The organism is Parathalassolituus penaei (assembly GCF_026626885.1).
Taxonomy (GTDB): Bacteria; Pseudomonadota; Gammaproteobacteria; order Pseudomonadales; family Oceanobacteraceae; genus Oceanobacter; species Oceanobacter penaei.
In genome coordinates, this window is sequence record NZ_JAPNOA010000006.1 from 57672 (window position 1) to 115342 (window position 57671).

47 protein-coding genes and 1 riboswitch (1 of these 48 only partly in view) are annotated in these 57671 nt (G+C 55.0%); of the genes, 23 read left to right on the forward strand and 24 right to left on the reverse strand.

Features of this window, described 5'->3' with window-relative positions:
• Nucleotides 1-321: 321 nt before the first annotated feature.
• From OUO13_RS01325 to OUO13_RS01340, 4 genes are all read right to left on the reverse strand, one after another.
• On the reverse strand, nucleotides 322-2292 hold the full coding sequence (locus OUO13_RS01325; RefSeq protein ID WP_283172049.1) for a collagen-binding domain-containing protein: 1971 nt from the start codon (nucleotides 2290-2292) through the stop codon (nucleotides 322-324).
• A 412-nt stretch (nucleotides 2293-2704) separates the two neighbouring features.
• A complete protein-coding gene (locus OUO13_RS01330; protein WP_283172050.1) occupies nucleotides 2705-3712 on the reverse strand; it encodes an MsnO8 family LLM class oxidoreductase in 1008 nt (335 codons plus the stop codon).
• Nucleotides 3713-3884: 172 nt separating this feature from the next.
• Nucleotides 3885-4553, reverse strand: coding sequence for a hypothetical protein (locus OUO13_RS01335; protein ID WP_283172051.1), 669 nt, complete (start codon nucleotides 4551-4553; stop codon nucleotides 3885-3887).
• A 12-nt stretch (nucleotides 4554-4565) separates the two neighbouring features.
• Entirely contained in the window at nucleotides 4566-5867 is a 1302-nt protein-coding gene (locus OUO13_RS01340) for an ammonium transporter (protein WP_283172052.1), read from the reverse strand.
• Between the two features lie 500 nt (nucleotides 5868-6367).
• On the opposite strand from OUO13_RS01340, the gene modA reads away from it, so the two are divergent.
• Both modA and OUO13_RS01350 read left to right on the forward strand, forming a co-directional pair.
• Nucleotides 6368-7135: a molybdate ABC transporter substrate-binding protein gene (modA, locus tag OUO13_RS01345; protein ID WP_283172053.1), complete on the forward strand. Its 768-nt coding sequence runs from the start codon at nucleotides 6368-6370 to the stop codon at nucleotides 7133-7135.
• Nucleotides 7136-7215: 80 nt separating this feature from the next.
• A complete protein-coding gene (locus OUO13_RS01350) occupies nucleotides 7216-7917 on the forward strand; it encodes a TOBE domain-containing protein (protein WP_283172054.1) in 702 nt (233 codons plus the stop codon).
• A 40-nt stretch (nucleotides 7918-7957) separates the two neighbouring features.
• Here the strand turns inward: OUO13_RS01350 and OUO13_RS01355 are convergent, their stop codons facing one another.
• Nucleotides 7958-8776 carry a TOBE domain-containing protein gene (locus tag OUO13_RS01355; protein ID WP_283172055.1) on the reverse strand — a complete coding sequence of 273 codons (819 nt, stop codon included), beginning with the start codon at nucleotides 8774-8776 and terminating at the stop codon, nucleotides 7958-7960.
• Between the two features lie 293 nt (nucleotides 8777-9069).
• Here OUO13_RS01355 and OUO13_RS01360 point away from each other — a divergent pair, with 293 nt between their 5' ends.
• From OUO13_RS01360 to OUO13_RS01375, 4 genes are all read left to right on the forward strand, one after another.
• On the forward strand, nucleotides 9070-9354 hold the full coding sequence (locus OUO13_RS01360) for a hypothetical protein (protein WP_283172056.1): 285 nt from the start codon (nucleotides 9070-9072) through the stop codon (nucleotides 9352-9354).
• Nucleotides 9351-11099, forward strand: a complete 1749-nt coding sequence (locus tag OUO13_RS01365) for a PepSY-associated TM helix domain-containing protein (RefSeq protein ID WP_283172057.1) — start codon at nucleotides 9351-9353, stop codon at nucleotides 11097-11099. The genes OUO13_RS01360 and OUO13_RS01365 overlap by 4 nt, the downstream gene beginning before the upstream one ends.
• A complete protein-coding gene (locus OUO13_RS01370; RefSeq protein WP_283172058.1) occupies nucleotides 11096-11437 on the forward strand; it encodes a DUF3325 domain-containing protein in 342 nt (113 codons plus the stop codon). The genes OUO13_RS01365 and OUO13_RS01370 overlap by 4 nt, the downstream gene beginning before the upstream one ends.
• 210 nt (nucleotides 11438-11647) lie before the next feature.
• Entirely contained in the window at nucleotides 11648-13876 is a 2229-nt protein-coding gene (locus OUO13_RS01375) for a FepA family TonB-dependent siderophore receptor (protein ID WP_283172059.1), read from the forward strand.
• An 80-nt stretch (nucleotides 13877-13956) separates the two neighbouring features.
• Here the strand turns inward: OUO13_RS01375 and OUO13_RS01380 are convergent, their stop codons facing one another.
• Nucleotides 13957-14367 (reverse strand): NifB/NifX family molybdenum-iron cluster-binding protein, encoded by a 411-nt coding sequence (locus OUO13_RS01380; RefSeq protein WP_283172060.1) that lies wholly within the window; start codon nucleotides 14365-14367, stop codon nucleotides 13957-13959.
• Nucleotides 14368-14760: 393 nt separating this feature from the next.
• Here OUO13_RS01380 and OUO13_RS01385 point away from each other — a divergent pair, with 393 nt between their 5' ends.
• The gene (locus OUO13_RS01385; RefSeq protein ID WP_283172061.1) at nucleotides 14761-16338 is read left to right on the forward strand and encodes a hypothetical protein; all 1578 of its coding nucleotides are present in this window, start codon (nucleotides 14761-14763) and stop codon (nucleotides 16336-16338) included.
• A 35-nt stretch (nucleotides 16339-16373) separates the two neighbouring features.
• Here the strand turns inward: OUO13_RS01385 and OUO13_RS01390 are convergent, their stop codons facing one another.
• Nucleotides 16374-17666 (reverse strand): GGDEF domain-containing response regulator, encoded by a 1293-nt coding sequence (locus tag OUO13_RS01390; RefSeq protein WP_283172062.1) that lies wholly within the window; start codon nucleotides 17664-17666, stop codon nucleotides 16374-16376.
• A gap of 128 nt (nucleotides 17667-17794) precedes the next feature.
• Here OUO13_RS01390 and OUO13_RS01395 point away from each other — a divergent pair, with 128 nt between their 5' ends.
• The gene (locus tag OUO13_RS01395) at nucleotides 17795-18610 is read left to right on the forward strand and encodes a TatD family hydrolase (RefSeq protein WP_283172063.1); all 816 of its coding nucleotides are present in this window, start codon (nucleotides 17795-17797) and stop codon (nucleotides 18608-18610) included.
• Between the two features lie 49 nt (nucleotides 18611-18659).
• Here the strand turns inward: OUO13_RS01395 and OUO13_RS01400 are convergent, their stop codons facing one another.
• Entirely contained in the window at nucleotides 18660-18971 is a 312-nt protein-coding gene (locus tag OUO13_RS01400) for a hypothetical protein (RefSeq protein WP_283172064.1), read from the reverse strand.
• A gap of 796 nt (nucleotides 18972-19767) precedes the next feature.
• Between OUO13_RS01400 and OUO13_RS01405 the strand changes: the two genes are divergently transcribed.
• The 5 genes from OUO13_RS01405 (at nucleotide 19768) to OUO13_RS01425 (ending at nucleotide 25927) form a co-directional block, all read left to right on the forward strand.
• Nucleotides 19768-20808 carry a patatin-like phospholipase family protein gene (locus OUO13_RS01405; protein ID WP_283172065.1) on the forward strand — a complete coding sequence of 347 codons (1041 nt, stop codon included), beginning with the start codon at nucleotides 19768-19770 and terminating at the stop codon, nucleotides 20806-20808.
• 73 nt (nucleotides 20809-20881) lie between these two features.
• Nucleotides 20882-21208 carry a hypothetical protein gene (locus tag OUO13_RS01410; RefSeq protein ID WP_283172066.1) on the forward strand — a complete coding sequence of 109 codons (327 nt, stop codon included), beginning with the start codon at nucleotides 20882-20884 and terminating at the stop codon, nucleotides 21206-21208.
• Between the two features lie 27 nt (nucleotides 21209-21235).
• Nucleotides 21236-22459, forward strand: coding sequence for a cation:proton antiporter (locus OUO13_RS01415; protein WP_283172067.1), 1224 nt, complete (start codon nucleotides 21236-21238; stop codon nucleotides 22457-22459).
• Between the two features lie 90 nt (nucleotides 22460-22549).
• Nucleotides 22550-24484, forward strand: a complete 1935-nt coding sequence (locus OUO13_RS01420; protein ID WP_283172068.1) for a sensor domain-containing diguanylate cyclase — start codon at nucleotides 22550-22552, stop codon at nucleotides 24482-24484.
• A gap of 75 nt (nucleotides 24485-24559) precedes the next feature.
• Entirely contained in the window at nucleotides 24560-25927 is a 1368-nt protein-coding gene (locus tag OUO13_RS01425) for a DEAD/DEAH box helicase (RefSeq protein ID WP_283172069.1), read from the forward strand.
• Between the two features lie 3 nt (nucleotides 25928-25930).
• Here the strand turns inward: OUO13_RS01425 and OUO13_RS01430 are convergent, their stop codons facing one another.
• Nucleotides 25931-27214: a glycosyltransferase gene (locus tag OUO13_RS01430; protein WP_283172070.1), complete on the reverse strand. Its 1284-nt coding sequence runs from the start codon at nucleotides 27212-27214 to the stop codon at nucleotides 25931-25933.
• Nucleotides 27215-27426: 212 nt separating this feature from the next.
• Between OUO13_RS01430 and OUO13_RS01435 the strand changes: the two genes are divergently transcribed.
• A complete protein-coding gene (locus OUO13_RS01435) occupies nucleotides 27427-28221 on the forward strand; it encodes a hypothetical protein (protein ID WP_283172071.1) in 795 nt (264 codons plus the stop codon).
• A gap of 39 nt (nucleotides 28222-28260) precedes the next feature.
• On the opposite strand, the gene OUO13_RS01440 is transcribed toward OUO13_RS01435, so the two are convergent.
• The gene (locus tag OUO13_RS01440; protein WP_283172072.1) at nucleotides 28261-30156 is read right to left on the reverse strand and encodes an Lnb N-terminal periplasmic domain-containing protein; all 1896 of its coding nucleotides are present in this window, start codon (nucleotides 30154-30156) and stop codon (nucleotides 28261-28263) included.
• A 60-nt stretch (nucleotides 30157-30216) separates the two neighbouring features.
• Nucleotides 30217-30699 carry a DUF3015 family protein gene (locus OUO13_RS01445; RefSeq protein ID WP_283172073.1) on the reverse strand — a complete coding sequence of 161 codons (483 nt, stop codon included), beginning with the start codon at nucleotides 30697-30699 and terminating at the stop codon, nucleotides 30217-30219.
• A 417-nt stretch (nucleotides 30700-31116) separates the two neighbouring features.
• Between OUO13_RS01445 and OUO13_RS01450 the strand changes: the two genes are divergently transcribed.
• Nucleotides 31117-32193, forward strand: coding sequence for a serine hydrolase domain-containing protein (locus OUO13_RS01450; RefSeq protein WP_283172074.1), 1077 nt, complete (start codon nucleotides 31117-31119; stop codon nucleotides 32191-32193).
• Nucleotides 32194-32295: 102 nt separating this feature from the next.
• Here OUO13_RS01450 and groL read toward each other — a convergent pair whose 3' ends face one another.
• From groL to OUO13_RS01465, 3 genes are all read right to left on the reverse strand, one after another.
• Nucleotides 32296-33930, reverse strand: coding sequence for a chaperonin GroEL (groL, locus tag OUO13_RS01455; RefSeq protein WP_283172075.1), 1635 nt, complete (start codon nucleotides 33928-33930; stop codon nucleotides 32296-32298).
• 53 nt (nucleotides 33931-33983) lie between these two features.
• On the reverse strand, nucleotides 33984-34277 hold the full coding sequence (locus OUO13_RS01460; protein WP_283172076.1) for a co-chaperone GroES: 294 nt from the start codon (nucleotides 34275-34277) through the stop codon (nucleotides 33984-33986).
• A gap of 139 nt (nucleotides 34278-34416) precedes the next feature.
• A complete protein-coding gene (locus tag OUO13_RS01465; protein ID WP_283172077.1) occupies nucleotides 34417-34968 on the reverse strand; it encodes an FxsA family protein in 552 nt (183 codons plus the stop codon).
• A gap of 250 nt (nucleotides 34969-35218) precedes the next feature.
• Between OUO13_RS01465 and OUO13_RS01470 the strand changes: the two genes are divergently transcribed.
• Together OUO13_RS01470 and OUO13_RS01475 are read left to right on the forward strand one after the other, a co-directional pair.
• A complete protein-coding gene (locus tag OUO13_RS01470) occupies nucleotides 35219-35977 on the forward strand; it encodes an SDR family oxidoreductase (RefSeq protein WP_283172078.1) in 759 nt (252 codons plus the stop codon).
• Between the two features lie 341 nt (nucleotides 35978-36318).
• A complete protein-coding gene (locus tag OUO13_RS01475; protein ID WP_283172079.1) occupies nucleotides 36319-36681 on the forward strand; it encodes an MGMT family protein in 363 nt (120 codons plus the stop codon).
• Between the two features lie 86 nt (nucleotides 36682-36767).
• Here OUO13_RS01475 and OUO13_RS01480 read toward each other — a convergent pair whose 3' ends face one another.
• The 4 genes from OUO13_RS01480 to OUO13_RS01495 all read right to left on the reverse strand — a co-directional run bounded on the left by OUO13_RS01480 (nucleotide 36768) and on the right by OUO13_RS01495 (nucleotide 40459).
• Nucleotides 36768-37406 carry an NAD(P)H-dependent oxidoreductase gene (locus OUO13_RS01480; RefSeq protein WP_283172080.1) on the reverse strand — a complete coding sequence of 213 codons (639 nt, stop codon included), beginning with the start codon at nucleotides 37404-37406 and terminating at the stop codon, nucleotides 36768-36770.
• Between the two features lie 189 nt (nucleotides 37407-37595).
• Nucleotides 37596-38471, reverse strand: coding sequence for a bile acid:sodium symporter family protein (locus OUO13_RS01485; protein ID WP_283172081.1), 876 nt, complete (start codon nucleotides 38469-38471; stop codon nucleotides 37596-37598).
• A 60-nt stretch (nucleotides 38472-38531) separates the two neighbouring features.
• The gene (locus tag OUO13_RS01490) at nucleotides 38532-39974 is read right to left on the reverse strand and encodes an AmpG family muropeptide MFS transporter (protein ID WP_346429319.1); all 1443 of its coding nucleotides are present in this window, start codon (nucleotides 39972-39974) and stop codon (nucleotides 38532-38534) included.
• Nucleotides 39974-40459, reverse strand: a complete 486-nt coding sequence (locus OUO13_RS01495) for a YajQ family cyclic di-GMP-binding protein (RefSeq protein WP_283172082.1) — start codon at nucleotides 40457-40459, stop codon at nucleotides 39974-39976. Before OUO13_RS01495 ends, OUO13_RS01490 begins: the two co-directional genes overlap by 1 nt.
• Before the next feature lie 147 nt (nucleotides 40460-40606).
• Between OUO13_RS01495 and OUO13_RS01500 the strand changes: the two genes are divergently transcribed.
• The 4 genes from OUO13_RS01500 to OUO13_RS01515 all read left to right on the forward strand — a co-directional run bounded on the left by OUO13_RS01500 (nucleotide 40607) and on the right by OUO13_RS01515 (nucleotide 47265).
• A complete protein-coding gene (locus OUO13_RS01500) occupies nucleotides 40607-41545 on the forward strand; it encodes a ketopantoate reductase family protein (protein WP_283172083.1) in 939 nt (312 codons plus the stop codon).
• A gap of 35 nt (nucleotides 41546-41580) precedes the next feature.
• Complete coding sequence (locus OUO13_RS01505; protein ID WP_283172084.1) at nucleotides 41581-43521, forward strand: sensor histidine kinase; 1941 nt, start codon at nucleotides 41581-41583, stop codon at nucleotides 43519-43521.
• A 109-nt stretch (nucleotides 43522-43630) separates the two neighbouring features.
• Nucleotides 43631-43891: riboswitch (cobalamin riboswitch) on the forward strand.
• 107 nt (nucleotides 43892-43998) lie between these two features.
• Entirely contained in the window at nucleotides 43999-46035 is a 2037-nt protein-coding gene (locus OUO13_RS01510) for a TonB-dependent receptor (protein ID WP_283172085.1), read from the forward strand.
• A 6-nt stretch (nucleotides 46036-46041) separates the two neighbouring features.
• A complete protein-coding gene (locus OUO13_RS01515; RefSeq protein WP_283172086.1) occupies nucleotides 46042-47265 on the forward strand; it encodes a hypothetical protein in 1224 nt (407 codons plus the stop codon).
• Between the two features lie 1419 nt (nucleotides 47266-48684).
• Here OUO13_RS01515 and OUO13_RS01520 read toward each other — a convergent pair.
• The 4 genes from OUO13_RS01520 to OUO13_RS01535 all read right to left on the reverse strand — a co-directional run bounded on the left by OUO13_RS01520 (nucleotide 48685) and on the right by OUO13_RS01535 (nucleotide 52055).
• Nucleotides 48685-49119 (reverse strand): universal stress protein, encoded by a 435-nt coding sequence (locus OUO13_RS01520; protein ID WP_283172087.1) that lies wholly within the window; start codon nucleotides 49117-49119, stop codon nucleotides 48685-48687.
• A gap of 5 nt (nucleotides 49120-49124) precedes the next feature.
• Nucleotides 49125-50453 carry a TRAP transporter large permease gene (locus OUO13_RS01525; RefSeq protein WP_283172115.1) on the reverse strand — a complete coding sequence of 443 codons (1329 nt, stop codon included), beginning with the start codon at nucleotides 50451-50453 and terminating at the stop codon, nucleotides 49125-49127.
• A complete protein-coding gene (locus OUO13_RS01530; RefSeq protein WP_283172088.1) occupies nucleotides 50443-51003 on the reverse strand; it encodes a TRAP transporter small permease subunit in 561 nt (186 codons plus the stop codon). The genes OUO13_RS01525 and OUO13_RS01530 overlap by 11 nt, the downstream gene beginning before the upstream one ends.
• A gap of 71 nt (nucleotides 51004-51074) precedes the next feature.
• Nucleotides 51075-52055 (reverse strand): TRAP transporter substrate-binding protein, encoded by a 981-nt coding sequence (locus OUO13_RS01535; protein WP_428982307.1) that lies wholly within the window; start codon nucleotides 52053-52055, stop codon nucleotides 51075-51077.
• 298 nt (nucleotides 52056-52353) lie between these two features.
• On the opposite strand from OUO13_RS01535, the gene OUO13_RS01540 reads away from it, so the two are divergent.
• Together OUO13_RS01540 and OUO13_RS01545 are read left to right on the forward strand one after the other, a co-directional pair.
• Nucleotides 52354-53295: a LysR family transcriptional regulator gene (locus OUO13_RS01540; protein WP_283172090.1), complete on the forward strand. Its 942-nt coding sequence runs from the start codon at nucleotides 52354-52356 to the stop codon at nucleotides 53293-53295.
• Between the two features lie 362 nt (nucleotides 53296-53657).
• Nucleotides 53658-54929 carry an ABC transporter substrate-binding protein gene (locus tag OUO13_RS01545; protein ID WP_283172091.1) on the forward strand — a complete coding sequence of 424 codons (1272 nt, stop codon included), beginning with the start codon at nucleotides 53658-53660 and terminating at the stop codon, nucleotides 54927-54929.
• A 332-nt stretch (nucleotides 54930-55261) separates the two neighbouring features.
• Here the strand turns inward: OUO13_RS01545 and OUO13_RS01550 are convergent, their stop codons facing one another.
• Together OUO13_RS01550 and OUO13_RS01555 are read right to left on the reverse strand one after the other, a co-directional pair.
• On the reverse strand, nucleotides 55262-56191 hold the full coding sequence (locus OUO13_RS01550) for a porin (RefSeq protein WP_283172092.1): 930 nt from the start codon (nucleotides 56189-56191) through the stop codon (nucleotides 55262-55264).
• 505 nt (nucleotides 56192-56696) lie between these two features.
• Nucleotides 56697-57671 carry the 3' portion of a flagellar assembly protein T N-terminal domain-containing protein gene (locus tag OUO13_RS01555; protein ID WP_283172093.1) on the reverse strand. Its footprint extends 231 nt past the window's final position, so only the last 975 of its 1206 coding nucleotides appear in the window; its start codon lies beyond the right edge, outside the window — the gene reads right to left on this strand; the stop codon is at nucleotides 56697-56699.

Genomic DNA, 57671 nt, shown 5'->3' on the forward strand with positions numbered 1-57671 from the left:
GGGCTCGTGTTCCCGGTATTCACCGACAACGGCATTTCGACCCCGACCCGATGGCACGTCCCTGTGCCAACGGGCCTTGCGGGGCATCCATGCCCCGGCGGGGTCGGCCGTTGCGGTGAATACCGGCTCGCCCAGATGGGCATTGGGCAGCCAGCTGCGCTGGGCTAATTCGGAAATCAATGATCAGGTTGTTTAAAAGTCCTTAACTGATCGGCATTAGCCGCCTGTCGGCGCATTCACTGCAGAAACAAAAAAAATCAGGCCGGGAAAACCCGGCCTGATTTTTTAACCCGTCAGAGATTGGTTACTGACGTTGGTCGATTAGCACTTCTTGCCAGACTGCTGAGTCTTGGAAGAGGTCTGCTGCTGGGAGCCAGACTTCTTGTCATCACATGGCTGCTTGCTGTTGGTGTTGGAAGAAGACTGCTTCTTGTCATCACATGGCTGCTTGCTGCTGGTGTTGGAAGAAGACTGCTTCTTGTCATCACATGGCTGTTTGCTGTTGTTCTTGGAAGAAGACTGCTGGGAACCAGACTTCTTGTCATCACATGGCTTGCCGTTTTTACCAGAAGACTGCTGCTGACCACCGTTGTGGGAACCGGAATTGTGGGAACCGGAGTTGTGACCCCACTTGGAACCGGACTTCTTGTCATCATCACATGGCTGCTTGGTACCCGTTGAACCACCGGTAGAACCGCCAGTTGAGCCGCCGGTAGAACCACCAGTTGAACCAGTGCTGCCATCGGAACCACCGTTAGAGGTGTCAGAGCCAGAACCGTTGTCAGAACCGGTGTTGGTGTCGTCAGAACCAGTATTGGTGTCGTCAGAACCAGTGTTGGTATCAGAACCAGTGTTGGTGTCAGAACCAGTGTTGGTGTCAGAACCAGTGTTGGTGTCAGAACCAGTGTTGGTATCAGAACCAGTGTTGGTGTCAGAACCAGTGTTGGTGTCAGAACCGCCGGTTGGCGTGGTTACCACGGTACAACCGGTGCTATCAACCACGTCACCAGACGGAGTAGCAGTACACTGGTCAACATCGTTGGTTACGCCATCAGCATCATCATCCAACTGACTGGCGGCACAACCATTGGTATTTACAGCAGCACCAGCAGCGGTATTGGCACACTGGTCGACATCATCGGCAACACCATCGTTGTCGGTGTCAGTTACAACAGTACAGCCGGTGGCATCAACTGCATCACCAGAGGCAGTGGCTGGACACTGGTCAACATCGTTGGTTACGCCATCAGCGTCGTCATCCAGCTGGCTGGCACCACAACCGTTACCATCAACCGCTTCACCGGCTGGAGTATTGCTGCACTGGTCAACGTCATCAGCAATACCGTCAGCATCTTCATCCAGAGCTTCACCACCATCCCCCAAACCAGTTGCAATGGCAGACAGGTCACCGGCGAATGGAACATGGTTGATCTGCATGCCGCCGTTCCAGGAGAACGCGAACAGGTGACCACGAATCACACCTTGAGGGTTAATAACGTCGGCACCAGGCGCCAGAATAGTACCTTCAACCGATACGCCACCCAGAGTCAGGGAAGTGGCTTCGTAGAAGTTGTACACCACGCGGTCAGCCACGTTGGACAGGGACTGCATGCCCATGTTGGTCAGACCAGTAGCAGTACCACTGATGTTGAAAACATAAGTGGCATCCGCCGGGGCACAGGACAGGTCAACACTGAAGGTATTGGCATCCAGTACCTGGGTGCCGTCGAGGTCAAATACCTGCAGGCTGTCAGTACAGTTGGCAGTCATGTACAGACCGCCCCACTGAGACACGCTTTCAGTGTTGGCTGGCAGGTTGGCCAGAGCTGCAGAAGTGCTCAGCAGCTGGGTAGCCACGGCACTGAAATCCACTGGCAGCGGCGCTACGTTACCGTATACGGCATAACCACTCCCCAGACCACTGACCACATCAGCGGTCACGTTGCTGGTATCACCACCGGCAACAATATCGCCACCGTAAACAGCACCGTTCTGGTAAGACACATCACCACCGGCAACCAGCGCAGGACCGCTAGTACCGTTCTGGGTCAGCAGACCAACGCTGTAACCTGACAGGTTAACGTTGCCACCTACAGCCAGCTTGCCTTCTACGTCCGAGTATTGAGCGGTGAAATCCTTGAATACCAGCGCGTTGAAGTATTGGGCAACACCGAAGGCATTACCGGCTTCAACACTGTGTGGGTACTCAGCAGCCACTACTGGAGCAGCAGCGCCAGCAATAACCAGATTGGTGAGAACCAGACCGAACGAAACGCGAACGTCTTTAAGCATCTGTGTGTCCTGGGGTTACGTAGTGTAAAAATTGTGAGAAATTTTGTGATGAAGTTCACATATTGTCTCAAGATGGGCGCCACGATAACGTTTCCTGACAGATTACACAATTGCCAACATTCCATAATTTTACTGACATATCCGCGTGATCAGGACTTTTATGACAGGACAATACTACATTCCGAGCCAGATTATTTTCCATACACTTCTTTTTGATCTAGTCTCGCCTCCGTCAAAAGTACTGACGCCAAAACAACCCGCATTCAACCTGACACTATCGGACCAAATGCGTCAAAAAGGCGTATAGCGTCTTCGTCAATCCAATGACACAAATGCTCAAAAAACGTGCACAAAAAAGCCCCAACGAGGGGCTTTTTTGCTATTCATTTTTGAGATAGAGACTAATCCTTAATCAGAGCATACCGGCCAGCAGACGGTAACTGTCCATTCGTGCCTGCTGACTCCAGGTGACGGTGACCAGAGCCACCTCCTGACAGTCAAATGCCGACGCCAGTGTCCGGATTTCATCCATACAACGCTGTGGCGAACCAATGGTGTAACCCGCTTCGATGTGATCGAACATCGCCTGCTGCGATTTCGACAATTGCTGATAACGGTCCCGCACCTGTTCCGGAGTCAGGAAATCCTCGCGCAGACCAGATTGTGCCGCTAATTTGCGGTAAACCGCCGTTCCCGCCACCAGCCTTGCTTCTTCGTCCGAATCCGCACAGATACAGGCAATTGCCAGCATGCGGTTGCCTTTGCCCTCATGGCCAGCCTCACGCCACTGGGCGTCATATTCGGCAAAAATATCCGGTTTGCAGTTGTCAGGATCAATAAAGCGCGCCAGCGCCAGGTTGTAACCCAGATGGCCGGCCAGACCGGCGCTGCCACCACTCGACCCCAGCATCCACAACTCCGGAGTCGGCTCGTTATCGGGCATTACCCGCAGGCTGTGAAACGGGTTCTGGTCTGGCAGACCATCACGCAGAAAACCGGACAACATCTGTGCCTGCTGCGGGTAAAGATCACCATGATGAGGGCTGTAAGGAAAGGCTAACGCTCGTGAGGCAAGGCCGGTACCACCCGGTGCCCGCCCTACCCCAAGATCAATCCGGTCCGGGTACAGGGTCGCCAGCATCCGGAAACATTCGGCAACCTTGTAAGGGCTATAGTGCGACAGCATCACGCCGCCGCTGCCAATGCGCATACGACGGGTTACCGCCGCCACGGCCCCCACCATGATTTCCGGGCAAGGGTTGGCAAAATGCTGGCTGTCATGATGTTCGGCCACCCAATAACGGTGATAACCCAGCTCGTCACAGAGACGCGCCAGCTCCAGCGTCAGATGGGGTGCCTGCTGTTTGCTGTGTGATCCATGTACCGGTGACTGGTCCACAACGGACAAACGGATATTCATACGGACTCCCGAACTAAAATTAACATGTTAACTAAAGTACAGATCCGTTGAAACGCACCTGTCTGATGTCAGCCGGAATTGTCGGGGATCAGCCAGCCCACGGCCACCTTGTACAGCAAGAAATCCGCCCCGCTTGCGAGAATACAAAATCCTGAATCCGGGTTCGCCAACCTCAGCGATGCACCAGCAGCAGGCGCGGGTCAGCGGCCAGCTCGGCCGCCACGGCAATCTTCATTGCCTGCGCCAGATAACGATCGGCAACAACCGGCCCAAGCTGTTCACACATGCCCACGTACACCAGATTGAGCATGTTACGCAGCATATCCAATGGAGCCTGAATAGCTTCACTATGACGCCCGCCACTTGCCCATTGGGTAAAGGCATATACCAGATCAGGAGGCATGTTCTGAAACTGGGCTTCACGCTCTGCATAAATAATCACGTGACGCCAGGCCGACTCATCCACCTGCCGATGTAACTGGCTGATCACCAGTAAAAATCCCTCCTCCAGCTTGTCGTCGACCGGGTCAAGCACCTCGATATGCGCCTTATCCTGTGACACACCATGACGCTCTCGATATTGTTGCATCTGCGCCAATGGGTCAGGTTTTAGAGTATCTCCGTCCCCCATTAACAGACCTATCAATTGTCGATACAGCACCGGACGCTGTTCGGCAATAGCGCGTATATGTCGACATTCGTTAAAGAAAGCGTTCAGTTCAAATTGGGAACGGTCAGCGTAGCCGTCCTGCCAGGCCCACATGGCTTTCCACAAATCATCACCCTGTACGACCGAGCTGAGGGTGGTGAAAACCGCCCGTCGCTTCTTGTCTATGTTCATGCTTTCTCTCTCTTACAAACGATGCCAGGTCTGGTCTTTGTGGAATTCCGGGTAACCCACCTCGTCGTGTTCGGAAAAATCCAGCCCCTGTTGCTCCTCGCCGGTCGACACCCTCAAGCCCATGGTCTTGTGAATCAGGAAAAACACTAGTAATGCTCCAAAAAATGCCCACACAAATGCTGCCAACACGCCAACCAGTTGCACCACCAGTTGGCCCGGATCAAACAGCTTGCCCGTCTGGAACAGACCGACCGCCAGAGTGCCCCAAACGCCGGCAAATCCATGCACCGGCACTGCGCCTACCACATCATCCAGGTGCATACGCTCCATCCAGCTCGCTCCGAGCACGGATATAACTCCAGCCAACAAACCGGTGACGATGGCAAACGGCGGCTCCATCACGGCACAACCAGCGGTAATTCCGACCAGCCCGGCAATACTGCCGTTCACCGTGGCAGTTAATAACACCGGTCGAGCACTGACCCGGGAAGTCAGTACTGCACCAATGGCTCCCGCAGCAGCGGCCAGCTGGGTGTTTAATACAATCAGACCAACATCAGCACTGGCGGCCAGGGTGCTGCCACCATTAAATCCAAACCAGCCCAGCCACAGGATAAAACCACCCAGCGCCACCAGAGACAGGTTATGGCCGGGAATCTGACGCGAGCTGCCATCTTCTGGCGAAAAACGCCCGGTGCGCGGCCCCAGCACCAGAATACCGGCAAGGGCACACCAGGCACCAACCGAATGCACAACGGTGGAGCCAGCAAAATCGATAAAGCCAAGCTTCGCCAGCCAACCACCACCACCGTATAACCCTCCCCAGACCCAGCTGCCAAATACCGGATAAATCAGCGCAGCCAGCACACAGGCAGCGATCAGATAAGCGTCATAACGAGTCCGTTCGGCCATGGCACCACTGCAAATGGTGATCGCAGTGGCAGCGAACATGGTCTGGAACAGTAACACCGTGTAATCCCATTGCGCCAAATGCGACGGCATAAAGTGGCTGGTACCAATCCAGCCGCTGTTGTTGTGGCCAAACATCAGGCCAAACCCAACCAGCCAGAACACTAATGTCCCCAGGCAGGCATCCAGGTAGTTTTTCATCATGACGTTCACAGAGTTCTTGGAGCGCGACATGCCCGACTCCAGCAAGGCAAAACCGGCCTGCATAAAAAACACCAGAGCAGCGGCTGTTACCACCCAGGTAGTATCCAGCGCCAGCGTACTACTGCCAGCGGCGTCTTCGGCCACCTCCTCCGCTGCAGCCCACGCCCCGTTAGCCAGCAAACAGGCCAAAATCCCCATCATCAGCGGTCCTGATCCGATACGACTGTTCAACACGTTTTGTCTCCCCGCACCTTTACCTGAAGGATGTCTGTTGTTCTCCATATTGGTTACAGCAAGGGATATGCCCTGCATCTCATCAATGGTCACCTCCAGTCCGATATTAATAATCACCAGCCATATGACCGGAATGTCCATCCAATAAATACCGTGAAATTAAAAGTTGCCTGCACCAGCACGGAACAAACGCCAATCAGTTGCAGTGACAGCTGTTGATTCAGCTCAATTGCCTGTCAGGACATACCAAGTGCCATGCTCCATGAGCATGCGTGCTGCACTCACCCTGCACATTTAGAGGTCAGTTCATTGATAAACGTGCCCAATTACGACCTTCTGATCACTTATTGGTCCACATTGGCAATATTCATAATTCCATTTCACGCACCGCACCGGGCAATTGATTCGCTATATAGTTCGCTATATAACGAAGCCAACCAAATACCCGGATATCAAACAGGGACATTATGAAATCATATTCTGAATACCGTAATTATCATCGCAGCGCATGGTGCGCAGCACTGTTACTGATCACTGGCCTGTCCGCCCAGGCGGATACTGTTGCGGTTGCTGTAGCGGCCAATTTCCAGGCTCCAATGGAAGAAATCAGCAAGGCTTTTGAAAAAGACAGCGGTCACAGCGTCGCCATGTCGACCGGCTCGTCCGGCAAGTTTGTGGCACAAATCCAGAACGGAGCACCATTTGATGTGTTCCTGTCCGCTGACCAGCAAAACCCGATTGCTCTTGAAGGTAGCGGTCATGCGGTTACTGGCACTCGTTTTACCTATGCCGAAGGTGCATTGGTGTTGTGGAGTGCCAAAGTCGCAATTGACCCGCAGCAAGTGTTAAAAAGTGGAGACTACAACAAACTGGCGATTGCCAATCCCAAACTTGCTCCATATGGGCTGGCCGCTACTCAGGTACTCGACAAAATGGGCCTGACCAGCGCTACCACAGCACATCTGGTGACGGGTGAAAACATTGCCCAGACCTGGCAGTTTATCGGCACCGGCAATGCCGATATCGGCTTTGTAGCGCTTTCGCAGGTGCGTGCGACCGGTGACGGTGGCAGCAGCTGGATCGTACCATCCGATCTGTATGAACCGATTCGTCAGGATGCAGTGCTGCTCAAACGTGGCGAAGACAACAATGCCGCCAAAGCTCTGCTGGACTATCTGCACGGAACCACCGCCAGCACCATTATCCAGCGTTACGGATATGGCCTGGGCCACTGAGCAGACAACGCATGGGCGGAGGCACAGAGATCCTTTGCGACCTCTGCCACTTGCGTGACATTGATACAGGGAGAATTCACATGTACCAGTCAGTTCCCGATATCCAGAACAAACAGAGCACCGACACGCTGTGGGTCACACTGAAGTTACCACTACAGGAAATGCCGCGCCTGCAGGTGGTACAAAACACTCCGCATCCCAGAGTTCCAGCTTTGCACAGCAGCTTGCTGAACCGTGATCAGGCACGCCTGTATCTGGCCCTGATGAGCCAGTTAGGCCAAAAGCCGGATGCCGAACTGGATATCAGCACGATGGCACCGGCGCAGACGGGGTTGATGCGACAGGTGCAGGAACGACTGGATGAGGATGAAGCCCCCCCACTGCATGATCCCCAGAGCGTAACCTTCACCGCTCTGGTGGTAGAAACCAGCCGCGAATGGGAGCTGGCTCGACTGCAGTTTAATGGCGGTGATTTGTGGATCGGCAACCAGAATCTGGTACAGGGAGATCGACTGCCAGTGCGGATTCACGCCACCGATGTCAGTATCAGTCTCAGTGCCCATGCCGACAGCAGTTTTTTGAATATCCTGCCAGTGGTATTAACCCGCATCGAGGAAAGCCCAGTTCCGGGTATGTGTGAATTACGTCTGCGCGCCGGTCATGACGGGACATCAGACCTGCTGATTCCAGCCCGAATCAGCCGTCGCTCGGCCAAACAGCTGTGGTTAACGCCGGGATTGCGGCTGTGGGCGCAGATCAAATCCGCCGCGATTGTGATCTGACGCAGTCATCCAACGATGGTTGGTCCAGGATGCTGGCCGCTTATTCCAGTACCAGAACCACACTGCCCGCTTCAAAAAAGGCACAGGCAGGCTGCCCTTCTGCCAACGCCAGTTCATCCAGACTGGTGTTGGTAATAATGGCGCTGATGGTTTTGCCATCCGCCAGCGCCATCACCACATCGGCATTCACCGCACCGCGGGTCACCCGGCTGATGGTACCGGCCAGACGATTGCTGGCACTGACGCGAATATCCGGATCATTGGCCAGCATCACCCACGGCGCCTTGATCAGGGCGATCATGGATTGGCCAACCTGAATATCCAGCTGCTGACGGCTTTCATCCGTGATCATGGCAACGATGCAGTGTTCAGAGGTAATCCGCAGCCGCACTTCGGCGTTCACCGCTCCGGCCGTCACTTGCTCCACAGCACCCCGAAACTGGTTACGCGCACTGGTTTTCAATCGGGCTGCTCCTGTCAGGCCCTGCAGATCACCGGCAACATCCGCCAGCGACTGCACCCGCTCACTGATTCTCTGCAAAAAACGCTGATGTTCTTCCTGTAATACCAGAAACCCCGCCAGCATCTGTTCACCATAGGTCGTGAGGCTGGTGCCACCGCCTTTGGCGCCGCCCGCACTGCGCTCGACCAGAGGCTGGTCGGCGAGGTTGTTCATAGCATCAATCCGGTCCCAGGCGGTCTTGTAGCTGATTCCCGCCAGTTTGGCAGCCGCCGATATTGAGCCGGTGCTGGCAATCGCCTGCAGCAGCACCACCTGATCGCGCGCAAATGGCCGCTCGCCATTGTCGAGCCAGATTTCACCGCGCAATGGCGTAGGACTCAGGTATTCGCTTGTCATCAAGGCACTCCCAGCCGGTTATCTCATATCCGTCGGCAGTGTGCCTGCTGGTAGCCACCAGCGACAAGTGTTGAGTCCGCAGCGGCAATCCCTCTTCCGTCAGCGGGCGTCGAACCTAATGGCACGGAATGGCAGCGACCGCAATTGATGGTGCGAATTCATTGTTGCATTGCAAAAATATGCAAATACTTATCATTTAGAATCTCATCTAAATTATGATCGCGTTCCTCTTCAGTCATCTGGCCTGCGGGCCAGGTTGAAACTGCCGTTAATTTGCCCTTTCGGAAGCTGCCATGTTTTCTGCTGAACGCGTCTGGTTAACCGGACGAATATTGTCTGCCGCCATTGGCGGTTACCTGCTCACCATGGGGATTTGCCTGTGGATCGCCCAGCTGTCCGGGCTGGACCAGAACGATGCCCGAATGTTTAACACACTGGCGTTTTTCCTGATTTACCTGCTGCTGATTATCGTCAGCTTCGCGCTGCGCTCGCATCAGAAAGCGATGGCGCTCAACTGGCTGAGCAACCTGCTGGTGTGGCCTCTATGGTGGTTGCTGCAAGGAGGTGCTGCGGCATGAAAGAAACCCTGCGCCAATCCATGACCTGGTTACACACCTGGTCCAGCCTGATTGTGATCTGGCTGCTGTTTGCGGTATTTGTCACCGGCACCCTGTCGTTTTTCCGCACCGAAATCACTCACTGGATGCAACCGGAAGGCCACGGTGCCAGCCAGCCGCAACAGGCAGCAACCACCGCCATCCAGCGCTTGCAGCAACTGGCTCCCGACGCCAGCCGCTGGGATATCCAGTTGCCCGGTGAACGCTCCCGTCTGACCGGCCTATCGTGGAGCAATCCCGGCGAGGTTATGGAACGCCGCCGAGGCCCGATGCTCAGTATTGATCCGGCCACAGGTGAAACCCTCGATCTGCGTGAAACCGCCGGCGGCAACTTTCTGTATCGATTCCACTTTGAGTTGTACGGCATACCACGCGAGCTGGGGCGGATACTGGTCGGCATCGCCAGCATGCTGATGCTGGTCGCGCTGGTAAGTGGTGTGATCATGCACCGCAAGATTTTTACCGACTTTTTCAGTTTCCGGCCCGGTAAAAAAACCGCTTCCTGGATTGATGCCCATGTCATTGGCGGTGTGCTGGCCTTACCGTTCCATCTGATGATTACCTTTTCCGGCCTGATCCTGCTGGCCTCAACCCTGCTGTTCTGGAATGGTGGTGATCAGCGTAATGGCCCACCGCCTGCGGGCCCACAAACAGCTTCACACGGACCAAATACCACCCCGGAACGCCCATCATCACGAGGAGAGCCTCGTGATGAACAGGTAGAGCGCGGAGCACGACCGCAGTGGAATAACGAGCGCCCGGATCACGAAGGTGCACGCAGTGAGCACCCACACCCGCTACGTGAAAAAAACCCGTCTGCGCGCCACACTCACATCACGCCCACAGGTGATCAGCCCGCCGTGGATATCAACGCCATGATCCGTCAGGCACAAACCCTCTGGGATGCCCCGGTAAACGCCATCACGGTGGAACAGCCAAATCAGACCGATGCCCGCTGGCAATTATCTACCGGCAGCCGCGAAGGTCTGACCTCCGGTCGTAATGGTCGCCAGCTGATATTTGATAATCAGGGGCAGTTGCTGGAAAACCGCGCAGAACCAGAAGCGACCGGCGCGCTTGCTGCCACCTACAGCGTATTACGGGTATTACACGAAGCCCGTTTTGCCGATACCACCGTGCGCTGGTTGCTGTTTGTATCCGGCATACTCGGCAGCCTGATGGTAGCCACCGGCGCTATTTTGTGGGTGGTCAAACGCAGCCGCCAGCAACTGGGGCAGCTGGGTTATGAGCTGGTCAGCACTCTGAATCTGGCAGCAATTGCCGGTTTGCTGATCGCCATTGCCGGGTATTTCTGGGCCAACCGCTTGTTACCAGCCGTGCTGGAGAATCGTGAAAGCTGGGAAATCCGGGTGTTTTTTGGCATCTGGTTGCTGTCGTTACTGCACGCCCTGTTCCAGCACCAGCGTCAGGGCTGGGTGTTGCAGCTCAGTGTTGGGGCGGCGCTGTTTGGCCTGATTCCGTTGCTCGATCCACTCACCTCCCGCACCGGCCTGTGGTTTGCGCTGCAACAGGGCGACTGGATACGTCTGCTGTTTGATCTGGTCTGCCTGCTGATGGCGCTGGTGTTGCTGGTTGCCGTTGTGTATCTGCGCAAGGTTTCGGCACCACGCCGACCAACCCCCGAGCCTGCCAACGTTCGGGCCCGTCCAATACAGGAAGTTAAACCACAGGAGATCACCCCATGATGCTGATATTGGCGCTGATTCTGATCCTCACCGGTTTTCTGCATATGGCGGTAACCATCAACAGCCATTTCCGCCTGCTGTACGGACGCCAGACCTTGCCACACAGCAGTGCCCGAATGCTGCAAGCAGCAGGGCTGGGCTGGTTGGCACTGGCGCTCTGGCCTTGTATCAACGCCTGGTCGGTGCAGGTTGGTCTGGTGGTGTGGGTCGGTTTATTACACCTGGGTGCCCTGCTGATAACCGCCTGCCTGACCTGGAAGCCGGACTGGTTCCGGCTTGGCTGGCGCTACGTCGGTCAGCTGCGGCGACTACTGCTACCAGGGCTGCAACTGTCCTGATCTGATATTTCCCTGCGGTTCTACAACCGGTCCGGACTCTGTCCTGACCGGTTTTTGTGCTTGCATTTAGAACAGCTATGCGTCTGATTTTAAAGGGATTTATTGCATAAAAAACACAAATGTAAATGATTTGTATTTGAGAATTATTTTCGATAAGGTCGAAAAATAACGGCATGCGCCACCATTTTTCCAACCGACCAGGAGAAACCAATGAAAGCGGGATACCCGATACTGATGAGTGTGATGTTGCCGATACTGGCCACCCATGCAGTGGCAGACGATACCACCACGGATGAACAGGGCATGATCATGCTGGACACCCTGAACGTCGTGGACACCGCTGCCGAGCAACTCAAGCAGGCTCAGGGAGTATCGGTGATTACCGCCGAGGATCTGCAACACCGTCCGGTCAGCAACGATATCGCCGAGCTGGTGCGCACCATGCCGGGGGTCAACCTGTCTGGCAGCTCCAGCACCGGCCAGTATGGCAACAACCGTCAGATTGATATTCGTGGCATGGGCCCGGAAAACACCCTGATCCTGATTGACGGCAAACCGGTGTTATCTCGCGATTCGGTCAAAATGGGACGCTCGGGCGAACGTAACACCCGTGGCGACAGTAACTGGGTGCCCGCCGAAATGATCGAACGCATCGAAGTGATCCGGGGGCCGGCGGCGGCCCGTTATGGCTCGGGTGCCGCCGGTGGTGTGGTCAACATCATCACCAAAAAACCGGAAAAGTCCGTTGTGCAGGTATCCGGCCAGCTCGAAGTACCGGAAAACTCCGACGAGGGTGGCAACCAGCGGGTTAACCTGATGGTCAGTGGCCCGGTCAGTGACAACCTGTCACACCGCACCTATGTGAACTACAACAAGAGCGAAGCCGACTCTGCCGATCTCAACCGCGACAGCACCGTATCCGAAAGTGCCGACAGCAGTGGTAATACCCGCACGGCCGCGGGTCAGGAAGGGGTTCGCAACGTCGATGTGAACAGTGTGGCGACCTATCGCTACGACGCCGAAAACCGCTTCGAACTGGAAGGTGGCTTCAGCCGTCAGGGAAATATCTACGCCGGTGACAACGCCTTTCAGGGTGTCGACTACAACGACTACACCACCAGCAATATCGGCTCCGAAACCAACATCATGAAACGTGGCACCGTGGGGCTGACCCATCGCGGCGAATACGACGTGGGTAACTCCATGAGTTACATCCAGCTCGAACGCACGGTGAACACCCGCCTCAGCGAAGGCAACGTGGGAGGCACCGAAGGAGCGTTTAACAGCGACGAGTTTGTAACAACCTCACTCAACAACCTGTCGGCGAAAACCGAATGGAACCTGCCAGTGGTGGTAGGCGGTTTGCACCAGACCGTGACCCTCGGCGGTGAATACCGTCTGGAAACCCTTAACGACAACGTCAACAACCAGAGCAGCATCAACGTCGAAGATGGCACCGTGATTCCCGGCACAACTCTGGATGCCAGCGAACGAGATCCCAATGTCCGTGCCGATCTGTTCGGCCTTTATGTGGAAGACAACCTGTCGGTCCGGGACGACCTGACTCTGACCGGTGGCCTGCGCTTTGACCACCACGGCATTACCGGCAACAACGTATCACCCAGCATCAACGCCAAATGGCTGACCACCGATCGTCTGTCATTCCAGGCCGGTGTCAGCAAGGCGTTCAAGGCTCCTAACCTGTACCAGCTCAACCCCAACTATGTGTACACCACCCGGGGTACTGGCTGTCCGGTGGACTATCCAAGCCTCGGTGGTGGCTGTTCGATTCTGGGCAACGCCGACCTCAAGAACGAAACCTCGATCAACAAGGAAATTGGCGTTAACTACAGCATTGATGAACGTACCAACATGGGCCTGACCTGGTTCCACAACGACTATCGCAACAAGATTTCTACCGATGGCACCGACCCGGTGTATGTGTCCGGTACAACCCAGATCTTCCGTTGGGAGAACATTCCGGAAGCCGTGGTATCTGGCCTGGAAGGCAGCTTGCGTTTGCCGGTTATGGCGGCGGTTGATTTCAGCCTGAACGGCACCCTGATGCTGGAGTCGGAAAACAAGAGCACCGGTGAGGCGCTGTCGATTATTCCGCACTTCACCCTCAACAGTACGCTGAGCTGGCAAGTACAGGACAACTGGGAAATGGTCTTCAGCGGTCAGCACTACGGCCATACCGAAAGCCCGACCCAAACCTCTACCGGCTCGGAGCTGACCACCCAGTATGATCGCCCGTCTTACAGCATTTTTAACGTCGCCACGACCTACAATACCGCCTACGACGTGGACGTCAGCTTCTCGGTGAAAAACCTGTTCGACAAGGAAATCCGTCGTGAAGGGGTATCCAACACCGCTGGTGCCAATACCTATAACGAGCCGGGCCGCAGTTATCTGATCGGGTTAACCAAGACCTTCTGAGCGCGGCAACCTGACAGGCAACCGCCGCTCCGACAGAAGCCGCAGTGGTCAGGCATAGGCCTGATCACTGCTGCAATGACTCAGGCCAGGCTGGCCTGACGCTGCTCACGCTGAACAGGGTTAAGACACCCCGCTGCCGGATTATCGGTCAGCGGCAAACTCTCCATCTGCCAGGCCACCACGGCTTCCAGCGGGCTGGTTTCCGAGGTCAGCAGCAACCGGGTATCACGTTCAGCCAGACGGAAAATCACGCCGTCTCCGGCCGATGCCGCCAGTGCGATGTCCACCGCATGTAACGGATGACGCTCGGCATTATCCCGCACATGCCACTCATGCAGACTACCGGCATCCGTCAGGCTGATATTCCATACAGGCTCCGGCACCTGACCGTTCACCACCGCAAATACTTGCCACTCCAGTGCACGCCCGGCGTGTCCTGCGACTCGGTTATCAGCGTTCACGGCCACTGCGACCAAAATCTGTTCCGACATGCTGTTACTCCCTGAAACCTGTGAATTAGTCCACATACTGACAAGTTCTATGGGCTTGTGCTTGTTTTAAAGCAGCAATTGGCTCTCTATGTGACATTCCAGATGCCAATGGCAGCAATGTTATAAATCCTGCACAGCACTCTCGCTGCCGTCATCCAAATGTCAGAAAACTCCAGCCAGTCGCGACTTCTGCGTAAGCAAATCGCAAGGATATTTCAGCAACATTTCTCATCAGGAAATGATTGGTCAGGAATATCCCGGACGGGCTTTATTACCCATAGTCATACCCAGCATCCTGTTATAAATCCTCACCAGAGCCTGACTTTGCGGAATGCTGCCCTCATGAATCTCCAGCCAAACTGTGCCCCGACCTCCTCCGAATCTGTGCTACCGATGACCAGACGCTGGCCATCCCTGCTACTACTGTTGGCCGCCTGTATGGTCAGCACACCACTGCTGGTGTCTTGTGGTGGCGGTGATCCGGTGGTTTCGACCAGCAGTGATTCGGACGATTCCGATGACAGTTCTGACGACAGCTCGGACGATTCCGACGACTCCGACACTACCGTCGAAACTAATATTTCCTATTATCCGCTGGCGTTTTTGCATGTGGGGATGGACGAATATTACGGTGCCACGGACGATGCGTTTCGCATTGAAACGACCTCGCCGTTTATCTACAACTATCTGATTGTGCCAGTCGACTCCAGCACTCTGGAGCCGGTCGATACCGCCACCACCGACACCTATCTGACCCAGGTCGACGATGTCACCATCGACAACGATGAAAGCCATCCAATCTTGCAAAAAGTGCTGGGCCACGAGGTGTATCTGAACACTGCTATTGTGATTGATACCTCGTCCAGTATGGACAGTGTCAGCAAGTCAGCCCTGCTGGCAGAGGTTCGCTCCTATATTTCACAATCGCTGAACCGCAGCAGTGATGTGTTAACCCAGCAGGCGTTTACCATCTGGGCCTTTGGTGACGCCACCCATGTGGTGAACCTGACCGGCAGCTTCAGCAACGATTACGATACGCTCAGCGCCAACCTCGATACCTTGCAAACCCAATGGAACGCAGCAGCCTATGGTCGCAGTTCGGCCCTCTATCAGGCGGTAGTGGCGGCCGTCGGCAGTTATGTTGGGGATGGCTCTTACAACGATAACGGTGGTGGTGCCTACGATTACCTGAACGACGGTGCTCCCGACCTGTACGACAGCGCCACCATGGACAGCACCACGGTTTCCAGTGTGGTGGTGATTTCGTCTGGCAGTAACACCGTGGGTGGTTTCGACGCCGATGCGGTCGACACCGCGCTCACCTGGCAAACCCTGATGACCTACGACACCAGCTCCGATGACTATTCCGAAAGCTGGAGTGGCAAACCGCTCTACTACGTGGTGTTGGCTGACAGCAGTGACGAAAGTCTGGCCGACCTCGCCACCAGCACCATCAGCGCCAACCTCAGCAGTGGCAGTTACAGCTTTGCCGGCCAGTTGATCAGCGCCGAAGACAGCAGCCTGGAAGAACGCCTGCATACCGATGGTGGCACCTGGGTTTATCGCTTTGCGTTTTTGCCACGCAACGGTGAACACACCACTTCGTTTTCCTCACAAACCAGTTATTACGGCTACAGCCTGACTGGCACAGTGGATCTCACCGATGGCGGCTCGGCCAGTATTGGCACTCCGGAAGAAGAACTCGGCAGCCTGGTGGAAATCACCGGCGCCAATCAGGAATATCTGGCCAATAACAAGGCCAGTATCAGTGAAATCACCAGCCTGTATCCGGCTACCCGCTGGGTAACCACGACCTACAGTGCTTCGGATTATCAATGGACCGTGGCGGGTAGCAGCCGCACGGCAGACAGCAACGGGGCAATCAGCATCAGCTCCACTGACATTGGCAAAACGGTGGTATTAACCAACACCACACTGGGCCAGAGCATCAGCCTGACGATCGTTCAGTAGCTGCATATTCATCAGAAAAACAGCCACCATTATGTTTATTGGAGGCTGTTCGATCTGCCTACTGATTTGTCGAGATCAATCAGCACAACCCGATTACGGCCATTCATCTTGGCCTTGTAAAGCGCCTCGTCGGCTTGCTCCATCAGGATTTCCAGTTCCACCTTGCGAGAGGTACACACACCGATACTCACCGTAACTGACAAGGTGTCATTGTCCTGAGAATCGATTTCCACCGCCGCAATGGCCTTGCGCAAACCGTCCATCAGAGCGGTTGCCTGCTCGCCAGTACACCCCGGCAACAGGATACTGAACTCCTCTCCGCCGGTGCGTGCCAGCAAGAAACGCCCAAGATGGCTCGACATTTCTGCGGATACAGCCTTTAACACCTGGTCGCCTATATGATGGCCAAAAGCATCGTTCACATATTTAAAGTGGTCAATATCAAGGGTCGCAAGGCTGCAGATTCGGCCGCCCTGCGGAGCCATCCGCGAAATCGCCTGCATCAGGAAATAACGACGGTTATACAAACCGGTGAGGAAATCACGCTCGGCCTGCTCCTTGAGTTTAAGCAGAGCTTCGATCGACTGGGTATTGTTGTTGACCCGGCATATAAATTCCTCAAGGCCAAACGGCTTGGGCAGAAAGTCGTCGGCACCACTCTTGATAAAGTCGACGGTCAGCTGTTCACGGCCACGGTTAACCCCGGACACCGCCAGAATCCCCACCGGCCGATCACCAAAGTTGTAACGCACCGTTTGCACCAGCTCCAGACCGTTCATGCCCGGCAATTCGTGATCCACCACCATCAGACGGATATCATCACGTTCCGACAACAGGCGCAGCGCTTCTTCAGAGGAATGAGCCTCAACCACCGGATACTGGTGCAGCTGCAACATTCTGCGCATACTGTTCAGGCAAGTTGGAGAATCGTCCACCACCAGCACCGGGAACTGCCGGTTCAGGCTCAGACGCCGTAACATCTTGACCGCATAGGGATACCAGTAACGGCCATCCTTGGTAACAAAATCCACTACGCCCTTGTCAATCCAGCGGTTACGCACTTTCGCACCACTGGCAGAAGTCAGAATAATGGTGGGAATATCCCAGGCCAGTACGTCCTCAACCACTTCACCATCGGGGGCATCCGGCAAGGCAAGGTCAACCAGTGCACCGGCAATGGTGCCTGAATGGTCAAGCAGCATCCCCTGCGCCTGTTTACGAGTTTCAGCCAACACCATCCGATCCCCCAATGTATTGGTAATCAGGTGCCGGAGAATCTTGATGACAACCGGATTATCTTCCACGACCAGATACGTAAGCATATCCATCCGAATTCCTGGGATTGATCCTTACAGTCTAGTCAGCAATCAGCCAGACGCAGGACGATTTGGAGTGGATCGTTGTGGCCCCTATAATGTCATCCTTTCCTGCCCTTTATTCACCAGCCGGTACCCGCATGAGCCATAAAAAACGCCGTGAAATTCCTGCTTACGGCCAAGCCATCATCGAAACCCACTTCCACCTCGATTATCTGAAGGATGCTCCGGCGGCGCAGATTCTGGAGGAAGCCCGTGCGATTGGGGTGGAACGTTTCATGACCATCAGCGTGGACCCGGCCAACATGACCGCCGCCCGTGATCTGGCCGAACAGTTTGACGATGTCTGGTTTACCGCCGGGGTTCACCCGCATGAAGCGGGCAGTTTTGATAACAGCACGGCAGACTGGATCAACCAGCACGCCAGCCACCCGAAACTGGTCGCGATTGGTGAAATTGGTCTGGATTATTACTACGACCACTGTGACCGCACGGTGCAACGTCAGGTGTTCTGCCGCCAGCTGGAAATGGCTATCGAACACCAGCTGCCCGTGGTGATTCACACCCGCGATGCCGATGAAGACAGCATTGCTATCCTGCGTGAATACGCCCCCCGCATGCCCCGCAAGGGCGTGATTCACAGCTTCACCTCAGGAATGGAACTGGCCATGGAGGGCGTCGAACTGGGCTTCTGTTTGGGCATCAACGGCATCGTTACCTTTAACAAGGCCGACAACGTGCGCGAAGTGGTCGCGGCTACTCCGTTGGAAAACCTGCTGCTGGAAACCGATGCGCCATTCCTGACACCAATGCCTTTCCGCGGCATTGAAAACGCGCCGAAGTACCTGCCGTTTGTGGCGGAGAAAATCGCCGAAGTCAAACAGCTGACAGTTGAGCAGGTACTACAACAAACCCGCCTGAACGCCATGCGCGAGTTTTTCTTACATCAGATGTAACGTGCACAGCACCAGAAGCTCCCGTCACCGAGTGTCATCACACAGGCATTCAGTGAGAATGGTGAGACGAGTCGTGATGCGACTCGTCGACTTCCTTGTGACGCATCGGAAACATCAGTTCGTAATAGAGCCAGGGAACTCCCAGATCGAGTAATAACGTCCACCAGCCGGATTCAACCGGCAGCTGTACGCCCAATAACAAACTGAAGATAAACCCGGTTAACAGCAGATGGGCAAAAATCCGGTCCTTGTCGACCAGCTCCGCCCCACAAAAGCGACACGGCAACATCACCGGTTGGGTATAACGGATGATAAAACGACGGAAAAAGCCGACATGGCGGCCACAGTCAGGGCAGTACATAACATCCCTCCCGAGAAAGGTTCCAGACGCGGACAATACGGGAGAACAACAGCGATGTGGTGATCTTGATGATCACAAAAAGACAACAGTAAAGCCCCATGTTCAAGGCAAAAACCATGCAGGGCAAACCGACTACAGCCGAAACAGCACAAACTCCACGCACATGTCAATCCTTGACAAGAATGACAGCTATCGATGCCCCTGGATCGGGAAGGCGCCAATAACAGCCAGAATAACAGCCTTACCCAATTGGTAACGGTTATGGCTGGTTTTCAGGATCATGACGCATCGGCATCAACAACTGGAAATAAATGAATGGAATACCAACGACCATAAGAGCATTTAACCAAATCGACTCAATTGGCAGTTGAACTCCCAGCAAGAGAGAAAAGATCAGGCCCGTGATGATGCCATGACAGAAAACACGATCCCGGTCTACCATCTCGTGCCCGCACTTACGACAAGGCAACATCACACCGGTCGTGTAATGAGTCAGCAAACGACGTATACATAGACAACGGGCACCACAATCAGGGCAATAGCTCATATATCAACTCTCCCTTTTTTCCCTGGTTCCTGCAGACTTTGCCACGATCAAACGCTCTGACCAGAACAATCAAATCAGCAATACAAAGCGTTCTGGTCTTTGAGTGTGTTAACACTATCACGATAGTCTTTTGATTTTATGATCCACAGCACATTTTTTTGATTGTCCTACAAAACAACAACAAAACCAGCAAGAATTTGTCGCTTTTTGATATTTCCACACTCATACCCTTCATTCACAGGAGGCAGAATGGCATTCCGATTTGTACGAAAACAACGAGGACGAATAAACCTCGCGTTGCAAGGTGGTGGTGCTCACGGTGCATTTACCTGGGGGGTACTGGATTATTTGCTGGAACACGGTGCACTGGATATCGAAGGCATCAGCGGCACAAGTGCCGGAGCCATGAACGCTGTTGCGGTTGCTCATGGATTTATGGAGAACAGTTATGATGGTGCACGTGAAACGCTGAGTCTGTTTTGGGGACGAGTAGCTTCGAGTTCACCTTTCAAGATGGCATCCAGAACCTCGGACGACAGCCTGCTGGTATCGCCGGCCCTTACTCTGATGATGAGCTTTACCCACTACTTCTCGCCCTATCAGCTCAACCCGCTGGAGCTGAATCCACTACGGGACATTGTTACCAGCCTCTACGACTTCGATAAACTGGCTCACCAAAGTCCGATCAAACTTTTTATCGCCACGACTCACGCCAACAGCGGCCATTTACGGCTGTTCCAGACCCACGAGATCAATGCCGATGTGCTGATGGCGTCGGCCTGTTTGCCAGCCCTGCATCACAGCGTTGAAATGGATGGTGAACCCTACTGGGATGGCGGCTACTCCGCCAATCCGGCCATTTTTCCTCTGTATTACCACTGCCAGAGCCCGGATATCTTGCTGATTCTGCTCACACCAGCCATTCTTGGCAGCAACCCCATCACGGCCGATGAGATCAAGACCCGTGCCATGGACATTGCCTTTAACGCGGCTTTTTTGCGAGAAATGCGCAGTATTGATGAAGCCCGTCAGTTTGCAACGCGCACCTGGCTTCCCAAAGGGCCGCTGGAGCGCAATCTGCTGCGTCTGCGCTTCCATATGATCAGCCCGGACGAACGTATGCATGCCATGCCATCCGCCACTCGCATGGTCGCCGACCGCGACTTTCTGCATTTATTACGGGATATGGGCCGCGAACAGGCGCAAAACTGGCTACAACAACACCGCCGCCGAATCGGACGCGAGTCAAGCCTCGACATTGGCCAGCTGTTCCGTTGTCACCCGGCATAACCGCGCCGGGATTGCAGTCGGGATGCAGCTCTGGCAAGGTAAAAGATTGCCTGAGAACGCCAACAGACCATTCATGAAGAAGCCGACCAAACAGGAAATTCGCCGACAACTGGACCGGGAAACTGCCGAGTTCCTGAACCGTGGAGGTGCAGTGAAGGAAGTTGCACGAGGAGCCACCGGCCTCGTCGACGGTCGTTATGATGAACGTAGCCTGGCATTTGAAAAACCGAGGGAAGAACGCACCCCGGTCGACGATGTCCTGATCGCCATTGACCAGCGTCGCGAAGCCCAACGCAAACCAGCCCGTCATGCCAGCAATCGCACCGTGCGTAAAGGTCCGAAGAAAAAAGTGATCTACGATGACTTCGGCGAACCGCTACGAGTAATCTGGGAAGACTGACGCTCCCGCTTTTCTGCAAGGACGCACATGAACGAACAACAGCTGTTGTTGACCCTGTCGGCCTCACTTTTTGTGTTCGGCCTGTTGGCCCGTCGAATCGAACATATCGGTATTAGCGCGCCCATGCTGGTAACCGCCGTCGGGATTATCAGCGGCCCGCGGGTTACCGGCTGGTTACCCGCCGATATCGAAAACACCTGGCTCCAGGTGCTGGCCGAATTTGGCCTCGCCATTATCCTGTTTACTGACGCCAGCCAGATTCGCCGCGATCAACTGGTAAAGTTCGAAGTCCTGCCCATCCGGCTGCTGGCGATTGGCCTACCCCTCACCATGGTGGCAGGCGCGCTGTTAGCCAAGCCCTTGCTCGGTCTGTCATGGCTGAGTGCGGCCTGGCTGGCCATCATGCTGGCTCCTACCGATGCGGCGCTGGCGCAGGCCATTTTCAGCGATAAAAAAATTCCGGAACGTTTACGCCACTCGATCACCGTCGAAAGTGGCCTCAACGATGGCCTTGCCCTGCCCATCCTGCTGTTTGTGCTGGCCTTGATGCAGGCTGGCCATTACGCCTTTATCGATGCATTTCATTGGCCGTTGTTTCTGATGCAGCAGTTTGTGATGGGGACGCTGGCGGGACTACTGGTCGGGCGTTGGGGCGGACGGTTGATCCAGCTGGCCAGTGACCATCACTGGATGTTGCCCATTTACCAGCGGCTATCTTCACTGGCGCTGGCATTACTGGCTTATTCCGGTGCCGAAGTACTGGGCGGTAACGGGTTTATCGCGGCGTTTCTGGCCGGTCTGTTTCTGGAAGCACAACGCGATATTGTGATCCAGCGCCTGCGCGAGTTTGGCGAAGCCGAAGGCACCCTGTTAAGCCTGCTGGTGTTTTTCCTGTTTGGTCTGGTATTTGTGGCCGAAGCCTGGCCCCTGCTGCAATGGCAACACCTTGTGTATGCCCTGCTCAGCCTCACCGTCATCCGTATTGTGCCGGTGCTGATCAGCCTGCTCGGCAGTGGGCTGAATTTACGCGCCCAATTGTTTCTGGCCTGGTTCGGACCACGTGGAATTGCCAGCGTGTTGTACCTGCTGCTGGCGGTTGAACAAATGGGCTACGCCAGCCGGATTCCCGAATACAACAGTGTATTTGCTACCACAGTGTTAACCGTATTACTGAGTATTTTCCTGCACGGCGTTTCGCCACACCTGTGGCCAGCCATTGCCGATCAGCCACAGTCCCGTAGCCCGAACTGAATCCGGTGCCCCCAAACGGCGGCAATTAGCCGGTACAACGGATAATCGGCTGCTATTCTGGAGAAGTTATTGTCATCAAGGATTGTCACCTTGGTTCTGACCATCCGGGCATGGCTGCCACTTGTCTGCTTGTTAGCCCTGTTTTTTCCCAATATCAGCCTGGCAGAGTCGGCGGTCGGCTCGACCACACCCCTGATTATTATCGACCGCAATAGTCCGGTTACCACCCCCGACAACCGCATCCGATATCTGGTTGAAGAGCAGGCTCTGAATATCGGGCAGGTGCTGGAAAACGACCTCGAATGGCAAATACTCAAACAGGCCCCGCTCAATTTACCCAATGAGGAACGCCCGGTCTGGGTACATTTCCGGCTGATGTCGAAAGATGGTACACCGCAGAAGATACTGCATATCGACTGGAGTTTACTACGTCAGCTGGAGGTGTATCTGTTTGATCGCACCGACTGGAAGTTACTGCAATACGAACGCGTGCAGCTGGGACAGGCATCCGGACTGGGTGCGCGCCTACCGTTTTATCTGAATCTGGATACACCTCTGGGCCATCAAACCGACGTTCTGATCCGGGTTCAGGCATCAGAACACCTGCTCATGCCGATCCAGATTTTCAGTCCTTCTTCTTATGTAGAACACAAACAAAACCGATATCTGGCCTACGGAATGTTTTTTGGTTTATTGCTGGCTATGCTGGGCTACAACCTGTCGTTATACATTTTTGTCCGCGATAAAAACTATGCGGTGTATTGCCTGTATGTCGCCGCGATTACCGGGTATTCCGCCACCATGAACGGTATCGGCCCCGCCTGGGTGTGGGGAGGTTCTGACTGGTTGACCAACCATGCTTTCCGGGTCTTTTCATCCCTGTCGTTTATTACAGCCGCGCTGTTCATCCGACAGTTCCTGAATCTTCGACAGCATGGAGGATGGCCTTGGTATCTGAGCAACGTTTCGATTATTACCTGGTTTGTGCTACTCCTGATTACACCGTTTTCCCATTCTGATCTGATCGGCAGGGCACACTCCCTCTCAGCCCTGATCAGTCCGGTAATCGCCTTTATTATTACCCTGCCGCTGCTGCTCAAACGGGATGAACAGGCACAAAACCTGTCGATTGCCTGGTTACCACTGCTGGTTGCCACGTTTTACTACATGCTGCACTTGCTTGGTTGGCTTCCCTACTCCACTCATGTACTGGACCTGCAACGTTTCAGTTTCGCCATTGAGGTGTTGCTATTGTCCATTGCGCTCGCCCAACGCATCAATCGTGAACGCAAGGAGCGGGTACTGGCACAAGAGGCTTCCCTTCGTTATTACCGTCAGGCTTCCAAAGCCCGTCAGGGTGAGCTGGCTGCCCGCGAAGCCATGCTGGAAGCCGAACGCAAGGCACGTAGCGAACTGGAACAGCGAGTGGCCGAGCGCACCCATGAACTCCAGAGTGCGCTGGCATCGTTGGCCACCCTGAACAAAGAACTGGAAGCCCAGAGTCGCACCGATGGCCTGACTCAGCTGACGAACCGTCGCTACTTTGATGACAGCCTGATCCGCGAGTTACATCGCGCAGTCCAGCAACAAACACCGCTGGCGTTGCTGATCGGTGATCTCGACCATTTCAAACATCTGAACGACCATTACGGCCATCTGGCAGGGGACGAATGCCTGCGCATTGCTGCCCGTTTATGGCGTCAGCAAGCTCGCCGCCCCAACGAAGTAGCCGCCCGTTACGGCGGTGAAGAGTTTGTGATGTTGCTGCCGGAAGTCGACAGCACCGAAGCCTTGTGGCTGGCCGAACGTATTCGTGAAAGCATTGAAGAATTACGTATCAACCATGACGGACACTGCATCCAGTTCACGTGCAGCATTGGTGTTTGCGCCATTATTCCAAATCGCCAGACTACTCCTGAATCGTTGCTGGCCGCCGCCGATGCCGCCCTTTACGAAGCCAAGGCCAGCGGCCGCAATAAGGTTTGCCAAGGCCAATGGCGTGCCGAACTGCACAGCGCGCCTTAATCGGTCCGCGGCGGTTCAGGGCAAGGCACGAATGCTCTATACTGCGCGCCCCTGCCGCACCACACCGGAATCTCCATGACCAGTTTCAGCGAACTCGGCCTCCTGCCTGAATTGATCACTAACCTCGACACTCTGGGTTACCAGCAAGCCACCGAGATCCAGCAACACGCCATTCCACTGATTCTGAAAGGCCGCGACCTGATGGGCGCCGCCCAGACAGGTACTGGTAAAACCGCCGGTTTTACCCTGCCATTACTGCAACAACTGCTGCGCGCTGGCAAAGCTCAGAGCAACTCGGTACGCGCCCTGATTCTGGTGCCAACCCGCGAACTGGCCGAACAGGTGTTACAGGCCGTGCAGCGTTACAGTGATGGTTTGCCACTGCGCAGTTACGCCATCTATGGTGGTGTCAGCATCAACCCGCAAATGATGGCGATGCGCCGTGGCATGGATATTCTGGTGGCGACGCCGGGCCGTCTGCTCGACCTGTATCGCAACAACGCCGTGAAATTCAGCCAGCTGCAATATCTGGTGCTGGACGAAGCCGACCGTATGCTTGATCTCGGTTTTGCCGGTGAACTGGACGAACTGTTCTGCGCCATTCCGAAAAAGCGCCAGACCCTGCTGTTTTCTGCCACCTTCTCACAACGGGTGCGTGATATGGCCAGCATGATGCTGCGCGATCCCGCCACCGTTGAAGTGGCCGCCCGCAACAGCACTGCCGATACCGTCAGCCAATGGCTGATTCCCGTCGACAAAAAACGCAAGCCGGAACTGTTACAACAGCTGATCAAACAGCAAGGTGAACAGCAGACTCTGGTATTCGTGAAAACCCGCAAAACCGTGGATGATCTCGAAGAATTGCTCAAAGCCGATGGTTATCGCGTCGATGGTATTCACGGTGAAAAAAGCCAGGCCAGCCGTATGAACGCCATGCAGGCGTTCCGTGATCGCGAGATCCAGATTCTGGTCGCCACCGATGTCGCCGCCCGAGGTCTCGACGTTGAAGAACTGCCGCTGGTCATCAACCTTGAATTGCCAGTCAACGCCGAGGATTACGTACATCGCATTGGTCGCAGTGGCCGTAACGGCAATCAGGGCGCAGCAGTGTCACTGGTATGTGCCGATGAGGTGGAGCAACTGGCGACCATCGAAACCCTGATCGGCCAGCTGATCGAACGTCGCACCGAAGCCGGTTTTGAACCACAACACAGGGTGCCGGAAACCGCACTGGGCGGCCAGATCGTCAAGAAACCCAAAAAGCCAAAACAAAAGCTGATTCCAGGTTCAGGTCAAAGCATGGCGGCCGCTCCTGCCGCTGGCAAATCCGCCAGCAAGGGGGCAGCCAACAAGAAGCCGGGCGGTCGTCGCGCCAACTTCTTTGATCACAGCGAAGACTCCGGTGGCACCAAAAGCAAACGCCGACCGTTACACAAAGGCTGATAATCAGTTCCTGGGAAGTAAAATGTCCTGCTGTTTCAGGCGATTTTTAGCCTCAATCCACTGCGCCATATAACGGGTACTCTTGAGGCTGTGATGCCGCAGCATGGCGTTAAAAAACAACGACTGGCGATGCTGCTCTGGCGCGAGCAGCAATGTCTGCAGACGCTCCTGCAAACAGGCAGCATGTTCGGGATACGCAAACCGACGTGCAACCAATCCCATTGAATGGTGATTCAGTGACTGCCATAACGATTCATCCAGATACAGCTGCACAGCCATTGCCGCAAAGTCAGCCGGAGAATCAGCCACCAGCGCACAAGGTTCAGCATCATCACCGTACATCCCCTCGGCACCAATCGGTGTCGTAACAGCAGGCGTACCACACTGGGCGGCATCCACCAGCTTGCCTTTTAATCCGGCACCAAAACGTAACGGCGCCAGCAACACCCGTGCAGAACGCACCACCTCCAAAGCATCCTCAGCCCAGCCCTTCACAAGAAAACCCTGCTTTGGGTTATGCAAATCGGTGGCCTTTTTCGGCGGATAAGCACCGTACACGTGCAACTCGGCCGCCGGTAATTGCTGGCGAATCAACGGCCACAGGCTTTCTTTCAGATAACGAACAGCATCCCAGTTGGGCTCATGGCGGAAATTGCCAATCGATACAAAATGCTGGCGTTCATCAAACCCCGGCAAGGTTTGTGAAGGACTGACCGGCAACATAAACGGGCAATACAACAACTGACTGGCAGGCACCTGAAAATGGCTTTGCAACAGCGCCATTTCGTATTCGGAAATGGTCAGGGTCAGATCACAGCGCAGAATCGACGCCACTTCCCGGATTGCCATATCACTGTACAGGTGTTTGATAGCAGGCAACTCCAGCAAACCACTCTCTCCAGCGGCCAGCCGTTGTTTCAGCTCGGTATGACGGGCATGACGCAGGAAGTGCAGGTCTTCGCTGTCGAGAATCCGCAACGCCTGCGGACAATGTTCATCCACTCGCCAGCCAAACTGCTCTTCCATCATAAAACGGTCGAACAGCACCACATCCGGCTGCAAGGTGCGGATGTAATCATCAAACGACGAGCAGTTAAGGGTGAGGCTAACGGCTTCAATATCCAGCGCCGCCAGGTCTGCTGCGTGGGGACTGTGATCCGCCGGAGAACCAAACACCAGCCGGAATCCGGCCTGCCGAAACACTTCCAGCAACTGCAACATCCGGCTGCCAGCCGCCGAAGAACGCGGCTCCGGCCAGACATAACCAATCACCAGCAAGGTTTTCATAACAGACTCCGGTGCGCGGCATTCAGAATCTTGGCCGCAATAATGGACAGTTGGGCCAGCACTCAGGCACGGCCAGCGGGCGCGGCAGTATACCCCAGAGCCATCGACCGATACCCCTACGACCATTCCCGGATTGTTCGTGCCCTTAAAAGTGGCAGACTGGTCGTTCCGGTTGTGAATTCACAACCCTGACCTATTTGCAGGATGTTGACGTGCTGATTGTTGCCAAGATTATTGTGACCTTTCTGACCGTGGTGCTGCTGTCCAAAGTCGCCGAACGATTGGGCCCACGCTACGCCGGACTGCTGGCGGGCTTCCCGTTGGGCACTGGTATTGCGCTGTACTTTTTTGGCTGGCAGCAAGGTGCCGAATTCGCCGCTAACAGTGCGGTGTATACCCTCAGTGGTCTGAGTTCGGCGCTATGGCTGGCGTGGGGTTACTGGCAGGTGATCAAACGCAAACCGGGCCTGAGCTGGATGCCGGTCGCCATGCTGGCCGGGGTTGGCTGCTTTATGCTGTCGAGTCTGGTGCTGAACCAGCTGCCACCGAGCCGGGTTCTCGGAGCGATTCTGATTGTCAGTGCCATCCTGCTGTTCCGCCAGGTGTTCCGTGGCATTGCCGATGCACCAACGGTGACACCCCGCACGTTGCCGGGCGGTAAAACCACAGCGCTGTTGTTTCGTGCCGGCATGGCTACCGCCACCATTCTGATGATTACTGCACTGGCGGATATTCTCGGCCCGGATCAGGCAGGCCTGCTGGCTGCATTCCCGGTGAGTTATTTCCCGCTGTTGCTGATTCTGCACATCACCTTCGGCGCCCCGACTCTGGCAGTGACCATTCGTCATTACCCGGACGGCCTCGGCGCACTGGCGGTGTACTCACTGGCGGTCAGCCTGTTGTATCCGCAACTGGGCCTGAATATGGGCACCATTGCCAGCCTGGCACTGGCGGTGTTGTATCTGGTGATTTACGGAATCTGGCAGCAAACCCGCAAACGGGCGTAATTATTCACAAGGGCTGGTGAACACCAGCCCAAAGCGGGTTTACCAGTAAACCCCGTATCCCACTTCCATCGTACTGCCGCGCTGGTTAAGCAACTGCCAGCGCAATTCCTGATTCAGCCCAACCCGGTAACGTCCTTGCAGGCGAGTTTCAAACTCGTGGTCCAGCGCGCTGTTGATCTGGTAGTAGTCGTTAACTTCGAGACGCCAGTCGAACTGTTCACGATGCCAGTTGGCAAACAACGTCCCTTCCACAAAGCTGTAACCGTACCCCTGACGACTGTCCTGAGCACCACCACCGGCAAAGCCACCGAGCATCAGTTGTCGCCCGACAAACGGACGTGCCAGTCCAAACTGGGCCGACAGGCGTGGCACCACACACTGGTCACAGCTGCGATCCAGCCGATGCCAGCCAAACTGGACACGCCAGGCATTACCACGATCACCGGGTAATCCGGTGGTCGAGCTGTTCACGCTTTCAATCGCAAGTGCATCAAAATGATCCAGCTGCAAACGATCACGATAGGCATAAACGCCCAGCTCTCCCATAACCAGCTTGCCATCGCGGACGTGGCCAACGTCGGCGTCCAGTGCATCGTAATAGGCTGGGCGCACCAGCAACGACAAGACTCCCTTGCCTTCTGCATCCCGCGCCCAACCGGATCGCACCAGGCCCGGCATTCGTCCCTGCTCGGGAGCATGATCCGGTGCCACAATCGGTTGGGATGGTGCTGGCGGCAACACATAACGTTCCCGCAGGGTTGCGGTATAAGCCGGTGATTTGGCTCGTACCTGTTGTTGCGCATCATCCCGCTCGTCCAGCTCGCGAAACTGGTAATAATCCAGCAGGGCATCCACTACCTTGTGGTGTTCGGAATCATCCAGCGCCTGATAACCCGGCAGGGTTCTGAAATCCAGTGTGTTACCAGCGGCAACCGCAGCCACAACGGCGTCTTCACCCGCATCACTCAGGGCGGCAAAACGCTGGTACAAACGCGACTGGCGCGACGGGTGATAATAACGTCCACGAATCAGCGGCTTGCCGTTACGTTCCTGTTGTTGTGATTGCTGCAGATAGGTCTGCGGAATCATAAAAGTCCGATCCGGGATGATATGAACACCATCCACCACCTCAACCACTTCCGTCATGCGGTAGGCGCAATTTCGGGTAAAGAAGTAATAGTCGTACTTACGACCCAGAACCTCCCAGGCATGGGCAACCACCAGCTCCACTTCCGGGCGGGTCAGCTCCAGTTCGTACTCCCACTGGTCACGCAGCTGGGTCTCGCCATAACTGTGGTCGTGGTAGTAATACTGGATATGAGTAAAACCGGCGTCGTAAAGCCCTGCTACGCCTTTGATGACATAGGAAACCGGGTCTTCGTTATCAGGAATAATGGCACCGTAGTTAACGGTCTGATCGAGCAAGATGGTGCGGTTATCGCGCACCGGCGAATTCAGTTTCAGCAGGGTATGGCCGTAAAACGAAGCCGGGTTGCCCAGATAACCGGTGGCCAGTACCAGACTGACGGACTGCACCGAATCACCGGATGAAAATGCCTGAAACGCAGGACAAGGCTGCTCAGCAACATCAGCCAATAGCCCTTGCTGGCGCAACCAGACAAAACGCCCGCGAAAACGGCATTGGGCATGCTGATCGGCATCGGTACTGGCGGGCTGTTGCATGGCAATAACGGTAGCGTTCAATTCCGCCAGAGCATCGTGGTCGCCTACAGGAGACAGAAAGAATTCCGGACTATGAATGGCACTTTTCCAGCCATCACCATCCGCTTCGTATACCAGCAGTTTGTGCCAGGTCGACTGGTTGGCAAGGCGAGCGGCGGTTTCAGAATCCAGTGGGCCTACAGCCGCCCACAGCGACGTACTGCCGAACGACAGTACAACCAGCATCAGGCTGGCAAACCATTGTAATAACATGAGGATATTCAGAAACAACCGGGGCAGAACCGCGGTTGTTGATCCGTTATAAACGGACGATTACACGCCAGCAGCAGCGCAAGAAGCGGAAACGCTGCGCTGCATCATGTCGTAGTAAGCAGAAGATTTTTCCAGACGGGTCTGGTCAGCATAACCGTCAGCCGTCACGGCATCGGCCATTTCGCTGCGAATACGGGCAGCAGCGGCTGGTTGTTCAATGCTGCTGCAACCCACGATGTCCAGCATGGCAGACAGGTGTTCACCTTCGCCACGAGCGGTTTCTTCGGCCAGAGAGTCGTAGCTGCTGTTGATGAACATGGCAGCAGCAACCGGAGCACCAGAACAGGTTTCAGGGCTGGCAGTCGCGGACGTGATCGCAGTGGAACCCGCGTCCCAGATTACGTTGGAAGTCGCAGCAGCCCAGTGGGTATCCGGGAAAATCGCAGCACCGATACCACACTCAGAGTAAGGGTTGGCAGCATGAGCACCCATGGATGCAAACAGAACACCAGCTGCAGCAGCTGCTTTGAAAATAGCTTTCATAGCCATACATCACCTTGTGAATGACCCGTCCGGGTCTGGTCCATAATCCGTGTCAAAACTCGTTTTCGACATTTTATAACGACAGCAAAAAAACTGACTGTTTTGTTATAACCGTCAAGATCATATTGACATTACACCAAGCTGTCTATTCTCACCTTGGCAAATATGACGCATCTGTACCGCAATAAATCTGCATTTCGGACACACACCCCGCGCATGAATCACCCAGCCAATAACACATAAACTGCCGTTCCGTGCAGTGGCAGCTGTTTATCCTGACAACCTCAGCTATCGTTACCGCAGGAGTCCGCTAATCAATGACCCTCGCTGGCAAGCAACTCTGCACGCCGCGCCAATGCTCATGTTCTTTCAGTATCAGAAGGCTTGTCGCCACTACCCCTGAATGGAGATACGAGGATGAAACGACTGTTGTTGCCGGCGTTGATGCTGGCCGGTCTGATGACCAGCTTGCCAGCCTTGTCGGCCGCCCCGGGTGGCAATCCGGCGGACTTCAAGCGGCTGGCAGATCTGGAGGCGGAGATGGTCAAACGCCTGGCTGCGGTTCGCACCGATACCGACTTCACCCTGATGCTCAAGTCTGCCAACGGCCACGTGTTTCACTACAGCCGTGGTGAGTCCGGTGCGGATGTTTCCTATGAGTCGGCATCGACCTCCAAAATGGTCGCCGCGGCGGTGATTTTACGTCTGGTTGAACAGGGCAAACTCAGTCTCGACAGTCATCCACAAGCGGTCATCCCGCAATGGCCCACCACTGGCAATCTGGGGGCCATTGAATTACGCCAGTTGCTGGATTACACCTCGGGCCTGAAAAAGAACCCGCCCTGCTCCAATATCGGCAAACTCGACTTTGAAACCTGCGCCCTGCGTACACTCAGTTATAACAACCCGAGCCCGGAACCTGGTCGCCAGTTTTATTACGACTCCTCCCATTTGCAGATTGCTGGTCTGATGGCAGTAAAAGCCACAGGCGCTGCCAGTTGGCAGCAGGTATTTGATGATTTCCGTAAGGATACCGGTCTGTTCAAAACCGCTACTTACGACCTGCCATCCACCAATAATCCGCGTCTGGCCGGAGGTATGCACTGGAATGCGACCGAGTATCTGGAGTTTCTGGATGCTCTGTACCATGGCAAGGTGATTGGTCAGCCATTGCTCGACAAAATGACCCATCCACAAACCCTGAAAGCCACCACCATCTATTCACCGGCAGAAGCACGCATCCAGAAAAACTGGCCGTATGGACTCGGTGTCTGGATTGAATGTGAACCTCAGAAAGGCAACTGCACCGGGCCACAGAAAGTCTCCAGCCCCGGGGCTTACGGTGCCTATCCCTTTATGGATTTCCGCCACGAATACGTGGGAATTCTGGCACGTCAGGGCGGTGTCAAAACCTTTAACAAGGGTTATGAGCTGCTGAGCAGCCAGGAAGCCTGGTTACAACGCTGGGCCGAACTGGCGAAAACCGGCTCCTGATCCCCCCGAACATCAGGCATAAAAAAACCGCTGCATCTTGCGATGCAGCGGTTTTTTTGTGTGAGCAATTCCGGCGAACCGGATCTGGTCACGACACTGGCATTACATCATGCCCATGCCGCCCATACCGCCCATGCCACCCATATCAGGAGCAGCAGCGTCTTTCGGGATTTCAGCAACCATAGCTTCGGTGGTGATCATCAGACCAGCAACAGAAGCAGCCGCCTGCAGAGAGGTACGGGTTACTTTGGCTGGGTCCAGGATACCCATTTCGATCATGTCGCCGTATTCACCGGTAGCAGCGTTGAAGCCGAAAGCACCGGAACCGTTCTTCACTTTATCAACCACTACAGAGCCTTCAGCACCGGAGTTGGCAGCGATTTGACGGATTGGAGCTTCCATGGCGCGCAGAGCCAGAGCGATACCCACGTTCTGGTCTTCGTTGTCACCCTGAACGGTAACAGAAGACAGGGCACGAACCAGAGCCACACCACCACCAGCAACCACGCCTTCTTCTACCGCAGCGCGAGTCGCGTGCAGAGCGTCGTCAACGCGGTCTTTCTTCTCTTTCATTTCAACTTCAGAACCAGCACCCACCTTGATAACGGCAACACCGCCAGCCAGTTTGGCAACACGTTCCTGCAGTTTTTCCTTGTCGTAATCGGAAGTAGAAGCAGCCATTTCAGCGCGGATCTGTTCTACACGAGCTTTCACTTCGTCAGCAGCGCCAGCGCCGTCAACGATCACAGTGTTTTCCTTGCTGATAACCACTTTCTTGGCGGTACCCAGCATGTTCAGAGTGGTAGTCTCCAGAGACATACCCACTTCTTCAGAAACCACAGAACCACCGGTCAGGATGGCGATGTCTTGCAGCATGGCTTTACGACGGTCACCGAAGCCTGGGGCTTTTACTGCGGCTACCTTGAAGGTACCACGCAGGTTGTTCACAACCAGAGTCGCCAGAGCCTGGCCTTCAACGTCTTCAGCAACGATCAGCAGTGGACGACCGGACTTGGCAACCGCTTCCAGTACTGGAATCAGTTCTTGCAGGTTGTCGACTTTCTTGTCTACCAGCAGGATTACAGGGTTATCCAGCTCGGCAGTCATTTTTTCCTGGTTGTTGACGAAGTATGGAGACAGGTAACCGCGGTCAAACTGCATACCTTCTACAACGTCCAGCTCGTCGGTGAAGCCTTTGCCTTCTTCAACGGTGATAACGCCTTCTTTGCCTACTTTTTCCATTGCTTCTGCAATGATACGACCAACGGTTTCGTCGGAGTTGGCAGAGATAGTACCTACCTGAGCAATGGCTTTGCTGTCGGCACATGGCTGGGCCATGGCTTTCAGAGCTTCAACAACAGCAGCAGTAGCCTTATCGATACCGCGCTTCAGATCCATCGGGTTCATACCGGCAGCAACGGCTTTCAGACCTTCGTTAACAATGGCCTGAGCCAGAACGGTAGCAGTAGTAGTACCGTCACCAGCCTGGTCGTTCGCCTGGGAAGCGACTTCTTTCACCATCTGGGCGCCCATGTTCTCGAACTTGTCTTCCAGTTCGATTTCTTTGGCTACGGAAACGCCGTCTTTGGTGATGGTTGGGCCACCGAAAGACTTTTCCAGTACCACGTTACGGCCTTTAGGACCCAAGGTTACTTTCACCGCGTTAGCCAGGATGTTTACACCAGCCAGCATTTTGACGCGTGCGTCGTTACCAAACTTGACTTCTTTAGCAGCCATTCTCGATTTTCCTCAAAAATTCGGTTTCAAATAACAGGAGAGTGGAAGGCCAATCAGGCTTCCAGAACACCGTAGATTTCGCTTTCGTTCAGGATCAGCAGGTCCTGGCCGTCGATTTTGATGGTGTTGGAACCTGAGTATTTGCCGAACACGACGATGTCGCCGACTTTTACAGACAGAGCCTGGACTTCACCGTTGTTCAGAACACGACCAGTACCGACAGCAACCACTTCACCCTGATTTGGCTTTTCGGCCGCAGAGCCTGGCAGCAGGATACCGCCAGCGGTGGTTTGCTCTTCTTCCTTGCGACGAACTACGACGCGATCGTGTAAAGGACGGATTTTCATTTGAGGTCTTCTCCAATGTTTAAAGCAACGTTTGCTGTAAGTCGGGCGGGAATGGCGAACATCCCCGGCCCCAAATCTTTGTGTGATTGTTAGATAGGGCCATCAACGGTTATTTCAACGCCCCATCCCAAATTTTTTTTCAGTCTTCGCGACGAAATTCGCCATCAATAACATCCGGGCGACGATTGGCAGGCTCAACACGCTCAAATGGCGCCTTGCCACCGCGACGGAACGGGTCCTGCTCTTCGGCTTCAAAGGTCTGGCCACCAAAGCCTTGCTGACCAAATCCCTGTGAACCAAATCCACCGGTCATTACCCGCGGTTTCATGATTTTCACCACAGTACCAAGCATACGTTGGCGAATGGATGGAACCAGCAGACAGAAACCGATGGTATCGGTTACCAGCCCCGGCGTAATCAGCAGGGCACCCGCCAGCGCCAGCAGAAAACCTTCCGCCAGTTCATGTGCTGGCAAACTGCCTTCATTGAGTTTCTGACCGGCACGGGTCAATACCGCCATGCCCTGCTGGCGCAGGATGTTTACGCCAATCACAGCCGTGGATAGGATCAGCAGGATCGTCCAGAACAGCCCCAGAAATGAGCCGACCTTGATCAGAACCATGATCTCAACAACCGGAATAATCAGAAACAACAGGAAAAAGGGCACGCGGGCCTCCGAAAACTTGCGCATTGAATTCTTTATGTCGGGGCATTTTTGACAAACACAACCCCTGAGCACAGCCATTGGTTCAAGGCAATTCAAGCCAGCGACCTGCCATACTATCCACTTCGATGGATAGACCATTGGGGGGCTTATGCTGTCACATCAATTGTCTATACTCGTTGCGCGCCTTGAACTCGGGGTCGTACGGAAGAATGGAATAACAATAATATTTCCGGTGTGAGTTGACCGCGCTATCACCATTTGACGGAGCTTAATAATGAACCTGCAAGACAAAGTGATCGCCATTACCGGTGCCGGACAAGGACTCGGTCGAGCCATGGCAGTGATGCTCGCCAGCAAGGGAGCCAAAATCGCGGTAATTGACCTCAATCAGGACCACATGAACGAGACCCTCGCCCAGGTCGAGGCGGCAGGCAGCAAGGGCCGCACCTATGCATGTAACGTCGCTGATGAAGCCCAGGTAGAAGCCACCTTCGCCAGTATCGGCAAGGACTTTGGTGCACTGCATGGCTTGGTAAACAACGCAGGTATCACCCGTGACGGCCTGATGGTCAAGGTCAAGGACGGTGTGGTCAGCAAGATGTCGCTGGCCAATTGGCAGATGGTAATGGACGTTAACCTGACCGGTGTATTCCTGTGTGGTCGGGAAGCCGCGATCCAGATGATCAACAGCGGCGAAGGCGGCTGCATCATCAACATCTCCAGTATTTCCCGCGCCGGTAACGTCGGCCAGAGCAACTACTCCGCCGCCAAGGCTGGTGTTGCTGCCATGGCTACCACCTGGGCCAAGGAGCTGGCGCGCTACAACATTCGCGCCAATGCCATTGCTCCGGGCTTTATTGCTACCGAAATGACCAGCGCCATGCCGCCTGAAGTACTCGACAAGATTGTGGCCGGCATTCCACTGAAGCGTATGGGCATGCCTGAGAACATTGCCCAGACCGTCGCGTTCCTGATGGAAAACGATTACATGTCTGGTCGTGTGGTTGAAGTAGACGGTGCGCTGCGTATCTAGTTGTAATACTGCGCAGTCTGAAAAAGCGGCTTCGGCCGCTTTTTTATGGCCGGAAATTCCGGTTCGGCAATCAGCATCCAGAATTTGGCGCAGGGCGACAAACACCCACGCCCGGAATATGCAACACTGGCAGCCATAACAGATCTTCAGACCGCCTGACAGCTGGCTGAACAAGTCGAACAATTCCAGCTTGTGCCGTTGACAGACATCCCAGTTGATCTGCCTCTGACCGGAGGCTCAGAAACCGGCTACAATCCCCAAGGACACTTTGGATAACTCTGCGCGAGTTATTCAGAGAGTCCTTAACAATAATTATCCCTACAACGACGGACTGCTGATTCATGGCCATTCGGCCCATTATTCCTTCGACCCCCATCGAAATTCGCCTCTACACCCTGTTAGCCTCGGTTCCTGCCGGACGTGTGGTCACTTACGGCCAACTGGCGGATCTGATTGGCTTGCCGAACCGTGCCCGTTGGGTGGGTCAGGTATTAAAGATGCTGCCTCGGGAAACCCGTCTGCCATGGCATCGGGTCGTAAACGCCCAGGGACGAATCAGCTTGCCACCGATGGAAGGTGGCAATGATCAGTCCGAGCGTCTGCGCAACGAAGGAGTGCTGGTCACTGACGACGGCCGTATCAGCCTGCGCCTGTATCGTTGGCATCCGGATTATCGCTATACCCGCCACTCCAGCTTCAGCTGAGTTCTGCGCGTAAAAATCCGTCATGCAGAAACGCAACAGGCAGCCGCAGCTGCCTGTTGAGAGCCAATCGGGGCACTCTTCCCCTATCAGCGAATTTCTTTTACAAACTGCTCACGCGGACGACGCACTTTTGGCAGTTCCACCAGCCAGTCCTCATCAGCCTTGCGATAACCCAATGGTAACAGCAGCACACTGCGCAGGCCCTGAGCGCGTAATCCCAGAATTTCATCGACCTGGTCCGGTACAAAACCTTCCATTGGCGTGCAATCTACCTGCTCTTCGGCCGCCGCCACCAACGCAGTGCCCAGACCAATGTAGGCCTGACGGGCAGCATGCTGGTAGTTCACTTCCGGGCCACGAGGTGGGTAACCATTCAGCAACATCTGGCGATAGTTTTCCCAGCCTTCATTGCGGAAACCACGCACATCATTGGTGTAATCAAACATCTGGTTGATACGTTCCGGGGTGTAATCATCCCAGGCAGCGAACACCAGCAAGTGAGAACAATCGGTAATCTGGGCCTGATTCCAGGCCACCGCGCGAATCTGCTCGCGAACTTGCGGGTTGGTGACCAGAAATACCTGATACGGCTGCAAACCGCTGGACGTCGCAGTCAGACGTACGGCTTCGAGAATACGCTCGATTTTTTCTTCCGGAACCACACGGGATGGGTCCATCTTTTTGGTGGCATAACGCCACTGCAGGAACTTCAAAACATCAGACATGGCCATTCTCCGGCAAAACGTGAATGGCGGCATGATTGCAGAATCGGACGAGGCAAAAGAGCCGTCGGCGCTGAACAATTAGTTGTATATCAAAAACCAATCACCCGAAAAAAGTTCAAAATGATCCATTTTGGTGCCCAATAATCCCATCCGGGCACCAAACCTTACTCATCCGCACACCGACAGAAACTACGCCTGTGCCGTTTTCTGCTGGGGCAGATTTCGCCATACCAGCAACAACAACACCGGTACGTTCATCAGCACTCCATAGCTAAGCGCTGCCGCCGACATCTGCGGGTTTTGCAGAATCCCGGCGGTAATCAGCAAGGCCGTGCCGGCGTTCTGAATACCGGTTTCAATGGCGAGGGTAATGGCAATTTCAGGGCTCAAGCGCAGCAAACGCGAAGCCGCCCAGCCCATCAGCATCGCCAGCACCATCAACAACAAGGCGACCGGCGCAACCTCACCAATAATCGCCATCAGTTGCTCATGGTTGGCTTTAACGATGCCCACCACCACCGCCACCAGAAACAGAATCGACAGAAACTTCACCGGTGCCTGCATACGTTCGCTGAACGCAGGGGCGAAATGACGAACCAACATGCCCAGTGCTACCGGCACCAGCGCCATCACCAGCAACTTCAGCATGGTCGGTACAATCGGAAAGTCACCCGCCCCCGACTCCGGCAACCAGAACGCCAGCACCATCCAGGCCATCACCGGCATGGTAAACGGTGTAATCAGGCTGCTCAGCGCGGTCAGACTCACCGACAACGCGGTATCACCGCGCAGCAGATAGGTAATCAGGTTGGAAGTAGCACCACCCGGTGCCAGCGCGACCATCATCAGGCCAGCCGCCAACGCTCCGGACAGGCCAAACAGGGTCACCAGCAGGAATGCCAGTACGGGCAGTGCAATCAGTTGCAACAACACTCCCACCAGCACAGCGCGAGGGTAATCGGCGATACGACGGAAATCAGACAGGGTCAGCGACAAGCCAACCCCGGTCATGATCAGAAACAGGGCTGCAGGCAATACCACCTGCGGAATCAGACTGGCACTCATGAGCAGACTCAACACATCCATTTGGGGAAGCGCCCACTCTAGAGTGTGTTGGTTAAAAGATCACGACTGAGAATGGTTTTCGGCTGCCGGAGCGGGCAAAGGCATGCGCCGCATCAAGATCAACACCAGCACGACAGCCGGAATTCCCAGAATGGCGGCCACCACAAAGAACTGGCCATAACCGAGACCATCGACCACCCATCCGGAAAAGCCGCTGATAAACTTGCCCGGCAAGGTCATCAGGGAGCTGAACAGCGCGTATTGGGTAGCGGTGTAACTCTTGTTGGCAAGACTCGACAGATAAGCCACAAACGCCGTGCTGGCGATACCACCACTAAGATTGTCAGTACTGATCACCAGCGTCAGCCACCAGAGTGATGGATGCTCAGCTCCACCTTCAAACACAAACGCCATAGTGGCAAACAGCAGGTTGGTGGACGATACCAGAATCGCTCCCAGCAACAGCGGCCGATACATGCCCCAGCGAATCACCAGCACACCACAGAGTGCCGAACCGGCAATGGTCATAAAAAATCCGAACACCTTGGCAATGCTGGCGATGTCCGACTTGCTGTAACCCATATCGAGATAAAACGGATTGGCCATCACCGCCATGGTGATATCACTGAGACGAAACACTGCTACAAAGGCCAGAATCAGCAAGGCCAGCCAGCCGTTGCGCTGGAAGAACTCCAGAATCGGGCATACCACTGCGCCCAGCAACCAACGCTCCCAACCCGGACGTCGCTCCATGTGCATCGGGCGTCCAAACAGGCGATCCATCATCGCGGCATCCTGTTCGTTACGCTGATCACGGCTGATGTGGGGCGGCTCCTGACACCAGAACGTCGCCAGAATCCCGACCGCCATCATTAACGCCATGGCCCCGTAGGACAGGCTCCAGTTGTACCACTCCGCCAGATACAGCGAACCGGCTCCGGCAAACAGCAGGGCTACCCGATAACCAAAGATATAACTGGCCGACATCGCCCCTTGCAGGCTGTCTTCGACGGCTTCAATCCGGAAAGCATCAAGTGCCACATCCTGCGTGGAAGAACTGAACGCCACCAGCAACGCCGCCACCGCCACCCACCACAGCTCGGTAGCCGGATCGAGCAGGCTCATCCACACCAGGCCAACAGCAATGCCCAGCTGGCCCAGCAGAATCCAGCTACGACGCTGACCTAACCAGCGGCTTAATAACGGCAGGGAAATACGATCAACCACAGGCGCCCAGAACACCTTGATGGAATAGGTAATACCGATCCAGGCGAAAAAACCGATGGTGGTGCGTTCCACCCCGACATCACGCAACCAGGCGGTCAGGGTCGAGAACACCAGCAGAAAGGGCAAACCGGCACCAAAGCCCAGCAGGGCAATGGCCATGACCGGTTTACGGGTATAAACAGACCAGAACTGACGGCAGGCGTCGAGCCAGCCCTCCGAAGTACGACCAGTGGCCGCCAACGATTGTGGAGGGCGGTCTCCGCTGCCAGACGACATCAGTCTTTGAAGTTCTTGAATGCCAGTGGCATGTCGATGCTGTCGTCGCTACGGAACATCGCCATCACCTGTTGCAGGTCGTCACGGCTCTTGCCCTGCACACGCACGGTATCACCGGCCAGAGAAACCTGAACCTTGATCTTGCTGTCCTTGACCATTTTCACCATCTTGCGGCCGAGGTCGCTGTCGATCCCCTGACGCATGGTGGCCTTGATCTTGACCTGCTTGCCGGAACCTTCCAGCTTGCTGTATTCCAGACAGTTCACCTTGATACCACGTTTGGTCATGGCACCGGTCAGCATGGACTTCATCTGTTCCAGCTGGAATTCGTGATCAGCCGTCATGGTGACGACCAGATCTTTCAGTTCAAAGCTGGCGTCTACGCCACGGAAATCAAAACGGGTGCTCAGTTCGCGGCCAGCAGTATCAACGGCGTTCTGGGCTTCGTGTTTATCGACTTCGGATACCACGTCAAAAGAAGGCATCAGAATTCTCCTGTATCTCGGTCAAACTTGTTAAAGGGGCACTGTATACCGCTGTCGCTGCCGAAAAGCAAAGCCAAAGGCGCCAGCTGCGGCACAGGTTATTCAAAGAACTACTCGTGATCACAATCGCATGCCTATAATCCGGTCATGACTGTTTCAATCGGAATTCTTGGCCTCGGTGCCGTTGGCACCCTGATGGCCCATCACTGGCAGCAACACTGCCTGTATGCCCTCACCCGCCAGCAGCAGGAGGCCAGCTGTCGACTTGAGGATGAGGGTAGTCTGGCCACCCTGCATCTGCCAGCCTGGCAAGGCGAAAGCCTGGACTGGTTACTGGTCTGCACCAAAGCCGCCGCCACTCTCGATGCCCTGCAGTTGTGGCGGCCCAGACTGGCGGCCGTCAAACGCCTGCTGTTATTACAAAACGGTATGGGCCAACACCAGCAGGTACAGCAGTGGCTGGATCAACAGGGGCTCAGCTGCGAATTATGGGCGGCGATTTCGACCGAAGGTGCATGGCGACGTGATGACGGTGTGATTGTGCGGGCTGGCAAAGGCGAAATTCTGGCCGGACGCATCCCGATTTCAATAAACTCCGAAAAATCTCCAGACACCACCGTAACCGCCCCCGCTCCTTGTAAAACCGTCGACAATATCCAGCAATATCAGCGTGAAAAACTGGCCGTAAATGCCGTTATCAATCCTCTGACCGCGCTTTATCGTTGCCGCAACGGCGAACTGCTGGAACACCCGGATTATTACCCGCACTTTAAAGCCCTGTGCGCGGAAATCGGCGATCTGTACCAGCAACTGGGCTGGCCATTGGCATTTGATCCGCTCACCCGCATCAGCGCCGTAGCCAAAGCCACCGCGACCAATCGCTCCTCCACCCTGCAGGATCATCTGGCCGGGCGCCCGGACGAGCTGGCCTATATCACCGGGTATCTGCTGGAGCAGGCTGCCGCTGCCACGATTGAATTACCGTTGTGTGCACAGCTGTGGCAACAAGTGCGCGGAGAACCTCATCCTGCCACCTTGCGAGCAACGTCCAACCCGGTCATTCCAGTCGGAGCCAGACAACCATGATGTTGGGCGGCCCTCACTCCGAACCCGGTGTCGGAATGTTGCCGCGCCGCCGTGCCATGATCACCATGGTTGGCACTGTTTTCCTGATTCTGATGTTGTCATCCCTGTCGTTCTGGCATACCGCCAATCGGATCGGCCGTAATCACCTGGCTCCGGAAATCAATCAACTCCTGGCTTCAACAATCCAGAAGGCGCTGCGCCACGGCGAAACCACCCCGGAGCAGCTGCAAGACATCATCAAACCCTGGATCGAACATCACCAGCTCGATGCCATCCGTCTGCAAGGGCCGGACGGCCAGCTGCTGCAATTCCAGGTCGCCAGCATGCGCGATCCACAATCGCATCAGAGCACCAACATGGTGGACATTACCCTCGACAGCCCACAAGGACTCTGGCTGTTAACACTCAGCAACCACACCTCCCTGCCCGGCTACTTTATTATCGAAACCCTCACCACCCTGCTGGTAACGGTATCACTGGGTTCGTTCCTGATTTTTGGTATGTATCTGGTCATCCGGCGCTGGCAACAACGCCCTTACGACGACCTGCGCCAGCAATTGCTGGATGCCCGCCATGCCGACCACAGCCATACCCTGCGCTTCGACAGCAACGACCCCGACCTGCTGCCGCTGGTCAGTGCGCTGAATGATCTGTACTGGAGCCTCCATCGTCGTAACGCCGACCTGTTACGCGCCCACCGTCAGGCCGACAGCGCCCGTTTGCGCGCCACCCTGCTGGCGCAGGAAAGCGCCCGCATCAACAGCGATCTGGAACACGAAATTACCGTTCGCAGCGCCATGGAGCGCCAGCTCAGCAACACCAAGGCGCTGCTGGATGCCATTCTCAACGCCATGCCATCTGCCCTGTTTGCCCTCGACCAATCCGGGCGTTTGCTGCTGTGTAACCGGCAGGCCGAACTGTGGTTAGGTCAGGAACGTCAGGCTCTGGCGGGGTTCCCGCTGGCCAAGCTGATTCCTGAGTTGGCCAGCTGGTTTGAACAACAAAGCCAGCAACCGCCACACGCTGAAAACGAGCGTCTGGAACGGGTACCGCTGGAAAGCCTGACCGAAGCTCTGGTCGCCGACTGTGTGATGTACCGACTCGAATACGAACAACCGGCGGTGACCGTGGTGCGTATCGACGACATTCGCCAGCGCCTGCATATGGAAGAGCTGATGGTGCAGTCGGAAAAGATGCTCACAGTTGGTGGCCTGGCCGCCGGTATGGCCCACGAGATCAACAACCCGCTGGGGGCCATTCTGCAGAACCTGCAAAACCTGCGGCGACGTCTCGGTTCCGAGTTACCCGCCAACCAGCGCGTAGCCGAAACGGTCGGTCTGGATCTGGATGCGCTGGGTCGGTATCTGCATGAACGCGAAATCGACGGCATGATGGAACACATCCGTGCCGCCGGCGAACGGGCAGCCACCATCATTCGCACCATGCTCAACTTTGCCCGCCGCAACAGCGCTCATCTGGAGCCGCAATCATTGGGTCTGGTGATCAACAACGCCATCACCGTTGCCCGTAACGACCTGGGTCTGGGGGCGATTGAACTGGATCTGGCCAGCGACGAACTGCTGCCAGCGGTCCCCTGTATTCCGGGTGAAATCGAACAGGTACTGGTCAACCTGCTGCAGAACGCCCAACATGCCCTCGACGGTTATGAACCCCCGATTGCCGACTGGGCACCGCGTATCAGCGTCAGCACCTGGCGCGAAGGCATGTATGCCTGTATCGCTGTGGAAGATAACGGCCCCGGCGTTCCGGGCGAACACGCAGGACGTATTTTTGAACCCTTTTACACCACCAAACAGGTGGGCAAAGGCACCGGCCTCGGGTTGTCCGTCTCCTACTTTATTATCACCGCTCACCACCATGGCCAGATGCTGTATCAACCTGGCAAACAACACGGCGCCTGCTTCATGATTCGTCTGCCTCTGGTCGCCAGCCTGCCAAAACCCATCGGCGTATAAGCAGGGAAATCCGCTACAAACATGGCGTTTACCAGCAAAGTCTGAGGATTTCCCAACATTCCACGACAGTCCCCACCGGCATTCTTGACGCACCTGTCAGCGCCGCGTACCCTGCGCGCTTGTTTCAGGTGCCCGACCAGTTCGGGTTAAACGGGAAGACCGGTGAACCCTGGGACACTATGAATAACTCTGCGCGAGTTATTCAAAGGGTCCCTAGTGTAAACCCGGCGCTGCCCCCGCAACGGTGATCAACCAGAACGGCAACCGGACATCCGTCCAGCCACTGTGACCAAAGGTCATGGGAAGGCGTTGCCAGTGAGTTTATGCTCAGGTTGTCAGCCCGGATACCGGCCTGTCTCCAGAATTAACCGGTGTTGCGGAGGGCGACAGCAGGCAGCGAATCCAGGCTTACGCCATGTAAAACGCCTGATCCTGTGCTATTTCCCCTCTGCCACCAGACCTGTGGTAGCAGAACTCATGAATATCCGTCCCTGGTTGCCTCTCCTGCTGATCTCAGCAGCACCGGTATTACATGCTGAACCGGACCCGATTCAGGTAACCGACGAAATCATCGTGACCGGCGAAGCCGAAACCACCAGCACTCCGGACTGGCAAGTGTACGACCAGACCGAGCTGAGCCGTGGCTATCGGGATCTCGGCGACTTTCTGCAACAGGTGAATGGCCTGCAAGTGCAAACCCTCGGTCGCGAAGGCGATCCGGTGGTGGTATCCATGCGTGGCGCCAATGCCAACCAGACCCGCGTACTGGTCAACGGCATCGCCATCAACAACAGCCAATACGGCAGTTACGATCTGAATGCCATTCCGATGAACCAGATCGAACGCATCGAAATCATTCAGGCTGGCAGTGATAACAGCGCCGGTATCATGGGTGATGATGCTATTGGTGGCACCATCAATATTGTTACCCGCGACGACCTCGACGGCACCACTCGCATTCAGGGCAGCATTGGCTCCGGCAACAGTTTCAGCACGTCGCTGCAGCAGCCACTGGGTGATCGCACCAGCCTGCTGTATGACCATCGCGAAAGTGATAACAACGGCCGCTACCCGGTTGCCAGCCCGTATGCCGATCCAACCAACCGCAACGACTGGCAAGCCCTCCGTAATGCCCGTTATGAACACAACAGCCTGTTGCTGAGCCATCGTGCCGATATCCTGACGGCCACCGTACAGGTGCAGGACGAATACAAGCAGCTGCCGGATTATTACCGCAACTCGCCCAACAACACGGCGTCCCTTGCCAATCGCAGTGGTTATCTGCGTCTGGAAGGTGACTTTGCCCTTGGCGAGCAGCAGCGTTTTTACCAGCACTGGCAGCTGTTCCAGAGCCTGCGCCACGAAACCTACCGTGATCCGCAAAAAATTCTCGGCCAGAGCGAAGACGACAACCGTTACCGCTACACCCAATCCGAAGGCCAGTTCAGCAGCCAGACCGACGTTGCCAGCTGGACTTTCACCGGCCAGTTAAAAATGACCGAGCAGACCTACCGCAGCCGTTACCTGCTGGATCAGGACGCCGTTGCCTGCGACAGCCTGGTCGGCCACTGCAATCAGTTCTCATGGATGCAGGAAAGCGAAGCCGGTTTGCAAAGCGTATGGGAAGGACAGAACGACCAGCAATGGCTGTTGAATGTCACTCACCATCAGCGTAACGAAATGGCGCGCCCGGACGGCAACAACGATCTCGACACCACCCGCAACAGCAGCCAATGGCCATCCTTGATGAGCTCCTGGCGACAGCTGCACGACTGGCAACAAACCCACGCCAGCTGGCAGGTAGCGGTCAAATCCGCACGTCGCCTGCCCAGCCTTTACGAGCGTTTTGGTGATCACGGCCTGATGGTCGGCAACGACGAACTGCTGCCGGAAGACAGCATCACCATCAGCCTGGATACTACCCTCGACACCGAACTGGCTGGTCGTAACCAGAGTCTGAATATCAGCCTGTTTAACCGCGAACTGGATAACGCCATCGTTGCCATCTACGAAGATACCGGCGCCGGTCGTTACGAAAATACCAGCAGTGCCAGCATGCAAGGTCTGGAATGGCAATTACGCAGCCAGCTCGACGGAGACAACAACGATAACCAGCACTGGCACCTGAAACTGGCTGGCAGCCATTACCAAAGCGAAACCCGCTCCGACACGGTCAAATCACTGGATGGCCAGCAACTGGCGGGGATTTATCACCAACGCGGATTGGCCAGCATCGACTGGCAGTACACCGCCCGCAAGGACAGCATTTATCAGATCGAACTGGCCGGAGAGCTGGCCGATGACCTCTGGCTTGACCGCAGCAACCTGGTGCGCGGCGACCAGCGTCGTCTGATGAACCTGACCGGCAGTTACCAGTTTGGTAACAGCAGTGCCGATTACTGCGGCGAAACCGGGCTGCGTATTCGCAACCTGACCAACCATTTCTTCCGGGACTACACCGGACGGCCCGACAACGGACGTCAGTGGAGCCTTTATATTACTTTGTACCTGTGAGGACACATGAACAAACACAGCTTCCGCCTGCTGCCTCTGGCCGCCCTGCCTCTGATCCTGACCGCCTGTGGTGGTGACGATAACAAGTCAACCCCACTCTCCGAAGGCTCCTACGCCGTGCAACTGGTTGCGTCTGACTACAGCAGCAGCCAGGTTGCTGTGGGTAACATCATTGGTGATCGTACTGCTACTCAGGGTCTGCTGAGCAAGGCCGACTCTGACTACACCATCTCTACCTTTGGCAGCAGCCTGTACCACATAGGCCGTTACGGTATCGACACAATCGACCGTTACGACACCGCGGCTGACACAGCATTTAATGAAGCCATCTGGAGCTACAGCACCAACGATGCTGGCGACAGCACTGCCAACACCTACAAGCTGGTACAGGTATCGGACACCAAGGCTTACGTCATCCGTTACGGCGCCAACAGCATCTGGGAAGTGAACCCATCGGCCACCAGCGAAGCGGACTTCAAAGTCGCTGAAATCGACATGTCTGAATACACCTACAGCGGAGACAACCCGGGTGTAGCCCCCCGTATGGTCGACGCCATTGTGGTTAACGGTCAGCTGCTGGTCGTTATGCAGCGTCTGGATGGCTGGTGGGGTGCCCAACAAGCCTACGTAGCGGTAATTGATGTCGACAGCAACGAAGAAATCGACACCGATCCACAAACCGATGGCCTGAAAGGTGTCGCCCTGACCGTCAGCAACCCGGGCAACCTGGTTGAACACAACGGTACCGTTTACGTCGCCGGCCGTGGCAACTACGGCAGCAACAGCGGCGGTATCGATGAAATCAGCACCAGCAGCTGGGAAGTCACCAACCTGGTGAACGGCGAGACCTTCGCCGACGAGCTGAACGATGTGGATAACAACATCTACTACCACATCACCGACGTAGCCGTCACCGAAGACAACCAGCTGTACCTGACCGCCAACATCGAACAGGGCTACACCACCCAGTACACCCGTATTTTCGAGCTGAACCCGAGCACCGGCGTCAGCACCGAGCTGGACCTGAACGCACTGACCGGCATTAACGCGGATACCGCCATCAAGATGGGCGACCTCAACGTCGACACCAACAACCGTCTGTGGGCTGCTATTCGTAACAGCGACACCCCAGGCCTGGTGGTGATTGATACCGACACCAACACCCGTAGCGGTGACGTGATCGAATTGGATATGCCAGCCTCAGCGATCAACTTCCTGAGCGTGGAATAAGATCTTTCCGGCGGCTTGTCAGCCGCCAGCAAGACAGAAAAACGCGGGCAACCCCCGCGTTTTTTTATGCCCGGACGGTCGGACGCCAGACGCCAGACGCCAGACGCCAGACGCCAGACGCCAGACGCCAGACGCCAGACGCAACAGCATCGCGAATAAATTCACTCACACAACCCACAATCCCGACCTCGCCCAGCGCAGCTGGCTGCCGTTAATTGCCCATCCAGGCCAACGGCCAGCTCCGACAAGACAGTGCAATTTTTGCCCAGCGCAGCTGGCTGCCCAACGCCCATCTGGGCGAGCCGGGATTCACCGCAACGGCCGACCCGGCCGGGGCATGGATGCCCCGCCAGACCCGTTGGCACAGGGACGTGCCATCGGGTCGGGGTCGAACCGCCGTTGTCGGTGAATACCGGAAAAACGAGCCCAGTCGGGCAAAAGCAGGGGGAGGCCCGCCCGGCCGGGGGACAAGGTCCCCCAAGAGGGCAAACAGCCTGGCCAATTAACAAGCCGCCAGCCGTCGGACGTCGGACGTCGGACGTCGGACGTCGGACGCGATTTTTGTGGGCATAAATGCCCACACTACAACAGAGCAATCATTTACATCGACCTCGCCCAGCGCAGCTGGCTGCCAATTGCCCATCTGGGCGAGCCGGAATTCACCGCAACGGCCGACCCGGCCGGGGCATGGATGCCCCGCTAGACCCGTTGGCACATGGACGTGCCATCGGGTCGGGGTCGAACAGCCGTTGTCGGGGAATACCGGAGAAACGAGCCCAGTCGGGCAAAAGCAGGGGGAGGCCCGCCCGGCCGGAGGACAAGGTCCCCCAAGAGGGCAAACAGCCTGGCCAATTAACAAGCCGCCAGCCGTCGGACGTCGGACGTCGGACGTCGGACGTCGGACGCGATTTTTGTGGGCATAAATGCCCACACTACAACAGAGCAATCATTTACATCGACCTCGCCCAGCGCAGCTGGCTGCACCATGCCCATCTGGGCGAGCCGGGATTCACCGCAACGGCAGACCCGGCCGGGGCATGGATGCCCCGCTAGACCCGTTGGCACAGGGACGTGCCATCGGGTCGGGGTCGAACCGCCGTTGTCGGTGAATACCGGAAAAACGAGCCCAGTCGGGCAAAAGCAGGGGGATGCCCGCCCGGCCGGGGGACAAGGTCCCCAAAGAGGGCAAACGGCCAGGCCAATTAACAAGCCGAGTAGCCGCAAAGCGCCAGAAGTCGGACGTCGGACGCCAGATCCGATCGCGGCCCGGCCAGTCGCCAGATCCAAAAACAAAAAGCCCGCCGGAATCACTCCCGGCGGGCTTTCTGCTTCTTCTCTGATCAATCACTGACTATCGAACCCTAAAAAAACCCCCCGGACACCTGCAATGACTCGGGGGGAAACAGGGTTAAAACAGTATCAGGCTTCGCGCATCACCATCACGCTGCACTGGGCGTGACGAACAACACGTTCAGCGTTGGAACCTACGAAGTAACTGCCGAGGCCAGGCTTGCTGGCCATCATCACAATCACATCAGAATCTCCGCGTTTTGACTCTTCCAGAATCTTTTCATGCACGGTGCCAAAACGGACATGATGACGATAATGCAAAGTCTCAGGCATGTAGTTGCGCACCAGCGCCAACAACTTGTCTTTTTCATCACGTCGACGCTTATTTTTGAAATCCTCGTCCAGCAACGGGCTGCCAGCCTTGTGAATCAGGCTGTCATCCACATACAGAAAATCAAAATCTGCATGTGGACTGTCGTTGGTCAGCTGGCGAGCGGTTTCAATCAGCTTTGGCAACTGCTCCGGGTGACTGAGGTCAACCGGGATCAACACATGGTAGAACATGGCAATTACTCCTGACCCATTACCGTATTAGGCAACCAGAGAATGATGTCCGGGAAGACCATACAGGTGATCAGAACCACCAGGTTGATCATGATGAACGGTGTTACCGAACGGTAAATCTCGCCCATTCCCACGTCGGATGGCGCCACCCCTTTCAGATAGAACAGAGCAAAGCCATAAGGAGGTGTCTGCACCGCTATGAGGATGTTGACGATCATCAGAACACCGAACCAGATCGGGTCATAACCCAGAGACACGGCAATCGGTGTAAACAGCGGCGCACACATCAGAACGATGATGAATTCGTCGATGATAAAGCCCAGCAACAGCATGATGACCTGGAACATGATGATGATCATGATCGGAGGCAGATCCAGCGTACTGGTGAAGTCAGACACCATGGTCTGCACGCCCATCAGCAGGTGGAAGTTACTGAACAGGGATGCACCCATGATGATCCACATGGCCACACTCACCAGAATACCGGTTTGCACACCCGCCATACGGAACATGTCGAGCTTGAAGCGCTTGAACACAATCGCCAGCAGCACAGCACCGACCACACCCAGAGCACCCGACTCGGTTGGGGTCGCAACACCGGTGATGATGGAACCCAGTACCACCAGAATCAGCAGCAGGGACAACACGCCGTCACGGGCGATACGCATTTTCTGCGCCACTGGCAGATTGCGGTTGGCTTCGTCTTCAGCGGTCTTCGGAGCACGAGCAGGGTTCAGCCAGCAGCTGATGGCCACATAGGAAACCAGCAGCACGATGGTCAGCAAGGCTGGCATCATGGCACCCAGGAACATACGACCAACGGAGTTCTGGGTAGAGGCCGCAAACATGATCATCGGAATGCTTGGTGGAATCAGGATACCCAGAGCACCACCGGCCATGATCACACCCATCGCCATACGACGGTCATAACCACGCTCAAGCATTGGACGCAGGGCAATGGAGCCGGAGGTCATGATACCGGCACCAATAATCCCCACCATCGCACCAATCATGGAGCACACACCAATCACACTGATCGCCAGAGAACCACGAACACGGCCAATCAGCATCTGGCTGGCGTTGAACATGGCATCACCGATACCGGATTTGGTCAGCAGCTGGCCCATGTAGATGTACAGTGGAATCGCCAACAGGATAAAACTGTTAAACGTGGCTTCAATCGTGGTTGGAATCAGGTTAAAGATACCGTCATCCCAAACAAAATACCCAACCGCCATGGCGATACCGGCAAGGGCCAGACCAACCTGGGCGCCAAGGGCAAAAAACGTCAGGATAAAGCCCAGCAGGACCAGGGTCAGCAGCTCAATTCCCATTTTGGTCATCCTCGTCCTGATCGTCATCGCTGGCCATTAATGGCTTGCCAGTGATCAGGTGGTACAGGTTAGCGATCAGGTCACGAGTCAGCTGCATAACAAACAGCGAGGCAGCAACCATCATCATGATCCAGAAGTGGAAGACAGGGGCTGCCCACTCACTCTGGGTACGAAAATCAAATTCCACAGCTTCGTCGTACTTGCCATAGCTCATCTTCACCACCAGCACCAGGAAGAAAATACCCAATGAACCCGTGATCAGGTCAAATACACGGCGAGTATTGCCGGAGACCTTCAGGTACAGAATATCCACCGTAATGTGGGCGCGATTCTGTTGTGCCCAGGCACCACCCAGTGCAGCAATATAACCAAACAAAAAGAGGGCAGTGTCGTAACCCCATATGGTCGGGGCGTTCAGGATGTAGCGTGCAAATACTTCCCAGGCAACCACCACGGTCAGTACTGGCATCAGCACAGAGGCCGCAAGGCCCGCGCATTTCACCAGCAGGTCACTGCCGCGGCACAATTGTTTCAGAACAGAGGTCAGCATCTTGTTATTTCCGGGTAAAAAAATGTCCGGTAGCAGCCAGCCCTGGCCACTACCGGACAGGATGCGTCAGATCAGGAGTTCTTCTTCAGAATCTCGATCAGCTGCTTGCTGTACTTGTCCTGAGCAGCGTATTCGTCGAACAGACCTTCACCGGCTTTTTTCCAGGCAGCCTTGTCAGCTTCGCTAGGTTCTGGAGACCACTGCAGGCCTTTGGCTTGCATTTCGGCCAGAGCTTCAGCTTCCCACTTCTTGGAGTTTTCCAGCTGTTCCTTGGCGTGAATTTCAGTGGCTTTGCGAACGTCAGCTTGCAGGTCTTCTGGCAGTTTCTTCCAGGCGTTGCGGTTTACAACGATTGGCAGAACCTGAGCACCAGCCAGTGGCAGACGGTACATGTACTTGGCAACTTCAACGTGGTTACCATCGCGGTGGTCGATCATGTTGGAACCGATAGAACCGTCGATTACACCAGTAGCCAGAGAGGTGTAGATTTCAGACCAGGCCAGAGACACTGGAGAAGCACCCAGGTTACGCAGGAACTTGCCGTATGCGCCTGGAGCACGAATCTTCATACCTTTGAAGTCTTCGATAGAGTTGATTGGCTTTTTGGTGATGATGTACACCGGTGGCTGAATGTACGGTTCCAGCCATACCATGCCCTGAGAGCCGTAAGCCTGGGTCAGGATCTTGTCCCAGCCCTTGTTGTGGAACAGGTCGTACAGTTTGTCGGTATCAGCAGTGCCACCTGGCAGACCGATTTCAACGATACCGGCAGGCAGTTCACCAGCGTGCATGGACTGGAATGGAGCGCCCATGGTGATCAGGCCAGATTTCACTGCACCCAGCAGACCTTCAGTACCAACACCTTCACCAGAGTACAGAACCTGTACCTTGATCTTGCCATCGGTCAGCTGTTCGATGTTTTTCGCGAGGTTCTCGTACAGTTCACCGAATGCGGTACCACGACCGTACAGGTTGCTGAAGCGCCAGTTGTATTCCGCATCAGCTGCCTGAGCCATGGAAGGCAGCATGCCGGCCGCAACCGAGAGAGCCATGGCACCACCGGCCACCAGCGCACGAGCGCGTTTCACAAACTTCATCATAACGATAATCCTGTTCTATTTTTCTGTCGTTAATTAGTAGGCAAGTTCAATCACAGATCCTGGCAGTACAGCTCTCCGTCACCGGATACCTGCTCACAGGATTGGATATTTTCAAAGAGCGATCATCGGATAAATCAAGGGGCGTCTAAGTAAAGGTTGACGAACCCTAACGCAAGGTGCAATTTACCATCGGCACAGCAATTGCTGGAGTTGCCTCAAACCACCATATCGCACCCTTTTGAAGCACAACATGTCAAAAAAATATTCATTAGGCCAACTGGGCGACTACGAAATCAAACAACTGAAGGTATTCAAGGCGGTTGTTGAGTGCGGCGGATTCAGTGCTGCCGAGACCCAATTGAATATCAGCCGACCGACCATCAGTATTCATATCGCCAACCTTGAAGCCCGCCTCAACCTGACGCTTTGCAAGCGCGGCCGCGGTGGCTTTGCACTTACCGATGAAGGCAAGGTTATTTACCAGCAGACCCAGCAATTACTGGATGCGCTGGAAGGTTTCCGCAATACCATCAACAACCTCAGCTCGCAGCCATCCGGCAAATTACGGGTTGGCATGAGCGACACCTTTGCCATCGATCCGCGCGGAAAATTTCCGGAAATTATTCGGGCATATGGTCAGGAAGCGCCAGATGTTGAGCTGACCGTCGACGTTGAACATATGGTCGATATGGAGCGCCGGGTGCTCAACGATGAGCTGGACATCGCCTTCATCCCGTACCACAGAAAGCTGGAAGGCATTGATTATATTCATCTTTTTAGTGACCGTTGCTATTTTTACACCGGTCGGAAAAATCCGCTGTTCGATATGCCGGAAAGTCGTCTCGACGACTCGGTCATTAACAGCACGCCAGTAGTTCATGCTGGCCTGAAACCACACGAAGAGGTATACCAGCAAATATCCCGGATGAACCTCACAGCAATCTCCTACCACTACGAAACCCGTATTGCTCTAATACTTTCCGGTCTGTATTCGTCGTTTCTGCCAGAGAGTATCGCACTTCCGTATGTACAACGTGGTGAGCTCAAGGCCATAGCGCCGTCGTCCCGTTATTACACACTGGGAGCCGCCGCCATCAGTAAAAAAAGCGCACAACCAAACCGCGCGCGCTCACTGTTTTTACAGACAGTTCTTGATATTCACTGCCAGGCTGGTCGCAACGCGCCATATTAAGTAATTCCACTAATCAGGCTGCACCGGAAAAGTGCCGGTGTAGCCGCACCAAACCATTCACAACGCCCCTCAAAAGTATTTTTGCGCCCCATAAGTTGGCATAAATTACCCTGTCCTCGACGTTTGTCAGACGTACGTATCTGTAGCCAAACCTGACATTCTTAGGTTGGAGATTCCAACCTTTCAGGCCAAACAGCAACACCCTGTGCCAAACACACCAACAATCTGAACACCCGTTTCATTTCATTTCTGTCATTTCTGTTAACAGGTCTGCAATTATTGCAGAACAGATGTTGTTTTTATTCGCAATAAGAATAGACTGCACAAATAGTAATAATTCTCATTTGCTACGGATAAACCTGATGTTCTTGAGTGCTACAAAACGACACCCCATTCTGACAGCTGTTCTGCTGGTCTCCTCCTGCCTGACAAGCAATACCACGCTGGCTGCCGACAGTATCAAGCTCGGACTACTGCACCCGACAACCGGCCGTTACAAGGCCGAGGGGTATGAACAGGCACAAGGCGCCTTGTTGGCGGTCGAAGAAATAAACCAGTCTGGTGGACTGCTGGGCAAACCACTGGAACTCCTGATGGCTGATACAGCATCCAAAGTCGAACATGCTGCAACCGCCAGCCATGAGCTGCTGGCACAAGGAGCGGAAGTATTGCTGGGGGGGATTTCCAGCGATGTGGTGATCGAAATTGGCAAAACCGCCGCCGAGCAGCACGTTCTCTATTTACCAACACTCGGTACGGCCAATGAAATTACAGAAGAGGAAGGCAATCGCCACCTGTTCCGTGAATACATCAGTGCCCGCATGACCGCCCAGGCATTGGCGTTTTACCTGAACCAGAATATTCAGGATAAAAAGCTGTTTTTTGTGACGGCCGATTACAGCTGGGGCAACTCAACAGAAGCGTCGATCAGAACCTTCACTCATACCACCAATACCGCCAGCCATCCCGGAGTCAAAGTCCCTTACCCGCGCCCACGACAGCAGGAATTGCAGAGTGCTCTCGATGCCGCGGCAGTATCAGCAGCCGACATTCTGGTTCTGGTGCAATTTGGTGAGGACATGGCCACTGCGCTGGAGCTGGCCGATAACATGGGTCTGAAAGAACACATGCAGATTGTGGTTCCCAATCTGACTGAAAGTATGGCCGCCAGTGCCGGAGCAAGTTTGATGGAAAACGTGGTGGGCACCACACCTTGGACCTGGTCAGTGCCATACCAATACGGATACCCGCGCGGCAAAGCTTTTGTTGAAGACTACGTCGAACGCTTTCACCAGTACCCCGGCAGCGTTGCTGCTGCCGCCTACGACAGCATCTATCAATATCGGGATGCAGCAAGCCGAGCGGGTACCACCAACAGCGACCGCGTAATCAAGGCGCTGGAAAATCACAGCTACAGCCTCCTGAAAGATCCACAACAATGGCGAGCCTTCGACCATCAGAACATCCAGTCGGTGTATGTGGTACGAGGCAAACCCCGTGACACCGTCATGCAATCCGAATTGCGCTCCGACTATTTTGAAATCCTGCTGAACGTACCGGGCAACAGCACCGCCCGCTCACAGGAGGAATGGACGGAAATCCGCCAACAGGCAGGCAAAGCCAGTCATCTGTAAAGGCGACCGAAACCGGCTGGATATAGACATGGAATAGCGGAAAAAACAGGAAAGGTGACTGACCGGCACGAGTGCCGGTCAGTCGTATTGGTTTTCAGACCCGAATCTCAAGCGAAAGAGACCTTCACAGTCAAAAAAGAGGGCCAAGGACCCTCAAATACGTTGGGCTGGTGAGAGCTGGTCAACGTAACCGTGAAGAAAAAACGTCGGCTAGCCGACGTAGAAGAAAAGACACACCCCGCGATGTGCCCGAGCGAAAACCAATTCGCAACCATCACCCGAGAGCCCAGGCAACAGCGTCGGCGGTGGAGTGACCCACCGCCTGATCAACATTAGAAGTCGACTTTCAGACCAACACCGTAAGCCAGAACGTCTTCATCAGCTACGTTGTCCAGTTCCATGTTGGTGTAGACGGTAGTGCCTTTACCCAAACCGCTGCGCAGTTCCAGGTTGAAGCCAGTGTCATCGTCAGCATTGTCCATGTTGTAGTGAGTCAGGACCACAGTCTGATCTGGGGCGAAGTTCCAAGATGCACCCAGTTCGTATGGGTAAGAAGCTTCGGCACCAGCCAGGTCAGTCTTGTAGCTCTGAGCCAGAGCAACCAGAGTAACGGTATCAATGGTGTAAGCAGCAGACAGTGCCTGAATATCAGCCAGAGACTGGTCAGCAGCACGATCCAGACCAACTGCCAAGGTCAGAGCACCAGCAGTATACTTGGCAGCCAACTGGAAGTGATCAGTGTCTTCTCCGCTGTCAACATCGGCGTCAGACAGTACAGAAGCACCGAATTGCAGACCGTTCATTACTGGAGAAACGTAAGCAATGGAGCTGTCGTTACGCCAGTTGAAATCCTGAGTTTCACCAGTGCTGTTGATAGTCAGGTCAGTAACGTTGGAAACCATGCTGTACAGAGTGGACCACTGTTGACCAGCAGTAACCTGACCAAAATCACCAGTCAGACCTACGTAAGCCAGACGACCGTCCAGACCGAAGGAACCTTCGTTCTGGCTCTTGTTGGAATCAGTGCCGTTGTCACGACCAACAAACGCTTCAACCTGGTAAACCGCTTTAACGTTTTCCAGAGCAGTGTCCAGAGAGCCTTTCAGACCGATACGGGAAGCATCGTTGGAAATATCCGCATCAGCAGCATCACCAGCGCTGGCATAAATACGAATGGAGCCGTAAACAGTTGCTGAGGTATCTGCGATGGCAGGAACCGCACTCAGAGCCGCCATGGCCAACAGCAAACCTGACTTTTTCATAATCTCTCCTCACTTTTACGGGTTGTGAAAACACAAGCCCGCCAGGCTGGATGCCTGACTAGTTTTTATCGCGTTTGTGTAAAAATCGTCCTGACCGGATGTTTGCTCACAATACATCATCCGATTGTCGATCACGAATCAAAACAGTTACCGTAACCGGGTAAAGCTGTTGATTTTCCGTAATTTTTTGGCAAACAACGTAACAGAGGATCAGCGATGCCTGCCATGGACGCGGCCATCGTTCCAAAAGCCAGAAAGGGGATAAATGCAGCAAAATCTACGTGAAGGTTGAAACAATCCAACCTTAACGATCATTAAATGAACCTGAAAATTACGTCAAAAAAGTACAAGAGGCGCATACCACAAGGCTTGCCGGGGAGAAATTGTGGTCAACCAGACGTTAGTAGCCCCACCCTCTCGTTGCGACAAGGACCGGAGCTAAAAACGACGTAGCTGACAATAATCAAGAAAGCATCACATCATTCAAAGACGCCTCACCCACTGTTTACCAGGCGATTACAAGGTCATCGCGCTGAATAGACAACGACTCAGCAGAGCTGGTCAACTCGGCCACCACAAATTGTGGCTGCACCTGCTTGATTACCACCTCGGTTGCCATGTTGGTTAACTCGGTACGAGGTTCAAGATCAAGGTTATAGAAGGTGCCGGTACGGTAAACCTGAAAACGGTCGCCCGGACGAATACCAGCCACAGCTCCGGCCTCAATATGCAAACGGTTGCCGCGTGCTGATACGATTCTGGCCATAAAAGGTTGACACCTCAGAACTTCGGTAAGTTCCTCGGTAACACCAGATAACAGACGCTGAACCTCGGCACCATAACGAGTGTGCCAGAACGGTTGTGATGCAAACGGAGCTGACTGGTCCTGAGGCAGGTTCCACAAGCCACTGGTCTGGTACTGACGCTGGAACAGCAGCGCACCACTCAAGCCATCGTGCACAAACAACTCCACAGCAAAGCGACGTTCGGGCGCTGGCTGCTGCATACCCAATACATCACGCCAGTTCACATTTTGTGGTTGGCCACTTTCCAGCGTCCGGCTTTGACCAGTCAAGCCCAGGTCACGCACCACACCGGAGACGACATATTGCGCCCCCAGACGGGTTGCCAGCGTGACGGATGTTGTCAGTCGCTGCTGACTGTTTTCCATTACCGGCGCGGTACGTGGATCAGCGTACAAACGCGAACCGGAAGCATCCAGAGCCTGCACACCAGAGCCCATATCGCGATTAAGGGCACTGACCAGCACCTGTGGCAAGGCTTGCTCAACATTACCAACCCGTCCAAGAGTCGCCTGATCCTGATCCACCAGTGAAAAACCAGCAACTGCGATGGTCTTGCGATATTGCTGATGGCTATCGGCACACATGGCTTCGGGGCGCACTTCTGCCACAATCGATACCTGATACCAGTCGCCACTGCGGCCTTCCTGCACAATCCGTTTGAGGGCAACACGTGA

Coding starts and splice junctions, on each gene's coding strand:
- OUO13_RS01550 (WP_283172092.1), bottom strand. CDS start 56,191: ATGAAAAAGTCAGGTTTGCTGTTGGCCATGGCGGCTCTGAGTGCGGTT.
- OUO13_RS01415 (WP_283172067.1), top strand. CDS start 21,236: ATGAACGAACAACAGCTGTTGTTGACCCTGTCGGCCTCACTTTTTGTG.
- OUO13_RS01445 (WP_283172073.1), bottom strand. CDS start 30,699: ATGAAAGCTATTTTCAAAGCAGCTGCTGCAGCTGGTGTTCTGTTTGCA.
- OUO13_RS01505 (WP_283172084.1), top strand. CDS start 41,581: ATGTTGCCGCGCCGCCGTGCCATGATCACCATGGTTGGCACTGTTTTC.
- OUO13_RS01430 (WP_283172070.1), bottom strand. CDS start 27,214: ATGAAAACCTTGCTGGTGATTGGTTATGTCTGGCCGGAGCCGCGTTCT.
- OUO13_RS01410 (WP_283172066.1), top strand. CDS start 20,882: ATGAAGAAGCCGACCAAACAGGAAATTCGCCGACAACTGGACCGGGAA.
- OUO13_RS01510 (WP_283172085.1), top strand. CDS start 43,999: ATGAATATCCGTCCCTGGTTGCCTCTCCTGCTGATCTCAGCAGCACCG.
- OUO13_RS01520 (WP_283172087.1), bottom strand. CDS start 49,119: ATGTTCTACCATGTGTTGATCCCGGTTGACCTCAGTCACCCGGAGCAG.
- OUO13_RS01335 (WP_283172051.1), bottom strand. CDS start 4,553: ATGAACATAGACAAGAAGCGACGGGCGGTTTTCACCACCCTCAGCTCG.
- OUO13_RS01355 (WP_283172055.1), bottom strand. CDS start 8,776: ATGACAAGCGAATACCTGAGTCCTACGCCATTGCGCGGTGAAATCTGG.
- OUO13_RS01460 (WP_283172076.1), bottom strand. CDS start 34,277: ATGAAAATCCGTCCTTTACACGATCGCGTCGTAGTTCGTCGCAAGGAA.
- modA (WP_283172053.1), top strand. CDS start 6,368: ATGAAATCATATTCTGAATACCGTAATTATCATCGCAGCGCATGGTGC.
- OUO13_RS01380 (WP_283172060.1), bottom strand. CDS start 14,367: ATGTCGGAACAGATTTTGGTCGCAGTGGCCGTGAACGCTGATAACCGA.
- OUO13_RS01330 (WP_283172050.1), bottom strand. CDS start 3,712: ATGAATATCCGTTTGTCCGTTGTGGACCAGTCACCGGTACATGGATCA.
- OUO13_RS01515 (WP_283172086.1), top strand. CDS start 46,042: ATGAACAAACACAGCTTCCGCCTGCTGCCTCTGGCCGCCCTGCCTCTG.
- OUO13_RS01365 (WP_283172057.1), top strand. CDS start 9,351: ATGAAAGAAACCCTGCGCCAATCCATGACCTGGTTACACACCTGGTCC.
- OUO13_RS01370 (WP_283172058.1), top strand. CDS start 11,096: ATGATGCTGATATTGGCGCTGATTCTGATCCTCACCGGTTTTCTGCAT.
- OUO13_RS01400 (WP_283172064.1), bottom strand. CDS start 18,971: ATGTACTGCCCTGACTGTGGCCGCCATGTCGGCTTTTTCCGTCGTTTT.
- OUO13_RS01405 (WP_283172065.1), top strand. CDS start 19,768: ATGGCATTCCGATTTGTACGAAAACAACGAGGACGAATAAACCTCGCG.
- OUO13_RS01545 (WP_283172091.1), top strand. CDS start 53,658: ATGTTCTTGAGTGCTACAAAACGACACCCCATTCTGACAGCTGTTCTG.
- OUO13_RS01500 (WP_283172083.1), top strand. CDS start 40,607: ATGACTGTTTCAATCGGAATTCTTGGCCTCGGTGCCGTTGGCACCCTG.
- OUO13_RS01535 (WP_428982307.1), bottom strand. CDS start 52,055: ATGGCTCTCTCGGTTGCGGCCGGCATGCTGCCTTCCATGGCTCAGGCA.
- OUO13_RS01470 (WP_283172078.1), top strand. CDS start 35,219: ATGAACCTGCAAGACAAAGTGATCGCCATTACCGGTGCCGGACAAGGA.
- OUO13_RS01350 (WP_283172054.1), top strand. CDS start 7,216: ATGTACCAGTCAGTTCCCGATATCCAGAACAAACAGAGCACCGACACG.
- OUO13_RS01485 (WP_283172081.1), bottom strand. CDS start 38,471: ATGAGTGCCAGTCTGATTCCGCAGGTGGTATTGCCTGCAGCCCTGTTT.
- OUO13_RS01530 (WP_283172088.1), bottom strand. CDS start 51,003: ATGCTGACCTCTGTTCTGAAACAATTGTGCCGCGGCAGTGACCTGCTG.
- OUO13_RS01450 (WP_283172074.1), top strand. CDS start 31,117: ATGAAACGACTGTTGTTGCCGGCGTTGATGCTGGCCGGTCTGATGACC.
- OUO13_RS01325 (WP_283172049.1), bottom strand. CDS start 2,292: ATGCTTAAAGACGTTCGCGTTTCGTTCGGTCTGGTTCTCACCAATCTG.
- OUO13_RS01340 (WP_283172052.1), bottom strand. CDS start 5,867: ATGATGGGGATTTTGGCCTGTTTGCTGGCTAACGGGGCGTGGGCTGCA.
- OUO13_RS01390 (WP_283172062.1), bottom strand. CDS start 17,666: ATGGATATGCTTACGTATCTGGTCGTGGAAGATAATCCGGTTGTCATC.
- OUO13_RS01480 (WP_283172080.1), bottom strand. CDS start 37,406: ATGTCTGATGTTTTGAAGTTCCTGCAGTGGCGTTATGCCACCAAAAAG.
- OUO13_RS01440 (WP_283172072.1), bottom strand. CDS start 30,156: ATGTTATTACAATGGTTTGCCAGCCTGATGCTGGTTGTACTGTCGTTC.
- OUO13_RS01360 (WP_283172056.1), top strand. CDS start 9,070: ATGTTTTCTGCTGAACGCGTCTGGTTAACCGGACGAATATTGTCTGCC.
- OUO13_RS01525 (WP_283172115.1), bottom strand. CDS start 50,453: ATGGGAATTGAGCTGCTGACCCTGGTCCTGCTGGGCTTTATCCTGACG.
- OUO13_RS01475 (WP_283172079.1), top strand. CDS start 36,319: ATGGCCATTCGGCCCATTATTCCTTCGACCCCCATCGAAATTCGCCTC.
- OUO13_RS01425 (WP_283172069.1), top strand. CDS start 24,560: ATGACCAGTTTCAGCGAACTCGGCCTCCTGCCTGAATTGATCACTAAC.
- OUO13_RS01385 (WP_283172061.1), top strand. CDS start 14,761: ATGACCAGACGCTGGCCATCCCTGCTACTACTGTTGGCCGCCTGTATG.
- OUO13_RS01490 (WP_346429319.1), bottom strand. CDS start 39,974: ATGTCGTCTGGCAGCGGAGACCGCCCTCCACAATCGTTGGCGGCCACT.
- OUO13_RS01395 (WP_283172063.1), top strand. CDS start 17,795: ATGAGCCATAAAAAACGCCGTGAAATTCCTGCTTACGGCCAAGCCATC.
- OUO13_RS01495 (WP_283172082.1), bottom strand. CDS start 40,459: ATGCCTTCTTTTGACGTGGTATCCGAAGTCGATAAACACGAAGCCCAG.
- OUO13_RS01375 (WP_283172059.1), top strand. CDS start 11,648: ATGAAAGCGGGATACCCGATACTGATGAGTGTGATGTTGCCGATACTG.
- OUO13_RS01465 (WP_283172077.1), bottom strand. CDS start 34,968: ATGCGCAAGTTTTCGGAGGCCCGCGTGCCCTTTTTCCTGTTGTTTCTG.
- groL (WP_283172075.1), bottom strand. CDS start 33,930: ATGGCTGCTAAAGAAGTCAAGTTTGGTAACGACGCACGCGTCAAAATG.
- OUO13_RS01540 (WP_283172090.1), top strand. CDS start 52,354: ATGTCAAAAAAATATTCATTAGGCCAACTGGGCGACTACGAAATCAAA.